Origin of the sequence: Chryseobacterium sp. JM1 (genome assembly GCF_000737715.1) — a bacterium.
GTDB lineage: Bacteria > Bacteroidota > Bacteroidia > Flavobacteriales > Weeksellaceae > Chryseobacterium.
Genome location: NZ_JPRN01000002.1, coordinates 519043 through 576305, shown reverse-complemented (window position 1 = coordinate 576305; position 57263 = coordinate 519043). Strand labels below are relative to the sequence as shown.

Genomic DNA, 57263 nt, shown 5'->3' with positions numbered 1-57263 from the left:
TTTGTTTATTTTAAAGAGCTTGCTTCGTTTTTGTGAGTGCAAATATAGGACATTTTCCTTTACCTCCAAACTTTTCAGAAAAAAAAATTAAAATTCTCACATTTTTTTTCTGCCTCACCTATTATTACATTTCATTTTCTTACTTTTACAACGTTAATAATTACAATATGGAATTACAAGGAACGGTAAAGAAACTTTTTGATGCTCAGACATTTGCAAGTGGTTTTCAAAAGAGAGAAATGGTTATTTTAACCCAGGAACAGTATCCACAGCCGATAAACATAGAATTTTTGTCTGATAAGATCAGTTTATTAGATAATCTGAAGGAAGGTGAAACTGTAAAGGTGGGAATCAACATCAGAGGAAGAGAATGGGTTTCTCCACAGGGTGAAACTAAATATTTCAATTCTATCACAGGATGGAAAATTGAAAAAGTGATGGACAACGGATCTGAGCCTACTCAGGCGTCCCCTTCTCAGTCTGCTTCTCCTGTTTCCAACGAAAACCCTTTCGCTGGCGACGATGATGACGATTTACCTTTTTAATTAAAAGAAAAAGATCAAATATAAATCCTGCTTACTCAAGTGGGATTTTTTTTCCAAAATATGGTCCGACTAGACGAAAATGAGATTTCATTCCCCGATCCTGAACTTTATGACGGGCACGAAGGGCTGATTGCTTTTGGTGGCGATCTGTCCATAGAACGTATTTGGTTTGCTTACCAGCTGGGAATCTTTCCGTGGTACAATCCGGGAGAGGAAATACTGTGGTGGAGTCCGGATCCCAGGTTTGTCCTGTATCCTGATGAGCTGAAAGTATCCAAATCGATGCAGAAAATCCTGAACAGGGATGTTTTTACCTTTTCTGAGAATAAAAATTTCAGGGAAGTGATCAGAAACTGCCAGCAAACCAGCAGAAAAGAACAGACGGGAACGTGGCTTTCCGATGAACTGATGGAGTCTTTCATCCAACTTCATGATTATGGTCTTGCCAAAAGTATTGAAGTATGGCAGGATGAAGAACTGGTGGGCGGATTTTACGGCCTTCAAATCGGAAGTGTCTTCTGTGGTGAAAGTATGTTTGCCAAGGTAAGCAACGCCTCTAAAGCCGGCTTTATCCATTTCGTAGAAAGCAACAAAGACAGCCTTGATCTTATTGACTGTCAATCCCATACCGATCACCTCGAGAGCTTAGGCGCAAAAATGATTCCTAAAAAAGAATTTTTAAAAACTTTACACAAAAACAATGAACGCAGATAAAGAAAAATGGATTCTCCTTATTGTATTAACGGTTATCTGGGGATCATCATTTATTTTGATCAAAAAATCTCTTGAGCATTTCAGTCCTTATCAGGTAGGTGCTTTGAGAGTACTGATCGCAGGAATTATTCTGATGCCTGTTGCTGTTTCAAAATATAAACTGTTTCCGAAAAAGCATTTAAAATGGCTTATTCTGGCTGCGTTTACGGGAAATTTTATTCCAATGTTCCTGTTTCCGATCGCAGAAACGGAAGTGAGCAGCAGTATTGCAGGAATCATCAATTCCATGATGCCCATCTTTGTGATCATTGTAGGCGCGCTGGTCTGGAAGTTTGAAACCACCAAAAGACAGATCGTAGGAACGATGATAAGTTTTGCAGGGGTCTGTTTACTGGCATTCGGTGGAGACGGTGAAGGCGGAAAGTTTAAACTGATCCCGATCTTACTGTTATTACTGGCAACATTATGCTACGCTTTAAGCACAACGACTGTAAAATCTAAGCTTATGGATGTATCTTCCACGATTTTATCCGCTTTTGTTTTTTCTTTTGTCTTATTTTTCCCTTCTCTTATTGCTTTAACATTCACGGGCTTCTTTTCGACATTCAGTTTTAGTGAAGATAATATGCTGGGACTGATGTTTGTAGGTCTTTTATCCGTCTTCGGAACAGGACTGGCCATGACACTGAATTACCGGTTACTGAAAGTCTCCACTCCCCTTTTTGCTTCAACAGTAACGCTGCTGATGCCGATCGTTGCTATTATCTGGGGCTTTTTGGATGGCGAAAAACTGAGTATCTTACAGTTTGTGGGAGCAGGAGTCATTATTGGCGGACTGATCTTTTTAAGGTCTAAATCCGGCGTTGTCAAAAAGTAGGTTCGTTTTCTATACCATGAGGAGATAGCAAAGGATTTTGATTTAATTTATTTTGACGCAAAGTTTAAGCTAAACTGCTTTAGTTTTCAGTGGAGCAAAGAGGAGTGGCTTCGCCACTGATTAAGCGAATGTTTTATCATGTGCTTCATCGAATCAATTTCATTGATTCCTTCTTTGCACTCCTTATACCGGATTGCTATAGTCAAACTTTCTCTTTCAGTTACTTTTAAAAATCTCTCGCAGATCATGCAGATGGCACAGATGTTTGAGTATACTTTTTAACGATTTTAAAATTGATCTCAATTAAAATATGATCTGCATAATTAACTAATCTGAGAGAAAAAATTCAAACCATTAAGGCTCTGTTAAGCTTTTAAGAATATTAAGTTTTAGCTTCGCTTTAACACTTACAACTTAAAAAATTATTTGATTTTTTCTTAACTCATCTTACCGCCTTCATTGATCTTAATGTTTCAAAAAAAAACATGCGTTATCATCTGTGAAAATCAGTGGTTAAACAAATATCAACCACAAAAGTTTTAAACACTTTAGTTATTTTAAGTAAAATGTATTGCGGATACAAAGAGCACATAAGTTGAGAAAAAATCAAAGATTTTTATAAAGAGCACGCATTAAAATCTGCCTCATCTGAGAAATCTGCGGGAGATAAAAAAAATATAAAGCTTTGAAACTAAGGTGCTCCAACGTGTTTAAAGAATTAAAAACAAAAATCCCGCATTGCTGCAGGATTTATTTATTTGGATTGTTTTAAAATCTTTAAGAATCTTCCGTATGGATGAGGCAGATCACTCCCCTCTTCCAATTTCCTAAGAATTCTTCTTTTTCACTTTTGCTTTGACTTTCTTCACCTCATCTTTAATGAAAGGATATTTTTTCTGCATATCCGTAGCAAGTGATGAATCTTTGCTTAATGCTTTCTGAAGGATTTCTGTTCCACTTTCAGGCCTTTTCAGGTTAAAATAGCAGTTGCTTAGCTGATAATACAGCTCTGCTCTGTCGTGTACCTTAATCGCCCTGTCCAGAATAGTCACCGCTTCTTCATATTCTCCTAGAAGCATTAAAACTTCTGAATACGCATACCAGTTATAAAATCTTGAAGGTTCAGCGTCTACGAGCTTTTTCAGGCAGGTAAGGCTTTCTTCAAATTTTCCGGAATCAATCAGCAGAAATGCCAGTCTTTTCTGATAGTCAAGATTGGTATCGTTCAAGTGAGTGGCTTCGAGTGCAAAATGAAGCGCTTCTTTCATACCGCCCATTTCTTCATATAAATAAGACTGCTCCATCATCGCAAGATAAAACTGCGGGTCTTCTCTCAGTGATTTCTGGAACGCATTAAGAGCCATGATCGACTGTTTTTGCGCTTTATAGCATAATCCTATCTTATAAAAAGTAAATGCTTTGGTATATTCAAGCTCAAGCATTTCCTCATATACTGCCACGGCTTTCTGATATTGTCCTAAAGCTTCATAACAGGCTGCTTTGTTCGCATATACTCCCACAGAACTTGAATTGATCGCCAACAGGTAGTCATACCCTTTAATAGCTTCTTCAAAATTCTTTCTGTTGAAATAAAACTGTCCGTATTCAAACCATGCGGTTTCGGAATAAGCAAATTCATCTAAGTATTCATTAAGAAAGGCAATAGCCTCCTCGCTCTTATTCAGGTCGCTGAAGCAGATCATACAGTTTTCAAGCGAATACTCGTCCGTAGGGTCTTCTTTCAGAGCTTTTCTGTAGTGTTTAAGAGCGTTAAAGGGATCTCCCAGATTTACATATTCGTCCGCAATAAAGTTGTGCAGAAAGTTCTCTTCTTCCTGCAGTTCTAAGGCTTTTTTGCAGATGTCAATGGCTTTTCTAGGGTTTCCCAGGTTCGAATAATACTTCGCATAGCAGACCATAAAGTCTGTATTTTCCATCGATGCCCCTTTCAGTTCGTCGATGAGTTCTTTTGCGGTATTATAATCTTCCCACTCCAAGAGAATTTCAAGTCTTTTGATCTTGATATCTAATGAATTCGGGTGAAGCTTAAGGCCATAATTAACAGCATTGTCTGCGTAGTTAAAATCTCCCAGCTCCAAATAATAAACAATGATATCTTCCAACTCTTCGGTATCGAAGTAGAATTCATCATTATTTTCCATCATTTCCTCGAACTTTTTTACAAGTTCATTTCCAAAATACTCTTCCAATAGTGTCGTCTTTGTCAGCCCGATGTCTGAATATGCTTACAAACCTCGGCAAACTTTATTAATTAATAATAACTTCTGAATCTGAAATTCAAATGTTTATGCAAAGTTGCAACTTTTTTTTGAATTAATTTTTCATAAATTTCTATTTTAAAGATAGTAAAAAAAGAAAACAGAGAAAAGGATTGTGGATAAAAAACGCAAATTGTGGTTAAATAGTCAGAACAAGTCTTTTTCCGGCCGGAATTTCGGCATTCCATACCGTTTCTACATCCCTGATGTCTGCTGTTTCTGTATCTATTTTAATATTACCCTCTACGGCTGCCTGAAACATTTCGGGAATAATTTCCGTAAACAGGAGATGAGTCTCTTCTTTTGTCCAGCTTCCTAATCCGGATCCGGAGATCTGAATATCTGTTCCCCTCAGAATCTGTGATGACAGCTGAATGGTATCTCCACTCATTCCTCCTACAGAAACCAATCGGGTCTTGTGAGAAAATGTTCCGTTTCCTTTAAGAGCGTACAGCATCATTTCTATAGAATAGCCCCAGAGATAATCTAAGATAATATCAATGGGTGTTTCATTGTGAATTTCTTTAATTTTTGTTTTAAAATCTTCATCCGGCTGTTTTAAAGAGACCACCTCATCTGCTCCCAGTGTAAGAAGCGACTGTAAAGACTCTTCATTTCTGCCTGTGGCTATGATCTTTTTGGCTCCGTACAATTTAGCCACCTGAACTGCAATTTTTCCTGTAACACCAGTTGCTCCATTGATCAGAACGGTGTCGCCAGGCTTCATCCCTGCTTTAAACTTCAGTCCCATTGCAGATCCCATTACGGCATTAGGCAGTGCAGCGGCGGTAACGAAATCCAGTTCTTCCGGTACGGGAATAATAAATCCTTTTTCAGCATTGACTTTCTCAGCTGTGGTTCCTTTTTTACTGAAAAAATATACTTTCTGACCATTGTCAAGGTATCCGGCACCATCTGTTCCGATGATTCTTGGCTGATGTGCTTCGCTGCTGACGGAATAATGACTTCCACCCGCGATAGCTCTGTCAAGATTTTTGATGGATGCTGCTTTGACTGATACCTGCGTTTCATTTTCTTTAGGGGTTTCCGGATCCGGAAAATCTGCATATTGAGGAATGCTTCCTTTTTCAAATACGACTGCTGCTTTCATTATTTAAATTTTATACAAAATTAGGAGGAGCGCAGTGTGCCGTGCAATAACATTTGTTATCAGTTGTCCTGTTGGTTATTTTTTTAAAGCATCTTCTTTCAAGATTGCGCTTTTGATCCTGCTCAAATGCACTGTAGTAATTCCCAAATAGGACGCAATATAATGCTGGGGAATCCTTCTGATGATTTCCGGGCGTTCCTTGGCAAGACTGAGATAGCGCTGTTTCGGGGTGTCTTTTATAAATGAGAAAAAATGTTTCATATAGTCGAAGATCCTTTCAAAAAGAGAATCCATGAATTGAGTTCTCAGCTCGGGATCTTCATATACCTCGGCTAAAACAGCATCGGCATCAGCTTTACGGATCTTCCATAGAGTGCAGGGCTCTATGGTTTCGAAGGAGACCATGCTTGGCAGGCCTTTTCTGAAACTTTCAAGGGACGAGAACATGGTGTTTTCCATAAAGAACTGGAAGGTCACGTCTTTCCCGTCATTGTTGTACCAGGCCCTTACAACTCCTTTTTCAATATAATAAGCATTGTCCGAAACCTCATTTTCCTTTAAAAGCAAAGTTTTAGCGGGAACTTCCATTCGCTCAAAGCAGCTTAGAAATTTCCGCCATTTTCCTTTCGGGAAGAGGAATCTGTTTTGGATATGCTCAAACATTTGGTAAGAAAAAAGAACGGAGCATTTCTGTTCCGTTCCTTATTTATTTTAGATTAAACTTTTAATTTTAGCGATGATATCATCTCCAAGTTTATCGGCTTCTTCCTGAGTATAAGCTTCAGTGTAGATCCTGATAATTGGTTCTGTATTGGATTTTCTAAGGTGAACCCAATTGTTTTCAAAATCAATTTTAACACCGTCTACCGTAGAAACTTCTTCGTTCTGATACTCTTTTTCCATTTTGTCCAAAATATCATCTACGTTGATCTCCGGAGTCAGCTCTATTTTCTTTTTTCCCATAAAGTAGCTTGGATATCCTGCTCTTAATTCGGAAACTGTTTTGCCTTCTTTAGCCAAATGAGTTAAAAACAATGCGGCTCCAACCAAAGAGTCTCTTCCGTAATGAAGATCAGGATAGATAATTCCACCGTTTCCTTCTCCTCCGATCACAGCATTTTTCTCTTTCATTAAGTTCACTACATTCACCTCTCCTACAGCACTGGCAAAATATTCTGAATCGTGGCTTCTGGCAACATCTCTCAAAGCACGGCTTGAAGACAGGTTTGAAATAGCAGCACCTTTTTTATGTTTCAATAAATAATCTGCTACGGCAACCAGAGTATATTCTTCTCCGAACATTTCTCCATTTTCATCAATTAAAGCTAATCTGTCTACATCCGGATCTACAACGATTCCCAGGTCTGCTTTTTCTTTCTTTACCAGCTCGCAGATGTCTCCCAAATGCTCTTTTAAAGGCTCAGGGTTGTGTGGAAACTGTCCGTTCGGTTCGCAGTATAGTTTTATCGTCTCGCAGCCTAATTTATCCAACAGCATTGGAATAGCAATTCCTCCCGTAGAGTTTACCGCATCAAGAACGATTTTGAATTTCTTCTCTTTAATAGCCTCAACATCTACCATCGGAAGATCTAAAATCTGCTGAATATGAATGTCAAAAGCATCTTCTCTCGTTTCATATTTTCCAAGATCATCTACTTCAGCATAGTTGAAATCTTCACTTTCAGCGAGTGCAAGTACTTTGGCGCCATCGTCTCCGCTGATGAATTCTCCTTTGCCATTTAAGAGCTTAAGAGCATTCCACTGTTTTGGGTTGTGAGAAGCAGTAAGAATGATTCCTCCGTCTGCATTCAGTTCAGGCACCATAATCTCCACGGTGGGTGTTGTGGAAAGGCCTAAATCTACTACATTGATGCCCAATCCCTGAAGAGTAGCCGTTACCAGTGAAGAAACCATTTCTCCTGAAATTCTGGCGTCTCTTCCTATCACAAGGGTCAAATTCTTTTTATTCTGCGTATTCTGAAGCCAGGTCCCGAATGCAGAGGCAAATTTCACCACGTCCAGAGGAGTCAGGTTATCATTTACTTTTCCTCCGATAGTGCCCCGGATCCCTGAAATAGATTTTATTAACGACATTCTGTTTTTATTTTTTAAGTTGTTTTTTATTCCGGACAAAGATACTTAAAAGACTCTTACGTTATAAAACAGGAATCTTTTTCTGAATCTTATCATAATTTCTTTCCACCACTTTCGGAGGAGGGAAACGGTAACCGATGTATAGCAATCCATACAGGTTGTTGTTCTGCACAGTCTGATCATTTTTTTCATTGTAGGCAGAGGCATTGACATTGAACTTTCCTCCGAACAGGATTCTGTCTGTATTGTACCCGATATGAAGCCCTGTAGCAAACCTAATGGTCAGGTATTGCGTATTTTCTTTATTGAATTTGGTTCCATCACCACGGATGTCCCAGCTGCTGGAAAACATTCCGCCAAGCCCCAGTGAGACATTGGGTGAGATATTGACTCTTTTCTTAGCGCCAAGCACCCAGTTATAAAAATAGCCCATATTAGCTCCGAAACTGTACTGAGTTTCCTTACTTTTCTGGCCGTTTAAAATATCTCTAAAAATGGAAAGGTCATAATCTACAAAAGGAACCCAGCTTCCGCGGCTCTCCTTCTGCCATTCACCCTGTGTATAAATACTTTTCAGGGAAAAATCATTCTTCATGACATAGGCTGTAGATCCTCCAAAACTTTGAATTCTCAGATCAGGAAACTGAAGATATGGATCTATTCCTTCTCTCCATTCCGGAAAGAAGTCTTTCATATTCTCCATATAAAACCCTTTTACATTCTTGTAGTAAACAGTCTGGATAAATTTTTTCGGAAAAAAGCGGAATCTGAAGTCCGCATAGGAACTGCTACCTTTAAGTTCGTCATCATTATTGCCCGGAAGAAAATTCGGGGTAAATGAAATGGTGGCACTTATAATCCTGTAATCAATGGAAAAAGAAGCTCTTGTTTTGTTATTGATCGTCAGGATGGTTTCCAGCGCTTTATCTTCAGGACCTTCCGTGTAAACATATTTTTCAATATTGGTATCAAGGTTGATCCGGACCATCACCTGATCTGCGTAAGATTTGATTTTGGCCGTATCGATCTGGGCTTTTGCCATAACCGTTACAAGGAAAAATAGAAGGACTGCTGCTGATTTCGGGCTCAAATCGAAAAGGTTTTAGTTTCAGCAAATGAAATTACTACAATTTTTTCAATTATAAGCTTAGAACAGGACTATGAGCATCCGCAGTCTTTATCGCATCCGGTTCTTTTGGAGCTGAATCTTTTCGGCGCAAAATTCTTTCTGAGCACTTTAAATAAAGAGTAGCAGGCAAATGCAACGATCAATACGATAATAACGTACTGGAATAGTAATGAAGTATCCATTATTTTAAAATCTGATATGCTATCAACGACACAAAATATGCCAAACCTGTCATCATCGCTACCTGAAAGCCGGTCCATTTCCAGCTTTTGGTTTCTCTGTAGACTACTGCAAGTGTAGAAACACACTGCATTGCAAATGCGTAGAATAAAAGTACGGAAATTCCGGTAGCAAAACTGAAGACTTTTGAGCCATCCGGATTTACATCTCTTCTCATTTTATCGATTACTTTTACTTCGGGAGCATCATCTTCCAGGCTGTATAAAGTAGACATCGTTCCCACGAAAACTTCTCTCGCTACAAAACTTGTCAGAATTCCCACGCCCATTTTCCAGTCGTAGCCAAGGGGCTCGATGAGGGGTTCAATTCCCTTCCCCATTTTAGCCAGATAAGAATGATCCAGCTCAACGTTTGTTGCTACAAACTGTTCAGGCTTCTGTTTGGGTCCGAAATAGCTCAGGAACCAGATGATGATACTTACAATAAATATGATTTTTCCTGCTCCTGTAATGAATTCCCAGACTTTTCCCAACACCATTTTAAAATCGTATCCGAAAAGTGGTTTTTTATAGGTTGGAAGATCCATGACAAGATAGGTTTTCCCTTCATTCTTGATAAATCCTTTAAGTATAGCTGCAGACAGCAAAGCAACTGCGAACCCTAAAAGGTACATGCCCATCAGCACGAGCGCTTTATATTTAATTCCAAGGAAAGATCCTTCTGAAATGATCAGCCCGATAATGATACTGTAGACCGGAAGTCTTGCGGAACAGGTCATGAAAGGGGTCACCAATATGGTCAACAGTCTTTCTCTCACATTCTCAATATTCCTTGTGGAAATCACGGCAGGAATAGCACAGGCTGTTCCCGATACCAATGGAACAATACTTTTTCCATTCAATCCGAACGGACGTAAAAGTCTGTCCATCAGGAATACCACTCTCGCCATATATCCTGAGTCTTCCAGCAAATAGAGGAAGTATAATAAAATCCCGATCTGAGGAGCAAAGACTACAATGCCTCCGATTCCGGGAACAATTCCGTTTGAAATCAATGAATTAATGGGTCCTTCCGGCAGATGTTCTCCTGTAAAAGCGGCCAGCCATGAGAAGAAACTTTCGATCCAGTTCATTGGATACTCGGCCAGGAAGAATACACTTTGGAAAATAATCAGGAGGATCATCAGGAACACGACATAGCCCCAGAATTTGTGAACCAGTACTTTGTCCAGTTTTTCCGTCAGAAGCTCTTTGAACTGCGCTTTTTTAGAGATCACATCTGACAAAATTTTGTCAACATTCTGATATCTTCTTACGGTTTCCTGTACCTGAAGCCTTTTAGGAACCAGACTTTTAGAATCAGGTTCGTTCATCTGGTCTTTGATGGATCCAATTCTTTCAAGGTCAGTGCCTAATGAAAGGCTCATCCATGCTTTATATTCGTTGTCGATGCCTTTGTGGGCCGCTAATTTCTGAATAAAGTCTTTATGTTCGTTTGGGGTTTCGAAAGAGTTTTTTTCTGCTTTTACAAAACCTTTGTTCAGGACAGCTTCTCTTATCTCATCTATTCCAAGTTGCTCTTTAGCATTGGTCTGGATGATTTTGATGCCCAAAGCATCAGAAAATTTCTTGATATCAATGCTGATTCCTCTTCTTTCCGCCTGGTCAATCTGATTCACTACCAGAATCATCGGAATTCCAAGGTCCTGTATCTGCTGAAACAGAAGCAGTCCTCTTTTCAGACTTAGTGCTTCAAGGATATAGATAACGCCTGCGTAATTTTTTTGCTCGTCAATAAGAAATTTGGAAAAAATAGCTTCATCTTCTGAGCTTGGATAGACACTGTACGAACCCGGCAGGTCGATCACCTCAACTTCCTCGTTTTTATAGGTGTATTTTCCTGAATGGCTCGCTACGGTAACTCCTGCGTAATTTCCGGTTTTCTGCTTTTTGTTGCACAGTGCATTGAAAACCGTAGACTTTCCTACATTGGGATTCCCGACTAAAAGGACCTGTTTTTTCTTATTTTCCTGCATTAATTCAATTCTTCAACAATGATATAATTTCCCTCTTCTTCACGTAGAGCGATTCTGCTTTTTTCCTCTCCAAATTCTACATACATAGGACCATTGAATGGTGCCTGGTACAATATTCTGAAAATTGTTTCCGGCAGCAATCCCATTTCTATAATCTTGTTAGGCATTTTCAGGTGATCGTTATCATAGCCCAAAATCTTCCCCATTTTGTTTTTAGGGAATGTGCTTAATTTATGTAAGTCCTTCTCTTTCAAAACCTGCTTTTTAGTAAGGGCAAATATACGCTATTTAAATTTAATCTAAATAACGATGGGTATGAAAGAAATCAACCCAAATACATGGCTGTATCTGGGTTGATTCAAAAATATAATTTAGTTGATATGAATGTTCTATTTTTTCTTTTTCTCGGGAGTTTGTGAGGAAGTTTCTATTGGGTTATCATTAGCACTAAAGAAATCTTTGTAGCCTTTTTCCTGCTTTTTCATCATGTCTCCGATGGTTCCGTCCATTCCCGGAATTGATTTGGACATCATTTCCTGTGTCATCATGGGTCTTACTGTTGCAAAAGGATCTTTTTTAAAATCATTAAATGTTTTCTCAAACTTATCTCTTGGCATTTCTGTTACTTTTAAACCAACATTTGAAATTTTTTCCATGTAAGTTACTTCATCCCAATTTGGAACTTTTTTGTTTCCTTTAAGAACCCAGGAATAGTTTTTGCCTTCATCCTCAATCTTTACGATCAAGCCTGGAAGTCCTGAAAATTTATAGGGTCCATCCTGAAAAGGAAGTTCAGAACTGAACCAAGCCGTCCACTTTTTTCCTCCAAATTCTGTTGTCGCTTTTTGGGCGTTGTAAGTTCCTATTTTTGCTTTTTCATCAGAAATTTTCCAATCGAATTTTGCCGTTTCATTATATCCGATGCTCATTGGAGAAAATCCGCTTGCAATTCTTTCAATATACTGAATTTCCATATTTGGATAAGTTTTCACAATTTTTTCTGAAAACTTTGGCATTTTGAAAGATTTGGACATGTCTTTGTAGACTCCTGCCTTCTGCATTGCTTCAATTTGAACTTTTAGAATTGAATCCTGACCAACAGCGGTAAAGTCTCTGTAAATAGATCTACCCTTAACAATATCAAGGGCCATCACTACATTGTCCATTTTTGCAGAGTCTTTCTTCGGCTTAAAAGTAAGCTCGTAAAAGAAACGGTTTGCTGTTTCTTTTGATTCTTTAGAATCCTGCGCCGATGCCAGAGCAAAAAGAGCGATAAAGAATACAGAAAATAAATTTTTCATTGTGATAATGTTTATATAATTAGTTACAGGTTATTGAAATATGTTACAGTTTTTTTTCAAAAAATTATTTACCTCTCTTTAAACAACTGATCATCAGTACACAATTACCCTTCCATATTCTTTCGTTTCTTTTTCAATATTCTCCGAATCATTTTCATCCTACGAACTGTTTTAGAATAAAATTATGATTCCGTTAAAACGTTTTCCTTCATAAAAGACTTACCTTTAAGTACTTAAAAACAAAATAGTATGGACACTTTATCACAATTCAGAGACGAGCTTGAAACTGAGTATCAGACGACCAGAAAGTTCTTCGAAGTTTATCCCGATGGAAAAAACGACTATGCTCCCCATGAGAAAAGCATGAAAATGATGCCCCTTGCCACTCATATTTCGGAAATTTTCGGATGGCCGGATACGATGCTTAAAACTTCAGATCTTGATTTTGCCAAAGGCGATTATCAGCCGAAGCATCTTTCGACAAAAGAAGATCTGTTGCAAACACTGGATGAGAACTTTAAATCTGCCAATGAATCCTTGAAAAACGCTAAAGAAGAAGACCTCAACGAATACTGGGCTTTAAAAAACAACGGTCACGAAGTCGCCAAATGGACGAAATACGGATCGATCCGTCATTCTTTGAACCAAATTACTCACCACCGTGCTCAGCTGGGAGTTTATTACCGGCTGAATGACATCACTCTTCCTGGAAGCTACGGACCGACAGCCGACCAGCAGAGCTTTTAGAAAAACAGAATATATCTCAAACAAAAAAACCAATCTCTGTGTGGGATTGGTTTTTTCATTTATTGTCTTGTATTGTTACTTAAAGTTGAATTTTACAGTAAACATCACCTGGCTTGGGCGAAGCTGATATCTTGTAAACGTAATATTTGTAGTATTGATATCATAGGTTTCGAATACTTTTTTGTTTGCAATATTCATCCATTTAAGCTCAAAATCAATTTTCTTTTTAGACCAGGTAAACTGATAGGAAACATCGTAGAATCCATTATGGTATTTTTGATCAGCAGCGTTGGTATTTACCTGATCCCAGTTAAATCCAACCGTATGATTTTCAACAGGGTAGAAAAACACGCCAAGATTGTGTGTAAATCCGGTTCTGATGGCGTTTGAGTTGATCCCTCCTGTACTGGTCTGTTTTGTTCTGGAAATACTTGCATTATAATCCACACTCATCCAGCTGAAATAAGTGTTGTTGAATTTAATACCATAAGACTGACCATTGTTGTTGTTGGTATAAGCATCATCATTTAAAAACGCGTCAGATTTCGTTGTATTGTTACTGTAGCTAAGGGAAGCATTGGTCTTAAATTTCGGGAAATATTTTCCTATTTCTGCAGTATATCCATTATTTAAAATATGGTTATCCTGCTCAATGTATTTCATGATGCTGTATCCCGGCCCATTGATCGTTGGGTTTGAGATCAGGTTTCTTTTGGCATCAGAAAATCTGTAACTCACATTAAAGAATAAATTATTCAATGGGTTTCTGTACTCTATTCTTGTTCCTGCAGATTTATTGTTATTCTGAGGGATTGGATTATTGATGTCCATTGCGTTAATCCCGCTTGGTGAAGTCATCAGGAATCCTGAATAGGCTGTGTTTATTTCTCCAAAATTATTATTGATGTTAGCACTCACTGAAGCTTTCCAGAAAGAAGCAAAAGAGTACTGTGCAAAGACATTAGGTTCAAAAGTAACTTTATTTACGGTTTTTGAAACATTTCTTAGCGGATCATCTGCTTTAATATTATTTGAATTTACAGGAAAGTTAGCATATAACATCCAGGATTCACTCTTATAGTTTAGCCCTAAGCTTCCATAAGGTGTTGCTGTTGTATATTTCAGATCATTACTATATTGTGATGGAAGTACTCCCGTGGTGGTAATATTTGACAAGTCTGAAACCAGATCTGTTGTTTTAAAATTAAATCCAACTTCCGGAGTAAATGTCCATCCTTTTGATGAAAAACTAATATTGGCAGAATGGTTGGCTTCAAAAGTTTTAAGTCTTAGATTCTGACGAACAAAATCACTACTTGCTGACGGCGTGAATCCCGGAATCCCTAAATATGACGACGGGGAAACTTCCAGGTTTTGTTTATCTGTCTGATAGCTTACAAAAGATAATACATTAACCATTTTTTCTTTCCATGGAATAATGGTACTCAAAGAGTTTTGAAATGATGTGGTAGGAGATTCTACCGCCTCATCTGCATGTCTGAATGAGCCATCTTTCGCATCTGTTCTGTCAACAATCCCCCGGTCCGCATTCCAGTATTGGGAGAAACTTGTTGTATTTTTAAAGAATCCTTTCTTAGCATTCTTTGTAAATATCAATTCTCCTTTTGCTTTATCTGTGTAAAAATTATTAAGAATATTGGTATAGTTAGAGCTTCCTCCGAAATAATCTGTCTGGCTGTAAGACTCTCTTTCCACCGCATTATTCGTATAGTTGGCATTAGCCTTCAACTCCCACTCTTTCTTTTTGTCGATATTGGTCAGGTAGTTGGCAGATAAATAATGTACGTTGTTCATTAAATATCTTTTTACCGGAAGGTTGGGTGTGCTTGCATTTTCTACATTCAGCCAGTCATTTTGAGAAGCATTAATTCTTCGTCCTTCGAATCTGTTTCCAAAAGCTAAAATATTCCCCTCATTTTCCACCTGCTCTCCCATATTATTGGTCTTGTAATTCACTACCCACTGGCTTTTCTGTCCGAAAAACATTGGGGTCAGCTTAACATTCCATAGCCACGGATCTCCAAAACCAGTTCCTACTTCTCCTCTTCCGGTCATGGTAACGGAGTTTTTCAGTTTGATATTGATGGCTGCCTGATCGGAAGGTACTTTATCCTGCAGAATTTTTACCGGCTGGTGGTTTTCAAGAACCTCCACTTTTTGTACGGCATCTTTTGGAAGCGAGTTGTTGATTGTTCCATATCCACCTTCCATAAGGTCTTTCCCATTCACATAGAATTTATTGATGGCATTTCCCTGGTAAAGAATGGTTCCGTCTTTATTGACTTCGATGCCCGGAATTTTTCGCATTACATCGGCAAGCGTTCTGTCACTTTTGCTGTCGAAGGCTTTCAGATCATAAGCAATAGTGTCACCTCTTGCAGTGATCATCTTTGTTTTCAGCTGTACTTCTTTTATTTCTGTAGCTTCAGACTGCATTTTGAAGGTAAGTGTCTGATCGCTGTTGCTGATCTGTTTTGTCAGGGGTTTTTGGTTGAAAGCTTTTACTTTCAGGTCTACATTAGCCTCCGGGGAAGTAAATGTAACTTTGTATTCTCCTTTAGAATTGGTGATCCCGTATGCTAAAATAGCATCTTTACCCGGTTCTTCTATGGTAACACTGGCGCTTGGGACAGGTGATCCGTCTTCATCGGTAATTTTTCCTGATACCGTTTTCTGTGCAAAGGTGAGCACCGTAAAAAAAAGCATCAGAAATAGAGATATCTTTCTTTTCATAATTTATTATTTGCCTAATTAGTTCGTAGCTTGTGTTTTTTGTTACACTTTTTATAAAGATGTATTTTATGGACAAAGGTTAAATGCTTTATCACTACAAACATAGTTATATTTTTGATATATCTAAACTTTTGATAAAAAGTTTTAAAAAAATATGTTTTAAGAGCAGCTTATCACCTTAAAAATCAAGATTATTAAGATTTGAATACCACTCTGTCAATTTTATTATTAAAATTCGTTTGGTATATCAATTCTTTAAAATCTTATCATTAAATTTATATCGAATCAATTCAGTCTATTTTACTCCGGTGTAATGATTTTCAGGAAAATATTGTCTTATCATAGGGAATAAGCAAAGAGTTTCAATAAAAGAATAATTTTTAATATTTTTATTTAGTCTAAATAGTTAAAAGTGATTTGAATCATAGATTAAAAAAAACTTAAACACTGATTCATATATATTTATTTAATAATTTTGTAACATAAAATTTATAGAATGGGAATTATTTTAAAGCCTATAGATGTTGTAGATGATATTACTCAGGAAGAGTTTATGGAAAAATATCTAAAGCCCAGAAGGCCCGTTGTCATTAAAAACATGGCAAGAAAATGGCCTGCTTACCAGAAGTGGACCATGGATTATGTAAAGGAAGTGGTAGGTGATGTAGAAGTTCCTCTTTACGATTCTAAAAAAGCCGATCCAGCTGCTCCCATTAACACGCCCACTACAAAAATGAAGTTCGGAGATTATATAGATCTTATCCAAAGAGAGCCTACTGATCTTAGAATTTTCTTTTTTGACCCGATAAAACACGCTAATAAACTGATGGACGATTTTATTGCTCCCAAAGAGCTTATGGGCGGTTTCCTTGATAAATATCCATCCATGTTTTTTGGTGGAAAAAGTTCTGTGACATTCCTTCATTTTGATATTGATATGGCACATATATTCCACACGCACTTCAACGGAAGAAAGCATGTGAAGCTGTTTGAATATAAATGGAAAGAAAGACTGTACAGACTTCCATACGCCACCTATGCGCTGGAAGATTATGATATCGACAATCCTGACTTTGAGAAATATCCGGCTTTAGATGGTGTAGAAGGAATTGAATGTTTCCTGGAGCACGGTGACACCCTTTTCATGCCTACCGGATGGTGGCACTGGATGAAGTATCTGGACGGAAGTTTCTCTATCTCTCTGAGGGCCTGGGACAAATCGTGGGCTGTGAAAGCGCACTCTCTATGGAATCTGACCGTACAGCGTAAGTTCGATGACATTATGAAGTCCAATTTTAAAACCACTTATATGGAATGGAAAGAAAAAGCAGCCGTTAAGACCGCAGAACTGGCCTTAAAAAGAGGCTTACCGAAATAAAACAAAAAGACGCTTCAAATTGAAACGTCTTTTTTATTGTTGAATAGTAAGAAGAAGTTCCTCCATATTTCTCGTTACTTCATTGCACGAAAAACAGGCTTCTTTTCCGTCCTGGGAAAACCATCTGCACTGAGAACGGATCGGGCAAAAGAACAGTTCTTTTTCCTTATGGATATCCAGATTCTGAACCTTTTGAGACAAAGAACATTTGGATTCTTCTGCATTCCATTGCGCACAGCCTTTTTCAACGCATTTTCCTGTAAACCGGAATCTCTGTTCAAGACTGGTTTTATCCTGATTCTGATCCAGAAAATCCTCTGTGACGGTGAGCGGTGTTATGAACTGTACCTTACCGTCTTTGTTGACCACTCCAAAAAGCTGTGCCCCAACTTTTCCTACATAACTGGGACACCTCTTTTTTGAAGTATTGGAATTAGCCTCCATAGCTTTTTATTTGACCCTGGATGTCTTTCAACTGGCTCTGAATATCAATTCCCGGTTTGAAAATAATGATTCCCCAAGGAAACCAGTCTTTAATTTTCAAGGGTCTTACCAGTCCTTTGAAGTCTCTGTGAGCTCCGAAAGCCTGGGTATTATCAATCTTTGAAAGTTCAGAAAGAACAACGCTCTGAATTCCTCTGTCGATGTTTTTCAACTGTTCATCGGTAAGGTCTACGCCTTCCAGTGAAACGAAAAATTGCTTTTTAGTGGCCATAACTATAGTTTTTATTGGTTTTATAAAGCAAATTTCGGCAGAGTATACATTAAAGTTATGAGGAAAAACACCTTTATTGCGTAGGTGAAAAACCCGGAAATTAACTACTGATTATCAATATTTTAAATCATATTTTTTTGTTGTAAAATCGCAAAGACGCTATTATTTTTCATGCAATATGTTGTTAAGGCGCGAGGATTTTATCTGCGATAAAATTTAAAGCTGCTGATATATTACAAAGTTTTGGGAGAATTGGTTTTACAACCGTTACAATCTGACATAGGAAAGTGGAGCGTTAAGAAAATAAATGCTGTGAACGTTAAGAAAATTCTACTGTCCGAAGCGCGGGACTGTCCCTGAAACGAAGCAGAAATAGTAATTCCGCGCAAGTTTTAGAATTTTTAGAGAACAGCATTTATTTTTAGTGGAAGTTTCCAAGTCCTGAATTTTTGATTCTTTTGTTTGACTACGTCGAATCTTCGATTTCAAGACAAAAGAATATGATATGACATTTGGAGTATGAAGCTGAATTAAACAAATTTCATCATAAAAATTTTACAATATTCTGTAAACCGGATACTGTCTGAATGTTTTTTCTTCGAAATAGGGAGAGTTTCTGTAGATCCAGTCCAGTTGGGCTGTTCCATCATCTGCAAATTTTTTATCTGAGGATTTTTTTGTGTCGAAATCGGCTTTTAATTTTTTATCGGTCTTCAATAATTCTGAAGCGGTATCTTCAAAAATATAGGCTGAATAATATTCTTTCTGAGCCAAAATTCCATCAAAGAAATTCCAGTTAAAAAATGAGTCTAATGCTTCAGGTTCAAGTGTTTCAATGAGATATTTTACACCAGGCTGATCCGTTGGAATTACATAATCTCCTGCCAGGAAAGTCTGGCTCTTTATGGTTGTTTCCACACTTGTATCGTAATGAAGATAATGTCCTTCGTAAGGGTTTTTAACGGTTTTAAAATCTTTGATCTTATAAGACTCAACCATTGCTGTGCTGTCTTTTTTTAGAGCAGTCATCCCGATTTTATTCCTTTTCAGTTCTTCAATAACACGATATTGAGACTGTGGAACCACATAGTATTTAGGGATCGTAATATATCCAATAGGAACGGCTGTCATGAAGAGTTTGATCTTCCTGGTAAAAGGTTTGTTTCTGTCGTAATACAACCTTGGCTTTCCGGAAATATCGCTTGGTTTATAACTTCCTTCATACCCTTTGAAATCCATGGTAGAAAACTTGGTAGAATCTATTTTCCAACGGATTCCGTACTGCAATCCGGCTTTGTACTGCTTTAAATTATCCAGACGAAGCTGTTTTACTTTTCTGTAATCTTTGTCTAAATTCTGAAGATTGACCAGCATGTATTTGTACGTAGCATCCACTCTTTTGTCATAAGGCTTCAGCATATGGGTTTCAGGAACCGTTCCTAAAGAATTAAACAGTGAGGTATACCCCGTAGAATATCTCGGAGAATCTTCAAAAGCAGCGAATCCTTCGTCAGGAATATCGCCGTGGATATTTACATAAGGCGTGCTTTCATAGCCCCGCTTCTTCATCTCTTCAAGGTTCTTCACCTGATAATCATTGTAAAAGTAGGCGCCTAATGTATTTCCCAGACGTTCTTTAAAGGTAGAAATATAGGTGAAAGTATATTGATAATCAGCTCCGTTGCTCACATGATTGTCTATAAAAACATCCGGCTGCAACCACTGATAAATGGATTGAAAACTTCTGGCATTCTTTGAATCTGCTTTAATGAAATCCCTGTTCAGGTCATAGTTTCTGGCATTTCCTCTGAAACCATACTGTTCCGGCCCGTTTTGATTGGCTCTGGAGAAAGAACCCCTGTTGAGCATTCCACTCACATTATAGGCAGAAATAGCGGCCACCATAAAGTTTTGCGGCGTTTTTACCTTTCCTGTAGCAAGATCCCTCATGAGCACCATCGTGGCATCTATTCCGTCCGGCTCACCCGGGTGAATTCCGTTATTTACGAATAAAACAGCTTTATCTTTTCTCAGTTTATCGAGATCTTTTTCAGGGAAAGGATTGTACATAACGACGTAAATGGGTTTTCCATTGTCATCTTCTCCTTTTTTAAGATATTGAATGGTATTAAAATGCTGAGCCAGATCCTGATAATAAGCATTCATTTCATCATAGGTCACCGTTTGGTTTCCGTTTCCTTTTTCAAAAGGAGTCTGAAATGAGTTTTGGGCTAAAAATAAGGATGTACTTAGGAATATTAAGAGGTATTTCAGTTTCATTGAAGCAGTTTTTGAACTTCAAAATTACTTAATCTGATTTGGGTGAGAAAGGGAAATTGCGGATTTGTTAGGCTCTGTCTCGTGAGGTTGAATTATCGCTAGGATGCAAGGTTTTTGATCCTGATTATGTTTTAAGGCTCAAGAAAACCGAAGATTTTCATTGGATCATATGCTGTTTGGGAATTGTGTTTATTCTGTGAGATACAGCTATTTATGTTGAGTTTTTTATGGATAAAAACCTTATAGGTTTTGGAAACCTATAAGGTTGGGGTATGTTGATAAGTTTTGATTTATTTTCATAAGGTTTTATTTCCTATGATGTCATTATTTCTGCCCTTTTCATCGGGATACAGGGACGGAAGCGGGTCGCTCTGCCAGAATTCTTTGGTGTTGACATCCATCATTGATAAAGCCCCTGTAAAAGCGGCTCCGGTATCCATATTCCAGATGTTGGCTTTATGGGCAGGATGTTTAATTCCGATGTCTATTGTGGGCGTATGCCCGATAAATATCTCATTGTATAAAAGCAGCCTTTTCGGATAGAGTTCAGAGTTTCTTTCCAACTTTGTATCCATCGCGACTGCGGTTTCCCAAAGAGTTCTGTCCCAACGGTAATTGCTGGAATATACTTCTTTTTCAGGCCCATGCATAGACGAATATCCGGCATGGATAAACAGACGGTTTTCATCATCTACATGATAGCTTTTCATCCGTTGGAAAAATTCAAGATGGAGATCCAGATCTTCCAGTGAATAGTCATTGTAACTGTCTACCGTGCTTTTTCCGCCATTGAACAGCCACACATCAGGACCTTCTCCCAGTGACAGCCAGTCTTCGCACCAGGTATCATGGTTTCCTTTGATGAAGATGCATTCATGCTTTTCGGAAAGTGCTATTAAAAACTGTATGACCTCTGAAGATTCGCTCCAGCCGTCTACATAATCTCCAAGAAAAATAAACTGATCTTCCGCTGTAACTTCTGCCCGTTCAAAAACCTGCTGTAAGCCCTTAAAACCTCCGTGAATATCACCGATTACTAATGTTCTCCGCATTTTACTTTGAAATGTATTTTGCATCCACAAAATCTGTCAGCCAGACTTTGTTGGCCGAAAGATAGAAAAGAATTCCGTCTTCGTGCATTTCTTTGGTTCTGATGGTCAGAATAACCGGTTTTCCGTGACGCATTCCTACTTTGGTTGCTGTTTCTTTGTCTGCACTCAGATGAACATGCTGTCTGGCTCTTTTTTCAATTCCGTTGTCCAGAATGGAAGAAATATTCGATTCTGCGGTTCCGTGATACAGGAAATCAGGTGGCTGTGCAGCCTTCAAAGCCAGATCTATATCAATGGAATGTCCCTGACTGGCTCTGATCCTGGTTTTGTCTTCATTAAAAGCGAAGCGTTTTTTATTATTGGTTTCCACTACTTCTTCCAGCTCTTCGAAGCTGAAATGCATTCTGCCTTTTGCAGATTTTGTAATGAGTTCATTCACTTCTGCCCATCCGTTTTCATCCAGTGTCAGCTGAATGGTCTCGGGCTGATGTCTCAGAATAAGGCTTAGAAATTTGCTTATTCTTTTGTTTTCTATTTCGTTCATGGTTTTTTGTCTTTAATTCATTAATTTTTTCTGAAGCTTATCACACAAAACTTCAATATCTTCTTTTCTTACCAATTCGGAAACCCATTCTTCCGGAATGTTTTCAAATCCGTAATAGATCCCTGCAAGTCCTCCGGTGATGGCTCCGGTGGTATCTGTATCTTCTCCTAAATTCACTGCTTTTAAAACGGCTTCTGCATAGGTTTCAGAGTTGAGAAAACACCAAAGGGAGGCTTCTAAACTGTGGAGGACGTAGCCGCCACTTTTAATCTCTTCTTCCGGATAGGTTGAAATATCATTCTTTAAAACGCGATGAAAAAGTTCAATCTCTTTAGGGTTAAATTCTTTAATATCAGCGTATTCCAAAGCTTCTTTCTGCATATGCGTGTAAGATTCTTTTTTACTTTTCCCTTTAATAAGTTCTATGGCGAAAACCACATACATGAAGCATGCAAAAACAGAACGGAAATGTCCGTGGGTAATGGCAGAAACTTCTTTTACCGTTTGATACAGTTTCTCAATATCCTCTTCATCTTTAAGATAAAAAGCTAAGGGAAGAGTTCTCATCAAAGAGCCATTCCCATTATCTTCTTCAAAAATATTTCCTGAAAACCTTGCACTTTCTCCTTTGATCAATCGCGCAATGGAATGTCTTGTTGTTCCTCCGATGTCAAAAAGTTTTCCGTGAGCCGTCCAGTGTCCATATTTATTCCATTTTACAAAGCTCTGCCCGATCTTCTCCAGATCATAGCCTTTTGCAAGTACATCAGCAATACAAAGCGTTAATGAACTGTCATCACTCCATGTTCCTTTCGGCTGGTTCCAGGACATATATGCCAGATAACCGGTAACGGGAAACCTATTTAAATCTTCTCTTCTCTTAAATTCTACAGGAACCCCGAGCGCATCACCGATGCACACGCCAAAAATTCCGGCTTTGACTGCGGTTTCCATTATGCTAAATTGACAAGTTTATCAAACAGCAATTTCATTCCTTTGGTTGCGGATTCTTTCATCACTACGGCTCTTTGTCCGTATCCGAATCCGGTTTCGTTGGGATTGATGACTACCAACAGACAGTCGTCTTTGATCTCATGGATCAGTCCTGCCGCAGGATATACCTGCAGGGAAGTTCCGATTACCACAAGAATATCCGCTTCTTTCACCTTTTCCTGCGCCGTTTTGTACAAAGGAACATCTTCTCCAAACCACACGATAAATGGTCTTAACTGAGCGCCATCTTCCGCTTTGTCACCGCTCTTGATGTCTCCTTTTTCCTCATAAATCAGGTTTTTATTGTTGCACGAGCAAGACTTGAACAGTTCTCCGTGAATATGAAGGATATTGGTAGATCCCGCTCTTTCATGCAGGTCATCTATATTTTGGGTAATGATCTGAACATCAAAATATTTTTCCAGTTCTGCGACCAATCGATGAGCTTCATTAGGTTCAACTTCATGAAGCTGTCTTCTTCTCTGGTTGTAAAATTCCAGTACAAGCTCCCTGTCTTTTCTCCATCCTTCCGGACTTGCTACGTCTGTGATATTATGATTTTCCCAGAGACCATCTCCGTCTCTGAATGTTTTTATTCCACTTTCGGCGCTGATTCCTGCACCGCTTAATATGGTTAGTTTTTTCATTGTTTGTTAATTTTTACTCTAAATTTTTCTATTACTATCACTGTCCCGGTTATCGCTAGAAAGATAATAGATATTGGTATTGCCATAATGTATAATGGAATATTTTTAAGATATTGTTTTATCGTGATTCCATATATACTTTCCGCTCGTCTATTAATAAAGGTTATAAAATTTTCCCCTTCCGCTTTTATTATTGTTTTTTGAAAGGTGCCCCAATACACCTCTACGCCAACTTCATCAAAAAGGTATAGTGTAGGATTCCTGTTGTTTTCGGAAAGATTAAAAAAATAATACATTCCAAGTTCTTTCCTTATGCATAAGATTTCTTCATTTTGTAATAGATGAAGAGCATCCAATTCTGCCCTTAATTCTTTTTGAAATCTCTGAAATTCAATGCTATTTGTTTCAACATTGAACACATTTGAATTTTTCCCGGCTTTCAGAAGATAATCAATGTAAGCTTGTGGAAATCTAACCCCCACCTTACATTTGAGCATATCAATTTCTTCCATAGTTAATCCTACATTTTGATTTTTAGGATCATTTACCAATCTGAAATTAAATTTCTCCATTATTTTAAAATCTTTTTATACACTTCCTCATTATCATCATCAAAACAGACAAAAATAACTTTCTCAATGCAATCTGACTGAAAATTCTGTACTGTTTCTACGGCAATTTTACCGGCCAGTTCTTTTGGAAATTGATAAATTCCCGTACTGATATTCGGGAACGCAATGGTTTTAATCCCTAAATTTTCTGCCAGTTGCAAGGAATTTCTATAACAGTTCTCCAGAAGTTTTGAGCTTTTATCTTCTTCTCCGTTCCAAACAGGTCCTACGGTATGAATCACATATTTTGCCGGAAGATTTCCCGCTGATGTAACCACAGCTTCTCCGGTCTTACATTTTCCTTGTCTGTTTCTGATCTGGATACATTCTTCAAGGATCTCCTTTCCACCAGCACGATGAATAGCTCCATCTACTCCACCGCCGCCTAGCAGTGATGAATTGGCAGCGTTGACAATAGCGTCTGCGGGAATTTTTGTGATGTCTCCTTTTATTAATTCAATTTTCATGGCAATTAGTTGTCATCTAATCTTAGCTTTTTATTTAAACTTTCCTGATCAAATAACAGCGGTTTTTCCTCAGGAATAATCAGATTGTCCAAATCATCCTTTAAAACAAACTGATACTGCTCTTTTACAAAATCTGAGATATTTTCAATTAACAAAATATCTTCCTGTGCAAAAGAACGGGTAAATTCATTTCTTAAACCTATTTGTATCGCTCTTCTCTCCAGTTTGTTTCCAAAAGGATCATGATCCGGGTCCCATTGTAATCGCACAGAAGATTCTTTCACCTGATTCTGCCATTCTTCGCGGGAAATTCCTAATTTGTCATTATAAGTAGAATAGACTGCATTCTCCAGATACCTTTTGAAAGCAGACATTTTTAGGTGAATCGCCAAAACATGTTCCTGACCCTCTTTATTTCCCCAGCCGTTTCGATACATCATCCAAAGGAAATTAGGTTTTATCCAAGTCATTCTTTCCAGACTAAATCCTCCTCCAAAATATTGATTTTCTACCGCAAAAGCTCCAATTTCCTTTCGGTAAGACTGATAGACAATGATTTTATCTTCATCATATTGAGCCATGATGTGATAGCCTTTTTGAGGCCAATCCTGTAGTTGTTCTTTATATTTTTTTAATTTAAGTTTCATGATATGGTTTCGAATAGCTTCAGCATCTCTTCATTTTTAGTCAAGACTGCAAAAACCACTCTTTTAAATTGATTCTTATATTTTCCATGCAGATGCTTTTTAAATAAATCCACAATTTCTTTTGGATCATTCCTGAAAACGCCACATCCCCACGCACCTAAAATTAAGGTTTCATTTCCCTTATTCAGAGCCAAAGCGAGCATTTTATCCATTCTAACGTCCATTGCATTATAAATTTCATCTGCTCTTTCCGGTTCCTGTCGTTTTACAACTCCTGCATTGACCGCCGGAGAAGTAATGAAATTACACAATACAGGCTTCAGTAGCAATTCTCCTTTATCTTTTCTGAAAACCGGAACTTTAGGACTATAAATCATCATGTCGGTGTAGAAACAGGATTTCATATCTCTATGAATTTCGTAATAATACCATGCCTGAAGCTGAGTTTCATAGAGTGCCGAAGTCCTTGCAAGGCTTTCTTCCTGCGCTTCTGCCCCATTGATAAATCCTCCTCCCGGATTTTTGGCTGATGCGAAATTCAGACACATGATTTTCTCCTGACTTTCTTCTTCAGCGAGTTTTAAAATTGCTTTTAATGAACTGAAATTCCATACTTCGAACTGGGTTTCAAAATTGGCTTCCGGAAGTTCATTTTCTGATATTTCAGTCAAGTCTTCGGATGAAAACAAAACGGTTTCCCTTGTACAGGTTTCCAGTTCTTTTTCTATTGTTATTTTTTCGTTGTCTTCGTTTATATAATATTTTTTGGCCAAGATCTCTAAGGTATCTTTCGCCATTCCTTTATTTGTCATGGTCGTTTTTAATTTTTATATTATTCAAAGTCATAAACATATACCGGGATACTATTTCTGACTAATGTTTTTTCAATAATGAGCTCCATCACATCCCATTTTCCTCCTGCTAAGCCACAGCCAATTCTCGGCATATGTACTTCTGCATTAAGTTTTAAAGCTTCAAGAGATAGTTTTTCCAAACATTTTTCTACAGCTTCGTATCTGATTGGTGGGATTCCGTTGGAGTTCGTTATAATTTTATGCTGACCAATCATATTGCAAACCCAAATATTCTTTTCAACCTGTACCATCTGTATTTCTCCAAGATTAAATCTTTCCCCGCTTTTAAACCATTCCCGATACTCTTTCTCTGGCTGTTTCCACCTTTTAGAAATCGCCATTACAAAACCTTTTCCCCAGCCTCCAATATCGTTACAGATATGAATGATAATCTTATTTCCTTCGGATTGAGGATTGGTTGCGTCTCCTTTTAAATACTGTATCTCTTTCATTCGTTCTTCAGCTTTGAAACAAGATTATTAATTTCAGTATTTTTAGATTCTTTAAATTCATTTCCCACAAAAACTCTAATCACCTCAATATCTCCAACAATCGCATCATTAAAACCTTCCAACTCTCCGGACGGAACCCACAATTCATTATGATTTTTGGCTCCTACATTCTGAGCCGGATATTGGTTCATGATTTCTTCCGGGACCTCAAATTTGGTGACAAAACCAAGATAATTTCCGGCTTCGTCTCTTGTGTTCCATTTTTCTGCAATTTCTGAGGCATAGCTTTCATTCAACACCGGATAGAAAATGGGCTGCCACTCCAATCTTGGGGGGGATTTTTTGTACCCGCTCTCTAAAATCAGAATCATTTCTTTTTCTCCCACCGGTCTGTAAAGAGGGATTGTTTTCATAGTTTTTGTTTTTTTAAATAATCGCTCCTATTTTGTGAGCCAGTTCAGCCTGCAATGGATACAATTTTTCAATGGGTAACAGTTTTTTTGCTTTATCATATGCTCCTGATTTGGTAAAATTTAAGATCTTTTTGACCAAAGGTGTATAATCTTCAATTTTAACGATCCATTCATTATTAAATTCTTCAATCAGATACCGGCTGATGCCTACCTGAATGGAACGGTATTCCAGTTTATTCCCTTTAATATTCCTTTCCGGATCCCACTGTACATACACCTCAGCCTTTTCAAAGTCTTTTTCCCAGGTTCCGGGATCGGGATATACCCTTTTTTCAGGAGAAGTTAAAATGGCTTTGTTGAGTGCTTTTTCCCATGCTTCTCGTTTGATATGGATGGCCAATATACATTCCTGCCCGGATTTTTGTCCGTAATTACTCCTTTCCATCATCCAGAGAAAAGAAGGCTTGATCCACGTCATCCTGTTGAATGAAAAAGGAGCAGAAAACTTCTGATTCATCACGGCAGATTTTGCAATCTGCTCACTGTATGACTGGTACATCACAATTGTATCTCTGCTGTAATCTGCTCTTATTTCAAATTCTTTCATCATCATATTGGTATCCGGCTCCGTTCTGCCATTAAATATAAACCCATTATTTGGTTAAAAAAATTGGTTTAAAGTCTTTTGAAAACGGAGAATAGGATCCGTAGACTGTATCAAATTTTGTTTTTAATTTATCTATTTTAAATTGTTCTTCGCTCTGATCAAGACACGTAACAACCAGGTTCTGTTGAGTGGCTGAACCGTAAGCACCATCCAGAAGAAGGGCATAATTCAGCAAATCATAATCCAGTTCTCCAAAACGAAGTTCCTTCTGATAATCATTAAAGACACAGGTTTCCTCTTCATTGTTTTTCAGGAGTAATTCCTTTTCACTGCTCATCCAGCCACTTCCATGACGGGTTGAATAATTTCTGGTCACATAATACATCTCAATATCCTCTATTTTCAAAAGCCTGCAGATCTCAAAAGCATTTTTTGAAGTGGTATTCGCGTAGGTCACATTCGGAAAAACACCGTGATCCATATCCAGGAGAATTCCCTGGCTGCCTTCAAAAATGAGGTTTTCAAATGAATTCAGAAAGGTATAATCATCTATTTTCCAATCGATCTGATCTACCGCATTCAAAAAATCATGCATGGCTTCTTCCAGTTGATCTCCATCTATAAAGCCGTAGTAATAGGCTATTCCTTTCAACTTTTCGATCAACATTGATCTTGGAGCTATTAAATCAGCAGCAAATAGTTTGTACGGGCTTTCGTGTCTTTTCATCGTCGCTCCTATTCCTTTTCCACAGGTTCCGTGCTCCAGATTTTTCGCATTGGTTCTGTTTTGCCAGACATCAAACGGAGTGGTGACTTTTGCTAACGGATGAATATGCAGTTCTGTATTTCCGTTCTTCTCCATTAATTCCTTTCTTTCATTGAATAAAAATACAGGATGAATGGTACAGTGTTCCGTAAAATAAGACGGCAATCCACGCAGGGCTCCACTCGCAAAACTGGAATGAATGTGCTTTTTACCATCAATCATTACCGTATGCGCTGCCTGCTGCCCTCCTGAAAACCTGATGACAACAGACTCTGGGTTTTGTTGCGCGAGAAAATCTGTAGTGATTCCCTTTCCTTCATCACCAAAACCCAAGCCTATTACTATTTGTGCCTTTTTCATGACTTAAAACATTTGAATATGATCCAACCCTTCTCCTTCTGTTGGTCTGAACGTTTCATTTTTAAATCTGTCGCAGATGACTCCTTTTATAACATTCGGAATGTCTCTGTGATCAGCTATTGATAAACAGTTTTGTCCTAATAATTCCTTCCAGCCACTATCTGCTCTCATCGCCTGATCAGAATGCAGAACATTGATGTGAAATACTTCATATCGTTTTTTCGCTTCTTCCAGTAACTCAAAATGGGTGTAAGTATGCTGTCCCGATCCCATAATTTCTCTGATCGCCGATGCCGGAAGTGTTTTTAAGCAAGGCTCATCACCTACCGTAAACAAAATCCCTTTCTGGTTTCTCTTTTCAAACGCATCGGTTCTCGTATGGAAAGCGGCAAAATACCACGCCAACAGATAACTTTCTCCTGCATTTCCACCACCACCGGATTCAATATAAGTACGGGTCAGCCACATATCCAGCTCCTCATCTCCTGATTCAAACTGCCCTACCTGCAAAGGAAAAGCGTCACATTCATGGTCTCCGATTCCTAAAAATAAAAGCGCCGGATCCGGAACCCCTCCCTGGATAATTCCTCCCATTAATTTAGGAAGTCCTTCTTTAATAAGTTCGTGCGGAATATGTCCCATACTTCCCGTCACATCCAATCCTAAAATGATAGGAACAGAATATGGGTGTACGGAAGAATCTCTCGCCTCTCTGAAAGAAATTCCGTTAGGGTTCATAGATTCATGAGCTCTTCTTTCTGCGTTCTGAGTGAAAATTTCACCTGCGGATTTAGATCCGTAACCTGCTTTTCTTGCTCTGTCAAAACGAGCATCCATATCGTATCTTGTACTTCCCATACCTAAAATGTTTTACCAAATAAATATTCAAATCTCTTTACGGCGACCTCCAGCTGAATATTTAAATTTCTGATTGTTAATGAATATTCTAAATCTTTCTGAACAAATGCTTCCGGCTGAAAATCAGCAAATGTCAAGCTGTTCCTGTCTAAAGGGCTTATATCGATGAGCCCTTCCTGCTCGCGCTCCAGCCTTTTTATTTTCAGTTCAATGTCTTCCACCCTGCGCCTGTAAATCAATTCGGAATCTGCTCCGATGGTGCGTGCACGGTCTTCTCTGATCTGGTCATTGTTTCTCTGTAATGACCCGATGAATCTCGGTTTTAGTTCGTCTTCCATCTTTTTATTATTTTGTGTTATTTTTACGCTAATTAAAAAAGGCATAGTAATGCTTATCCTTTTACAGATCACTACTTACTGGAATACATCACATCCGTTCTCAAAACGTATTTATTTCCGCTGATCAGGGTTTTCCCTTCATGTCTTACCGGATGATAAAAAACCAATGCTGATCCTTTTTTAGGAGCCACGGTGAAAAGGTTTTCAAATTCAGTTTCTCCACCTTCAAAATCGTCATTCAGATAGATCATGAACGTATAGAAACTTTTTTCATGTTCATTCCGGATATAGCTTCCGTCCCTGTGCATTTTGAACCGCTGTCCGGGAGAATATTTATAAACCCTCAACATTTCATTAAAATTCTGAAGTTTATAGTTCTCATGTTCCTGAGGAAGAAATTTTGCTGCTTTTCTGAAAAGATCTTCTGCCAAATTATTATCAAAAACCATCAGCCGATCGTTATTTCGAATCCCTTTGCTCATCATCTGGCGGCCATTCATATTGATCTTTGCTTCTTCAAATACCTTTTCCTGTGCCATTGCGATATATTCATCACAGGCATTGGAAGTCAGGAAATCTTCGATCAGAAAAATCTGTGGGTGTAGTTCTATCTTTTCCATAGTCGTATTTTGTGTTTAGTGACTGTGTTTTTACCTTCTTAATTCGTCTCTTACTTCCATCAAAGCAAATCCCAGCAGATTTTCACCATCCCAAAGTTTTGGATCAAGAGCTCTGGCATCTGTTTCCAACATTCCGATTCCCCAGATTTTGTCATAAGGACTGGCTTCTACTAAAATTTTATCATCAGTTGCCAACAGAAAATTCTGAAACTTTAGATTTTGTGAGAATTTCAAAAGATTGGCTTTCTTTACGATTTCATATTTATGTTCGTCCCACAGTTTCGGTTCAAAATTCTTCACTTTCCTTCCTAAGCTTTTAGCTTCATTTGGTATTTCGGATTTTAAAACTTTCTGTAAGATTTCCTGATCATTAAACAGTTTTGCTTTTCCGGCCATCATATAATGTTCAGCTGTTTTATAAACAGTTCCGTTTTCTTCAAACTGAATGGGAAACCATTGACTGAAGCATGATTTGGTGATCTCATGTTTTACAGCGTGTCCCCAGAAGAATAGAAATTCAAGTTTCTCTTTTCTCTGAAATTTTTCAATAATATGTGGTAAGGTGTATTTCATGATTGTGTTATTCTTACGCAAATGTAGGACAATATCATATTACAGCCAAAATATATTTGCGTTATTTTAACACTAAATATTTAAAATACTGATTATCAATATTAAAATTTAATTTTTTTGATTGTTTTCTTAAACACAAATGGCACTAATGTTTTCACAAATAACACGAATACGCAATAAACTAAAGTTTTAGTTTATTTGTTTTAAATGATAAAATGAGAGATTTTTAACGTCAATCTAAACTTGATTCAGCTGGAGTAAAGATTATTTGATTTCGAAATAGAAGCCTTCTTTTTCCAGTTCTTCATATTTCTCCTGATTGAATGTGAACAGTTTTCCGGGTCTCCCGCTGCCTTCTTTTTTAACGTTGTTGGTTTCATTAAGCAAGCCGTAGCTCATGATTTTTTTACGGAAATTTCTGCGGTCAATTTCACGTCCGACAATGGTTCTGTACAAATTTTCAAGGTCTGAAAAAGGAAATTCTTCATTGAGAAGATTAAAGCCGATTGGCTGGTACTGTATCTTGGTACGGAGTCTTTTTAACGCAATATCAATAATGCTTTGATGGTCAAAAGCCAGTTTGGGAAGTTTATTTACACTGAACCACTGTGCATCTTCGGCATCAGAATCAGCAAAGAGTTCATGATAAGAAGGGTTCACAAGACCCAAATAAGCCACGGAAACCACTCTATTTCTCGGATCGCGGCCTACGTTGCCAAAAGTATAGAGTTGCTCCAGAAAATCGGGCTTTATGCCTGCCTCTTCGTGTAATTCTCTTTTAACCGCATCATCCAGGTTTTCATCATCAAGAACGAGGCCTCCGGGAAGCGCCCAGCCTCCTTTGAATGGTTCTATCTTTCTTTTGATTAATAGGAGCTGAAGATCCTGCTTATCAAAGTACCCGAAAATGACGGCGTCTACCGCAACTTTTATTGCCTGCATAGTTAATTTGCGTTATGAATACACAAAGGTACAATTTATAAATGACATCAAAAAAACAATTGACTGCATAATAAAATTAACTAACTTTATTTGACATTAACCCATTTAAAATTAACTCATTATGAAAAATCTATTGTTATTATTTTCAATCGTCTTTCTTCTGACCGCCTGTGAGAAAGGAAAACCCGTGGCAGATAAAAATTCGTCTAAAACAGATTCTACCGAATGGAAACCTGTAGATTCTGTAACGGCTATGAAAGCATGGATGGACTACGCTACACCCGGAGAGCTTCACAAAATGCTGGCCAAATATGACGGAAACTGGACAGGAGCATCAACCATGTGGATGGAAGCCGGTGGAAAACCAATTACCAGCCAGGCTGAATGTACCAACAAAATGATTTTTGGAGGACGTTATCAGCAAAGCAATTACAAAGGAAGCTTTATGGGAATGCCATTTGAAGGAATGAGCCTGATGGGCTATGACAATGCAAAGAAAAAGTTTGTAAGCACCTGGATAGATAATATGGGAACGGGAATTATGCATGCAGAGGGTGAATGGGATGCTGCTAAAAAATCCCTTGAATTCAAAGGAAAAATGGCTGATCCCGCGAGACCTGGAAAAGAATGTGACTTCAGAGAAGTATATATATTTACTGACGATAATAACCATATCATGGAAATGTATGGTCCTGACTCTAAAACAGGAAAAGAACACAAAAGCATGGAAATAAAATTCACCAGAAAGAAATAAAAAAGGGAGAAACCTCTTCTATGAAACAGTGATTTTCCTTGTAAATTTTAAGGCAGATATGCTCAACTTTGGTATAGAAAATAAAAATTTATACCATCATGAAAACATTATTAAGAGCCTTTATCGTGGTCATTATTATCATAGGAGGAGTTTTGATCATCGTTGTGGGGAAAAAGCCTTTCCCGGAACCTGAATGTCTCGTATGCGGGATCAATCTTATCAGAACATTAGGCATTGCCGAAGTGATTCTTGGCCTCGGTGCATTGGTGATACAAGCCAATCTCACGGAGAAACAGCGAACTTTCTAAAAAATAAAAGACCGGTAAAAATTACCGGTCTTTTTTATATTAATCGTTTAGTTTTAATACGGCCATGAATGCTGATTGCGGTACTTCTACTCTACCGATCTGCTTCATTTTCTTCTTACCTTCTTTCTGCTTTTCAAGAAGTTTACGTTTTCTGGAGATATCTCCACCATAACATTTTGCGGTAACGTCTTTTCTTAAGGCTTTGATGGTTTCTCTGGCGATCACTTTCGCTCCTAATGCTGCCTGAACCGCAATATCAAACTGCTGTCTCGGGATCAGTTCACGAAGTTTCTCACACATTTTTTTACCTATATAGTAAGCATTACTGTCGTGAATCAGTGAAGAAAGGGCATCTACCATATCTCCGTTGATCAGGATATCCATTTTAACCAATTTAGAAGAACGCATTCCTATCGGAGAATAATCGAATGACGCATATCCTTTAGAAATAGACTTCAGACGGTCATAAAAGTCGAAAACAACTTCTGCCAAAGGCATATTGAATGTCAATTCTACTCTGTCTGCCGTTAAATAGCTTTGGTTAACGATCTCCCCTCTTTTTTCAATACAAAGGGTCATTACCGCACCTACGAAGTCGGATTTAGTAATGATGGACGCTTTTATATAAGGTTCTTCAACTCTATCCAAAAGATTGGGATCAATCATTTCCGATGGGTTGTTGATCAAAATTGCAACATCAGGTTCTTTTTTAGAATATCCGTGGTATGAAACGTTGGGAACCGTAGTAATCACGTTCATATCAAATTCTCTTTCAAGACGTTCCTGTACGATTTCCATGTGAAGCATTCCCAAGAATCCGCAACGGAAACCAAAACCAAGTGCTGCAGAACTTTCCGGTTCGAAAACCAGAGAGGCATCATTCAGTCTTAATTTTTCCAGTGAGAATCTCAGCTCTTCAAAATCTTCGGATTCAATAGGGTAAATTCCGGCAAAAACCATCGGTTTTACTTCTTCAAACCCATCGATGGCAGCATCGGCAGGATTCACAAAAGAGGTAATGGTATCTCCTACTTTTACTTCTCTTGCATCTTTAATCCCTGAAATAATATAGCCTACATCACCACATTCAATAGTTTTCTTCGGTACCTGCTTCAGTTTCAATGTTCCTACTTCATCAGCACCATATTCTTTTCCTGTAGCGAAAAATTTAATTTTCTCGTTTTTGGAAATACTTCCGTTTACGACTTTGAAATATGCTTCAATTCCTCTGAACGGGTTGTAAACAGAGTCAAAGATCAATGCCTGTAGCGGAGCTTTCGGGTCTCCAACCGGCGCAGGAATTCTGTTGACAATCTGCTCAAGCAAATCGTGAACTCCCTCACCTGTTTTTCCTGAAACTCTAAGAACATCTTCGTATTTACATCCTAAAAGTCCCATAATTTCGTCGGTAACTTCTTCTGGGTTTGCAGATGGAAGATCTATTTTATTCAGAATCGGAATAATTTCCAAATCGTTTTCTAATGCCAGATAAAGATTACTGATGGTCTGCGCCTGGATACTCTGTGCCGCATCTACAATAAGAAGTGCTCCTTCACAGGCAGCGATAGAACGGGAAACTTCGTAAGAAAAGTCTACGTGTCCCGGGGTATCAATAAGGTTTAAGATATATTTTTCTCCTTTATACTCATAATCCATCTGGATCGCGTGAGACTTGATGGTGATCCCACGTTCTTTCTCCAAATCCATATCATCCAGGGTCTGAGACTGCAGTTCTCTCTGAGTAACTGTATTGGTATACTCCAAAAGACGGTCTGCCAAAGTACTTTTACCGTGGTCAATATGAGCGATTATGCAAAAATTTCGTATGTTTTTCATTTAAGAACGTTGTAATTTGCAAAGATAAAAAAAAGCGAGACAATTCCTCTCTTTAATTTTCGGTGTGAAATTTATTTTTCAAAGACGTAAGCACCTGTTAAAGAGTCTATATAAACATGGGATAAAGTAGTGTTCGCATTTCTTCCCGTTTTCGATCCTGAATCAATTGCTGCTCCAATAAGGGCACCTACGATTCCTCCTGCCATAGCGCCAACCATAGCTCCTGTATTATTGTTTTTCGGAAACAGTTCCTGTCTGGAAGAAACTATATAATATCCTTTATCATCTTTCTGTACTTCTAAATAGCCTACGGGTGTAAGGAGATAAATTTTTCCATTTTCAATATATCCATACACTTCCTCATTTAAAACCACCAGATTATTTTTATCTTTTATCCCAATTACCTTTCCTTTTTTGTTCTTGTCCGCATAATATCCTTTTGTTGGTTTCTGATCAGCCAAAGACCTGAAATCTTTATACACTCCGTTTGTAAGTTCGGAAGAAGTCAGCCATTTTATGTTTTTTTCCAGTATGGCTTCATAATTATTAAGTTCAGCCTCCGGAATGGGTGTACTTAAAACAGTATGGGAATAGGATTCGTTAATAAAAGAAGAAAGCACATCGGAAACAGACGAAGAAACTTCTCTGGGAATATTAGGTGTAAGTTTCGAATTAAAACTTAAGGTATTGTAATATCTGTTGATAAAGAAATATTTACCCCCTCTGTTGATGAAACTGCTAACTTTAATTTTTACTTTTGCCAGCCCTGTATTTTGAAAACCACTGATTTTCACTTCTTCCAAAAGTATGGTGATATCAGTATTTCCTCTTGCTTTATTATCATCAGCAAACCATGTTTCGATATGATTTTTTAAATCTTCATTACCGAATTTCATCTGAACCGGCTCCCCTTTATACACTAAGGTTCCCAGATCTTTATCTGTTCTGGTATCAATTAGACTAAGAGATTTTGTGCGTGAATTTTTGTCTTTGATATTTTTATCAAGTTTAATAATTTCTGTTTTCTGGGCAGACAAAGCTCCTGCAAGCAACAGGAAGAATACTGTTTTTTTCATTTTGTGTTTTGTGTTTTTTATACTTTGTAAAGATAAAAAAGAGAGACCTTCCATCTCTTTTTAGATCACCATTGCGTTCAATATTTTTTATTCATCAGAAAAATCATATTCTCCGGTCAACGGATCGATGTAGACTTTCCCGGCATCTCCACTTTTCATTTTCTTCTGTCTTGCTCCCTGCTCAATAGCTCCGGCAATGCCTCCGATAAGCCCGAACATTCCGTAAGTACTGTTGGACTGTACAGGAAAAAGATGGCCACGGTTGGCTAAAAGATAAAACCCGTTTTCATCTTTATCAAGATCCATAAATCCGGAGAATGTTGATTTACGGGCCTTCCCTTTCTCTACGTAGGCAAACATTTTATAAGCGGAAATCTTAGTCTTTTTTCCATTTTCTTCTTTCACTGCTTTTGTAACGTCTCCTTTATTATTAATTTCAAGCGTGTAATCTCCCTTTTCAGGAGTCTGGTTGAAGAAAGAAATGTAGTCCAGATAGATTCCGTCTTTTAACGGAGCATCTTTTAAAGCAGGATAATTGGTTTTTACAAGACTGCTGTAATCTGCCAAATCATTTAATGAAACTGAATTCCCCGTAGGATTCAATGAATAAGATTTCTTTATGAATACAGAAAAAATGGTCGGAATATTTTTCACCATCAGTTCGGAAACCTCTTTATCATAGAAGGTAAAAACGGTGTCTTTTTTATACAGGAATTGGTATTTATCCCCGGTTTTAGCGAAAGTCTGGGCAGAAAAATCCATCTTCCCTTCAGTTTTTTTACCATCGGACTCTCCTGTTGAAAGTTTCAACTTCTTTAAGACCAAAACAAAATCGGTTAATTTGCCCGGTTGGTTACTTTTTAAATACCAGGCACTAAAATCAGTATCCGGTGTGGAAGGAAAAACAACTTCCTTCATTTCTTTCTGTTCTCCGAAAGGCAGTGTACCGATCTGCTTATCCTCTCTTTGGTCGATTACCTTGAAAAATGCATAGGGATTTTCACTATAATTCAAAATGTTCCCTCTGAATTTTACCACTTCTTTGGTCTGTGCAAAAGCGACAATGGTCACAAAAATAAATGCCAGCTGCATCAGTTTTCTCATGAGATATATTTTTTTGCGCAAAAATAGTAATTCGTAAACACTAAACGGCTCCCACAAAAAAATTTTGTGAGAGCCGTCCAACATTAAAAAAATAAACTATTATGGGTTTTGTTTGGGCCTTGCCGTATTATCGTGCCCGCTGTGAGGTTTTCTCTCATTCATTTTATCTCTCATCATCCCTTCAGTCTGGAATAGTTTCAATACTTTTTGGCAAGGAATCACCTGCTGCATTTTATCAGCATATCTTTTTCTGTTATCCAGTAACTTCTGCCCCACTTCAAAACTCTGCTGAAGTTTTGCTTTGGCTTCATCATCCGATAAAGTTTCGGGATTGAAATTAGGATTAAACTGTCCTTTTATCTGTTTCTGATTCTCAAGATACTCATTATACAGCTGAGTAAATTCTGTTTTATCGCTGGCATCAATCTCCAGATTTTCCAGCACCATATTATTTCTGAACCTCTTGAGCAGCTCTTTTCTTTCTTCCGGAGAAAGATTGTTTATTACCTCCTTTCTTTGCTTAGGATCCATCTTTTTCCAGTCATAATCTGTAGTCTGTGCATTTTGTGCATTCAGACCAAAACCATACATAATAAAAAGTGTAAATAATATCTTTTTCATCTTTCTTAATTATATAGATCTAAATAAACGTCCTGGGTAGAATTGCTTGCCAGTTCTGAAATTTCAGAATTGGAAAACGAATCCAGGTATTCATTCATTTTAGTTTCTTCTTTTTTAGCGGTAGCTTTTACAGGCTGAGCCGTCCTTACGTTGTCAGCTCCTTCTTTTGCTGTATAAGACACCGTTTGAGTTCCCTGATTGCTAACTGTTTGATTATTATTTTCAACAGAAGTTAAATCTGCCTCCAGCGTTTCATAAGCACGCTCGCCTTCTGTTTTAGGCGCCTGTTTGTTTACGGCATATGCATTTGAATTCAACACATTTTTCGCCGGATCGTTGTCAGAATTAAAAACATACGTTGCCCCGAATATCAAAGCCACTGATGCCGCTGCGGCATACATCCAGTTTAGTTTAAAAACCGGTGCTTTTTTATTCGCTTTCACTTCGTTCATTACACTGTTCTGGATATTTTGAAACAAATCATCCGGAACTTTGTAAATATTCTTGCGTTCTAGTTTTTCTATGTCGAACTCTTTCATCTTGGTTTGGGTCAAAAAATTATCTCTCGTAATTTTCTTTAATAAATTCTTCTATTTTCTGTTTGGCATAATGATAATTCGTTTTTAACGTTCCTACAGACATATCTACAATTTTAGATATTTCTTCATAGGGCAAATCATCATAATACCGCATCATAAATACCAGCTTCTGCTTTTCGGGCAGGCTTTGTATAGCGTTCTGGAGGAGCAGCTGTATTTCTTCGGCATCTCCTTCCGTATTGTCGGCCACCAGGTTCTGCATATAGTACTCCGGATCTTCATCCGTTTTCTGCATCTTCTTCATTTTATTGACCTGCTGTAGTGCCTCGTTGGTGGCAATCCTGTACAACCAGGTATACAACTGGCTGTCATTTTTGAACTGGTGAAAATTCTGATAGGCTTTAATAAAAGTCTCCTGCAGCGTATCCTGAGCCAGGTCACCATCCACAATAATCCTTCTTATATGCCAGTACAATCTGCTTTGATAAGCATCCATCAAGGCACGGACACCTTTTTCCTGGGTCCGTGGATTCTGCATCAACGAAATAATTTCCGCGTCCTTAATCTTCATAAGATGCTTTCACTGTTTTGGATTACAAAAATAGCCGAAAGTTAAATTACTTATTCAATTTTCAGTCCAAATATTTAAAATAATCTGAGTTTGGGTTTGAGCGAGTTAGGAGTTATAAGTTTTGAATTATAAGTTTCAAGGGTAAGACGTACGGAATTTGGGATCCCCTCCAAAACTTGAGTAAAAGATAAAGTTTTTTAACGCAAAGATTTAATTAGGAAGCGTTGAGTTTTGAGAAAGGCAAAGGTATCGACTGCGTCGCTGATTAAGCGTATGATTAAGAACGTCCGCTTCATCGAATCAATTTCATTGATTCCTCCTTTGCTCACCTTATACTATACCGCTTTAAAATCGAACTTTGCGTCAAAAAAAACGTATCTGCTTCCTCAGTTTTAAAATAGATCCAGAAGTATATACATGTAAAGGTAGTTCCTGATTCAACCACAAAACCCGCATCCCGAAACGTTCTGAGCATTAGGCAACGGGGAATAAGGAGATTGATGATAAACTTACCATGCCCTGCATTCATCTTCCTTTAAAATCTTATCTTTGTTAGATGCAAATTGTAATCATAGGTTCTGGAAATGTGGCCTACCACATGGCAAAAGCTTTCAGTCTGAAAAAAATTCCATTACTGCAGATTTTTGGCAGAAATGGGGAAGTACTGAAGAAAATCTCTGAAGAACTGGATGTCCCATATTCTACAGAACATCTGGAGGATGCAGATCTGTACATTATCTGCGTGAGCGATAACTCTGTGGAAAATGTTTCTAAAATCATCACCAAAAAGGACGCTTTGGTCGCCCATACTTCAGGATCTCTTCCCAAAGAAATTCTGGCAGGGGAGTACAGAAAATCAAGCTTTTATCCTTTGCAGACTTTTTCAAAATCAAAAGAACTGGAGTATGAAAAGATCCCGTTTTTCATTGAAACAGAAAATGAAGAGGATAAGCAGATTCTTTTTGACCTTGCTTCGCAGATTTCAGAAAATGTGATGGAAAGCAGTCATGAAAAGAGGAAATACATTCATCTTACCGCTGTTTTAGCCTGTAATTTTGTGAATCATCTTTTCGCAAGAGCAAAAGAGGTTTCGGATTCGCAGGATATTCCGTTTGACTATTTTCTTCCGCTTATCGATGAGACGGTTAAAAAGATCCATGAAATTGATCCTAAAGCAGCACAAACCGGACCTGCTGTACGAAACGATGTAAGAGTACTGGAATTACATGAGCAGTTATTAAAAGGCGAAAGTCTTGCAATTTATAAGACAATGAATCATTCTATTCAGAAAATGTATGAGTTATAAAGAGAAATTAAAAGATATTAAGGCGTTTGTATTTGATGTAGACGGAGTTTTTACCGACGGAAGCGTCTATCTGATGCCAGGTGGAAATATGTGCAGGGTAATGAATGTCCTGGACGGATATGCAGTCGTTAAGGCATTAAAAAATAATTATTTAATAGGTGTAATTACCGGAGGAAATGATGATATGGTGAAACACAGAATCAATTATCTCGGAATAAACGACTATTATCCAAAATCACACAACAAGATGGCTGATTTTGAAGATTTTAAAAAGAAATACAATCTTAAAAACGAAGAGATCCTCACGATGGGAGACGATCTTCCGGATATCCACATCATGGAAAATTCTGCGATTGCTGCATGTCCTGAAAATGCGGTTCCCGAAGTGAAAGGAATATCTGACTATATTTCCACGAAAAAGGGTGGGAGTGGCGCTGTACGAGACGTGATAGAGCAGGTAATGAAGGTTCAGGGAAACTGGCATGATGATAATACCCAATCTGTTTAAAATCGCTCTATGAAATTACTTTTAGCATCCCAGTCACCGAGAAGAAAAGAACTGCTTTCAAGCCTTGGGTTTGATTTCGAAGTGGTGAAAATAGACTGTGAAGAAATTCTTCCTGACTCTATTGAAATAGGAGAGGCAGCAGCCTATCTGTCTGAATTAAAAGCAAAAGCGTTCCGGAATTTAACCGGTGATGAAGTTTTACTGACCGCTGACACCGTAGTGGCGGCAGAAGGACAGATTCTCGGAAAACCGAAAGATGAAGATGATGCCAGACAAATGCTTCGCATGCTTTCAGGAAAAACACACCAGGTTTATACGGGAATTACTATCAAATCTGCGGACAAAACATTTACGGAAACCGATGTGGCCGATGTAGAACTTGATGAAATGACAGATGAGGAGATTAATTATTACATTCAGAATTATAAACCTTACGATAAAGCAGGAAGTTATGGCATCCAGGAATGGCTGGGAATGGCAAAAATAACGAGGCTGAACGGAAGTTTTTATACCATTATGGGCCTTCCTACCCATTTGGTTTACAAAATTTTGAATGAAATATAAATATTATTCATTATAAAATTTTATTATTTTTACAAAATCACCAGCTGCTTATAATAAAAAGCAGATAAGAGAGTTATATTGAATAATGAAAAAGAATATTTTATTCCTTTTGATCATGTGTATCGTTGCTTCCTGTGCTACCAAGACCAAAAAGCCGGAGCAGCGTTCAAAATTCATGAAAGGATTTAACACATATTATAATACCCTTTTTAATGCTAAAGACGCATTGAACAGCGAATTTACGAGCAGAGACAAGGGGCACAAGGACAATTTCTATGCGCCTTATATTCCCATCCTTACCTTTGAAGACCAGCCTTTGGGAAGTGATTTGGGGCAGTCTGCCGCATTCGCTGAAAACTCCATGAAAATGGCAGAAGTGAACAGACCTTCTTCTGACAGAGGACTTCCGGGAATGCCACCAGGAATGCCGGGAGCACAGGGAAATACACCCGGCCAGCCCGATGACCTTCAAAATAAGGGTGCTACCACCTTAGAAATTGCTGAAGCAAAGGCCCAAAAAGCCATCACCAAATATTCCGTGATCAGAAGCGGGGAAGAAAAGAATAAAAAGATCTTTGACGCCTATATGATCCTTGTACAGTCAAGAATTTATCAGAATAAGTCTGTACAGGCTCTGGATGCCTTAAACTACGTATTCACGCATATGAAGGATGATAAAAGGCTTCCTTTAGCGAGAATTTACCAGGGTGTAGCGTATGCAAAAATCAAAGATTATCACAGAGCGAACGAGACTTTTGCCAAACTGAAAGGGGAGGATATCAATAAAAGCTATGCCAAACTGATGAGCATCTATTATTCTGAAGCTCTTCTGGATGCAGGAAAGACAGAGGAAGCTGCTGTTGAATTAGACAGGGCTTTTGAACTGAACTCAAACAGAAAATTAAAAAGCAGAATAGCCTATCTGAGAGGACAGGTTTCTGAAAATCTGGGACAGAATGATAAAGCACGTGAAAGTTTCACACAAGCTTATAAATATGCCAACGACTTTGAATTTGAAGTGAAATCCCAGATTGCTATTGCCAAGACTTTCAATGGAAAAGGGGATTATAACGGGGCAAAAAACTACCTTGAAAGTATCAGTAAAAAAGGAACTTACGTTTCCAGAAAGAACGAATTTTATTATGCTTTAGGTTTAATGGCCAATAAGGCAGGTAAGAAAGAAGAAGCGCAGGAGTTCTTCAAAAAATCTTTATTTGAAAAGGTTTCCGATCCGCAGGTAAGAGGGCTTACGTACTACGAAATAGGGAAGAGCTACCTTGAAAAGAATGACTATATCGGTGCCGGCACCTACTATGATTCAGCGCTTACGGTGATGACTTATGAGCCTTCAAAGATCCTTTTAAAAGATCAGTCTGAATACATCAAGAAGATCTCTAAAAATTATTATCTGATCAAGAAGAATGACAGTATTCTTTCTTTAGCCAAGATGAGCGATGTCCAAAAAACGGATTTTTTCACTAAGTATATTGCTAAACTTAAAGCTAAAGAAGAAAAAGAAGAGCGGGAGAGGATTCGTGCCGAAAGAAGCAAAGGCTTTGATGGAGGAGACTACAGCGCCACCTCGATATTTGCCAACAATACCAATTCTTTTGCTGATTTCGGAGTAACCACCAAAGGTTTTTATTTCAGCAATACCGGGACCATAAGCAAAGGAACATCTTCATTTAAGCAGGTCTGGGGAGAAAGAGCATTGGCTGATAACTGGCGTTATTCCAAGAAAATGGCTTCTATTGAAGACTTGAAAAATGATGCTCTCGGCGTAACTTCGGCTCCCAATCCGAGACGTTATGAAACCACTTACTATATTGAGCAAATCCCTACAGATCAGGAAAGATTAGGGCAATTAAAAAAGGACAGAGATACGGCTTCTTTAGGCTTGGGTGTTATGTACCAGAATTATTTCACCAATACGCCTTTAGCCACAAAGACCCTGTATGATCTGGTAGACGTAAAACCGGAAGAAAAAGTAATGCTTCAGGCCCTTTACGAGATTTTTGCCATGAATTATCTGAAGAATCCTCAGGCCTCTGAAAGAGCAAAACAGATCCTTCTGAATGATTATCCGTATACTTCTTACGCAGAATTTGCCAGAAACCCTAAAAATGTTTCCTTCGTAAAATCTTCGGAAGAGGTTCAAAATGAATACAAAAAGGCATATGCACTTTACGAGTCCGAAAAATTTGGAGAAAGTAAAGATGTCATAGAACAGACGATACAGAAATTTCCAAAAGATGCCCTTATTCCGAAGTTTCATCTTCTGAATGCTTTCAATTCAGGGAAAACAAGCGGAAAAGAGGTCATGATCCTACAATTGGAACAGATCGCACTCAATTATGCTAAAACTCCGGAAGGGATAAAAGCCAAGGAAATGCTGAACTACCTGAAAAGCGAACTGTCATTCCAGGCCACCGATAATAAAGGCAATGCACTTCCTCAGCAGCCGGGTACCTCACAACAGCCTGTTCAGAATCAAAACAATACTATCCCTCAGAATCCTAATAACGGAATGGGTCTGCAGCCCATACAAAGTCTTGAACCTGAAAAACCTGAAAACAGTCAGAAACAGAAGCTGAAGAAACAAAAAGAACAGAAAGAAAAGATAGAAAAAGCCCCGAATGACATTCCTACGATGCCTAAATAGGGTGGAACGTTTGAGTTTCGGAGAGTTTTCTGGAGTGATGACTTATAAGTTATGAGTTATGTAGTGCGGGTATCTGAGTGGAAAGCTTTTCACTATTAACTTGCGAAGCAAAATTGACCATTGACCATTCTCAATCTTAGCCTTAGCCTTAGCCTTAGCCTAAAAATCTGATATCAAACTGCAAATACAATAAAAAAGCGAAGAGTTAATCTTCGCTTTTCTTTTTCTTTACCCCGTGGAAATCTTTGAGATAGAAAGGTTCAAAGTAGGCTATATCTTCAAATTCCTTAGTCTCTATTTTCTCCAGGGTCTTTTTTATCAGGTATTGTGCAGAAGGGTAGATATCGCCTCTGAATTCCGCATCGGGAAGATTCAGAATATCTCTGGCTTTCGCCGCTCCGTCTCCTACAAAAATGACTTTTTTATCTTTAAATTCTTCAAAAGAAGTTTCATCTAAAATCTTGGCTTCGGTTGCAGACAGTTCTTTTCCCATTTCACCATCATAAACAGCTGTATACACCTCCATTCTCCTTGCATCGATCAATGGCACTATATAATCATAGTTTTTGCCTAAAAAAGGCTCTATCATGCTTTCCAAAGAATTCACAGCAGTAAGCGGTATTTTCAGTCCATAGCAGAATCCTTTTGCAGACGATGCTCCGATCCTTAAACCGGTATAGGAGCCCGGTCCTTTACCCAATGATACCGCCTCAATATCTTTTATGGTGAGGCCTGCACCTTCCAGTGCCCATTCTACATACGTGTGAAGGCTTTCAGACTGTTTATAGTTGTCAGAAACTTCTTCGCACAGACATAAAAGCTTTTCATCATCAGAAATAGCTACAGAACAGTTTTTGGAAGAGGTTTCCAGATATAGAATTTTCATCTCTTTAATTTTAAGCTAGGTGGCAAAATCACAAAAAAAGCGAAATTGCTTCAAATTCGTGCAAATTTATGGCTTTATTTCGACACTCTGCCGACTCCATAGTTTCCATGCAGCATTCTTTTTTATCCAGATCTCCAGCAGAGCCAGTTTCATTTCAAAATTCTGGTTCTTATAGGTTCCTGAAACTCTAATTTTTCTTCTGATGCTTGCTGTATTTTTATACTTTTTGATCTCGGAAAGTTCTGTCTGCTGAATCTCTTTGTACATCACTTTTTTTGATGAAAAATCTTTTTTGAAATCTTCAAAGTTCTGTACCCAACTGTTGGAATGACCAAAAGATACATCCGGCCTCAAAACATCAATGATCTTCTCATCATTATTCTGTAGATAGCTATCCAGAAGTCTAATACTTTCAAATAGCTTTTCATCTTTTTGAGAAGTGTTCACATTCTGACAGTTCCAGAAAGCAAATGAAAAGACTAGGATAAAAAAGGATATTCTTTTCACCTTATTTTCTGTAAATCGTTCTCGGCTCACTCTGCGCACTTGGATAAATAGTCATATCTGAAACCGTCACATGTTTGGGAGCATTAACACAATAAGCAATAGCATCAGCAATATCTTCCGCTTTCAAGGCCTCGTAACCGGCATATACCGTGGCCGCCTTTTCACTGTCTCCTTTAAATCTTACCAGAGAAAAATCCGTTTCCACGGCACCCGGCTGAATATTGGTCACCTTGATTCCAAATTCGGTCAGCTCCAGACGCATTCCTTCAGAAATTATATCAACTGCTTTTTTAGTTGCACAGTACACGGTTCCATTAGCATAAGTTTGTCTTGCGGCCACTGAACTAATATTTACAATATGCCCTGAATTATGGTCTTTCATAGAAGGGATGATGGTTTTGGAAACGTACAAAAGCCCTTTTACATTCCCATCGATCATAGAATCCCAATCATCTGTCTTTCCGGCAGAAAGAGGATCCAAACCGTGAGCATTCCCTGCATTATTGATTAAAACGTCAATATGTTTCCATTCTTCAGGAAGTGAACTGATTGCTTTATCAACTTCTTCCAGATTTCTTACATCAAATATTAAACTAAATATTTCGGTATATTGTGAAAGTTCAGCTTTTAAAGATTCCAGAACCTCCTGTCTTCTTCCACAGATAATGATTCTGTTTCCCTGTTTCGCAAGAAGCTCCGCAGTAGATTTTCCTATTCCCGAAGTAGCTCCGGTGATGAGTATTGTTTTCATTTTGTTGTAAAATGTATAATTGTACATTGTACAAAGTACCTTCATACTTTATACTTTTTAGTTGGCATCAAATGCTTCAAAAGCATCGGTTATATGTTCAATTGTGAGTTTCTTTTTTTCGTCAGGAAGGACAGAAATAATATCAAACCTCACTTCATTATTCCTGTTAAATTCTTCAAGATAATGATTGGCTGCAGTAACAATAGATTTAATTTTTGTTTTGGTAACGGCTTCCTGAGGCAACATAAAAGCATCTGTAGACCGTGCTTTTACTTCTATGACAATAATGAGATCTTCTTTCTCAGCAATGATATCGATCTCAGCTTTCTGAAACCTGAAATTCCTCGTAAGAACTTTATAGCCGTTTTTCTGCAGATATTCAGATGCAAGATCTTCTGCTATTTTACCGAAATCATTATGAGTTGCCATCTTTCAAGTTTGAGGGTTTGAGAGTTAAAGCGTTTATTGAGAATTGTATTTCTTAAAAATCAATCTTAACCTTATCTCCAATCTTCATCGTAACCTTTCCACCAATAATCAAGGGCCTGTTGTCCTTAATATGTCCATTCGGGAATCCGAAAGCCGTAGGAAATTTATACTTTGAAATCCTGTCTGAAATCAGTTGATAGGCAAATTCATCGAAGCTTTCTTCATAGCTTTTATTCTCTTTTTCATCGCCCATATTGGTCATTCCGCCAATAATCAGTCCTTTTATTTTTTTGAAAACACCAGCTAATTCCAGGCTCATGATCATTCGGTCAAGAGCATAAAAGTTTTCGCCAATATCTTCAATGAATAGAATTTTATCTTTGAAATCAAAAGAATAAGGGGTTCCCAGAAGGGCATAAATCAGGGCTAAATTGCCTCCAATCAATTCACCTTCAATATTCCCGGGTTTATTAAGTTGATGAGCTTTTAAAGCATATTTAGGGGTTTTTCCTTTTAAAATATCAAAGATCAGATCATAGCCTTCATCTGTCACTCCAAAACTGGATGTTTTGATGGTTTGTCCGTGAATGGAAGCAAAACCTTTCTTTAATAAATAGCTTTGAATAACGGTAATATCAGAGTAACCGATATACCATTTAGGATTTTCCGTGAAGTTTTTAAGCTTTAAGTTTTGAACCAGATGCTGGCATCCGTAACCGCCTCTTGAAGCCCAGACTGCTGAAATTTCTTTATCGTTTAATGCCCAGTTGATATCTGTTAACCTTTCCTTTTCCGTTCCTGCGTAATTATATCCGTTTGAAAATTTAGTGTAGAGATGTTCACCCAATACAGGTTCAAAACCTCTGCTTTTTATCATTTCTATTCCCTTTTCAAGTTGGGAAACATCTACAGCTCCGGCAGGGGAGATAACGGCTATTTTATCACCTTTTTTAAGGGCTTTTGGAAAGATTATTTTTTTCATTCTGTCTTTTGTCCTGTTTTTTGGTATTTGATTTCTTTTTTCTCAGCTTCTTCTAAACGTCTGTCGAACTGATTGAATTTCTTAAAGCTCTGCAGAAAGATAAAGAAACTGAAAACAATAAGAATCCCGCCCACGATCCTTCTGATCTGATTGGCGAGTTTCTGGGTAAGTTTATCGTGAAACTGTTTTGCTAAGAATATTTTGGCCAGATCAATGCACAGATAAGTGGCAATGACGATACCAACGTAGAGAATAAAGCTGCTGGTATCAGGGTACTGATTTCTTACGGAAATGACCGTAACCAGCCAGAAGAGAATCACTCCTACATTTAAAAGATTAAAGAAAAAACCATTGAAAAACGTTTTAAAATAGTTTTGGCCAATGATTTTTTCTTCACCTGGCATGTGCATTTTGGTCTTGGTGACCATCATCACGATGCCGTATACAAAAATAAGTATAGAAGTAATCCTGTAAAAACCGGGATGTTTATCTATTAAAGTGACGATATCCGCACTTGCATAATAAGCAGCAACGATGCATAATATATCTGCCGTAATAACTCCGAGATCGAGTGCCAGAGCGTGTCTCGGTCCTCTGGAGAAGCTGGTTTCAATTAAAAGGAAAAAAATAGGTCCTATAAAAACCAGGCTCAGCATAAATCCTAAGACAACGGCAGAAAGTACGAGTTCAAACATTCAATAGTATTTTAAATGAAAAAAAAATTTCATCCCATTAAATACAAAGTTATACTTTATGATTTAATTAATCAACAATCTTAAAGTCTAACTGCTTTTGAATAAGGTTGGCTTTTACTACTTTGATCTGAACCTGGTCTCCCAACTGATGCTTTTTACCGGTTCTGTTCCCGTAAACAGCATGCGTTTTCGCATCGTAAGAGTATGAATCATCTACAAGGTCTCTCAATTTGATTAAACCTTCAGCACCGTTTTCAGGGATTTCTACCCAGAAACCGAATTCCGCAACACCTGAAATAACGCCTGTAAATGTTTCTCCAAGGTGTTTCTCCATAAATTTCACCTGCATGAATTTGATAGAATCTCTTTCTGCATCGGCAGCCAGTCTTTCCATAGAGCTGCAGTGTTTCGCTTTGTCTTCCAGTTCCTGCTTGCTTGGCGATTTACCACCATCAAGATAATGCTGTAAAAGACGGTGGGCCAAAAGGTCAGGATAACGACGGATAGGAGAGGTAAAGTGGCTGTAATACTCGAAACCTAAACCGTAATGTCCGATAGGCTCTGTAGAATAAACCGCTTTGCTCATACTTCTCATGGCCAGCGTTTCGATCATATTTTCTTCTCCTTTTCCTTTGACATCGAAAAGAAGTTTATTCAGTGATTCTGCTACCTTTTTGGTATTGTCCAGATTCATTTTATACCCGAAAGTAGAGACAAAATCTCTCAATGCTTCCAGTTTTGCCGGATTCGGATCATCATGGACTCTGTAGATAAAGGTATTATTAGTTACCCCTCCTTTAGTGTTCAGTGATACAAATTCGGACACTTTTTTATTGGCTAAAAGCATGAATTCTTCGATCAGGTGATTGGAATCCTTGCTTATTTTAAAGTACACTCCGATCGGCGAGTTATTTTCATCCAGATTGAATCTTACTTCGCTTCTGTCAAATGTAATTGCTCCGTTTCTTACACGTTCATCACGCATGATTTTCGCAAGTCTGTCCAGTGTATTGATTTCCTCTGAAAGATCGCCCTGGCCCGTTTCTATACGTTCCTGAGCTTCTTCATAGGTAAACCTTCTGTCTGAATGAATCACCGTTCTTCCGAACCACTGTTTCTGTATTTCTGCCTTATCATTCAGCTGGAAAACTGCTGAGAATGTATATTTATCTTCATTCGGACGAAGCGAGCACACATCGTTACTCAAAACTTCCGGAAGCATCGGAACCACACGGTCTACAAGGTATACCGACGTCGCTCTTTTGTAAGCTTCATCATCCAGCATGGTTCCCGGCACTACATAATGGGAAACGTCTGCAATGTGCACCCCGATCTCCCAGTTTCCGTTTTCTAATTTTCTTATGGAAAGGGCATCATCAAAATCTTTTGCATCTTTCGGGTCAATGGTGAAGGTACAGATATCACGCATATCCCAACGTTTTGCAGCCTCTTCATCGGTGATTCTTCTGTCTATTTTATCAGCATCCAGCTCAACTTCCTGCGGGAATTCATACGGAAGACCGTATTCTGCAAGGATAGAGTGGATCTCGGTTTCATGCTCACCCGGAGCACCCAATACCTGAGTGATTTCTCCCTGAGGATTTTTGTCGCCCGGTCTCCATTCCGTCATTTTTACGACCACTTTATCACCGTTTTCAGCGCCTCCGAATTTTGCTCTTGGAATAAAAATATCTGTATTGATCGTTTTTTTATCACACACTACAAAACCGAAGTCTTTGTGAGCAACCACCTGGAATGTTCCTACAAACTCAGTTCTTGTTCTTTCCAGAACTTCCAGTACGGAGCCTTCCAGTTTTTTACCTTTAAAATGATACGTTACGATCAGAACTTTATCGCCCTGCAATGCATCTTTTACGTTTTTAGAATGGATAAAGACGTCATCTTCCATTCCTTCTACGCTTACATAGGCGTTTCCAGACTGGTTGAAATCAATCGTTCCACTCAAAGTTCCCGCAATCTTAAGATTAACGATATACTTTCCTTTTTCCACTTCTTTCACCTTCTCAGAACCCTGAAGTTTGTGAAGGGCCTGGATTACCAGCTCTCTCTGACGTGGATTTTTATAATCTATTCCTTCTGCGATCTGCTTATAATTGTAGATCTTCGTGGAATTAGTATTCATGAAACGCAGGATCAGTCTTCCGATCTCTATGAGTTTCTGTTCGTTTTTATGGCTTATATATTTACCTTTTCTTGGCATTTTTAATGTTATTTAATTGTTGTTAATTATAATAATCCAGAAGTGATCCTTTCAAGATCTATGGTCTGGATTATCTGTTTTTTTCATCATTTGTTAAAGGCATCTTTATTCATTTATTTTATGAGTAAGGGAAAAACTCTCTAATAATCCGAATGCCTTAATCTTCATATATTTTTATTTTTTGTTCTTCTTCTTTTGTTTCCATCACCTTCCATTCGTTACCAACATACTTATAGGTGGTATAAACTTCTTTTTTACGGAAGGGTTTGGCTTTATTTATAAGGGTATAAGTATAGTGAACTTTTACAATATTCCCCAATTCATTGGTAAATGTTATCATCAACATTCCATAATGATCTGTAAAACTCTCAGTAGGGCTTCCTTTCTTTAAAGTCTCAAGATGCTTCATCTTCTTTTTGTAAGCAAATTTTGAGATATTTTTTAAACCGAACTCAGCATTATATTCAATATCTATATCCGGCGAAGAAAAACTCTGGTAAGCTGAACCCAATGAGATGTTCTTTTTTAAGAGATCTGAAATTTGGTTAATCGAACCCATTGTCCAAAAGTTTTTACCTTGATAAACCTGTGCCGGGTTTTCACGTCTGCAGTCTCCAGCTCTTGCTTCAACTGCGAGAATATGACTGGTAAGAACAATAAGATCTTTATCCGGGTAGAAGTTTTTATCAATCCCCAAGATAATCTTATGGGTAAGCTTTTCAAAATTGACATCCTTAGATTCATTTTTAAAACGCTCAAGTCTCTGCTCTTCTTTTCTATCAGCTTCCGAACAATTACTATCATAACAGCCATTGGTATTTCCCGTAGGACATGGATCATCTTTATCAGGAATACCATCACCATCCGTATCTGGCCATGGGCAGCCATTATTTTCTACGGGTCCGTTTACTGTGGGGCAGACATCATCCTTATCTATAGTACCGTCACCATCCGCATCCGGCCATGGACAACCTTTATTTTCCAAAGGTCCCGCTACTTCAAAACAATGATCATCTGTATCAGGAATACCATCACCGTCTGAATCCGGACATCCTTTAAATTCTGATAATCCCTGCACGTTGGGACATTGATCAAGATAAAAAAGAATACCATCGTTATCTTGATCAGACAGGCAGGTTCTCCGGCTGTTTTCCTTTGTGCATTTTTCAAAGGCATTTTTATCCGTTATTTCCTGGGCATGGAAACAACTCATAACAAAAAATAGTACAGCAGATGCTTTGATCTTCATTCAGTTTTAAATTTTCTCTATATATGCCAAAAGCATCAATTTTCCTTCCAATTTTTTATAATGGAAACTTTAGTTTGTATAAAATTACTACAAATATGGAGAAGAGGGGAGAAAAACCTTTGATTAATATCTTTTAAATATATAAGGTTCGGTATGGAAATAATAGAGGGGTAATTTCTATCAGCTGGTGCAAATGTACAAAATAAAAAATAAATAAGGCCTGTAATTTGATTTACAGGCCTTTATATTTTTAGCAAACAGCAATTTTGTCAACTCTGTTTTGGTGTCTTCCACCTTCAAAGTCTGTGGATAGAAACTTCTCTGCAATTTCTATGGCCACTTCCTTAGAGATAAATCTCGCAGGCATTGAGATCATATTCGCATCATTATGCTGTCTGGCAAGCACTGCGATCTCCGGCATCCAGCAAAGCGCACATCTTATCTTCTGATGTTTGTTGGCCGTGATCTGTACTCCGTTTCCGCTTCCGCAGATCAAAATTCCCAGTTCATTCTCTCCGTTTTCCACAGAGGTTGCAGCAGGGTGTACGAAGTCCGGATAATCCACACTGTCTGTGGAGAACGTTCCAAAATCCTGTACTTCAAATCGTTCTGAAAGAAAGTTCTTAACAATCTCCTTGTATTCATAGCCTGCATGGTCTGCAGCAATAGCTATTTTTCTTTTCATAATACCTGTATTAAGTCTTTTTAGATTTTATTTCAAGACAAAGGTAAGAATAATAACAAAGTCTGTTAGTTAATCGGGGGTAATTTGTGAAAAGGTCTGTGAATAACTGTGGAAAACTTTTCTCAACTTTCTATTTTTAAAGATGAATTTATTTCGTAATGGGAAATCTATTTCAAAATTTTAACCACAACTTTCAAATTCTTTTCTTCAGTTACTCCCGAGTTTTTCCATAATTAAATAACTAATAATGGATTTGTGGGAAAGTTATTCACATCTGTTAATAAGTATGTGAAAAAGCAGATTTACAAGATATTACAATGTGAATTAAATATGAATTGAATAAAAATTAATTGTTACCAATTATTTTGATAAAACTTATCCCCGAAACTAACAATACTCAACAACAACTACATTATTCTTTTCTTTAAAGAGAAAAAAATTGTTGATTAGTGGGTGATTGGGTTGGGGGAAAGTTTTCCAAAAGTTTTGTTTTTGAGGATCTGTTGAAAAAGTTTAAAAGCTTACATTTGTGAAACGAAAATTCAACGATACTTATGAAAACAATCAATGATTTCAATTTTAAAGACAAGAAGGCTCTGGTAAGAGTGGACTTTAATGTTCCGCAGGATGATCAGCTGAAAGTGACAGACAATACAAGAATCACGGCTGTAAAACCGACGGTTGAAAAAATTCTTAATGACGGAGGTTCTGTGATCCTGATGACCCACCTGGGAAGACCAAAAGGTGAAGTGAAGGATGAGTTTTCTCTTAAGCATATCGTAGATGAAGTTTCCAGCGTTCTTGGAAAGGAAGTGAAGTTTGTGGATGAATGTATCGGAGAAAGGGCTGAAAAGGCTGCTTCTGAGCTTCAGCCGGGAGAGATCCTGCTGTTGGAGAACCTGCGTTTCCACAATGAGGAAGAGAAAGGGGATGAAGGATTTGCTGAAAAGCTTTCTAAGTTGGGTGATGCTTTTGTAAACGATGCTTTCGGTACTGCACACAGAGCACATGCTTCCACAGCTGTGATTGCACAATATTTCGAATCAACTAAATTTTTCGGTTTACTGATGGCTAAAGAGCTTCAGGCGATTGATAAAGTTCTGAGAAAAGGAGAAAGACCTGTAACTGCGATACTTGGAGGTTCTAAAGTTTCAACTAAAATTACCATTATAGAAAATATCCTTCCTGCTATAGATAATCTGATCATTGGAGGAGGTATGGCATTTACTTTTATTAAAGCTTTAGGCGGAAAAATTGGAAACTCATTGGTAGAAGAGGATAAACTTCCTTTGGCTCTTGAGATCTTAGGAAAAGCGAAAGAGCACCAGGTAAAAGTATATCTTCCTTCCGATGCTATCATTGCTGAAGGTTTCAATAATGATGCGGAAAGAAAAGAAGCAGATATCTATGCAATTCCAGAAGGATGGATGGGACTTGATGCCGGTCACAAATCAAGAGATCAGTTCAATGATGTTCTTCTAAATTCCAGAACCATTCTTTGGAACGGTCCAATCGGAGTTTTCGAAATGTCCAACTTTGCAGGAGGAACTATTGCCCTTGGAGACAGTATTGCTGAAGCTACAAAATTTGGTGCGTTCTCTCTAGTGGGAGGAGGTGACAGTGTTGCTTTTGTGAAGCAGTTCGGTTACGGAGAAAAAGTGAGTTATGTTTCTACCGGTGGAGGAGCGATGTTGGAAAGTCTGGAAGGTTTGGAACTTCCCGGAGTTGCTGCCATCAACAAATAGATTTTAATTTTTATTATATAGGAGACCGTCAGCAATGGCGGTCTTTTTATTTTATCTGTGACAAATTTTTTGAAATGATCTTTTTTTCTGGAATTTTAGATTTTATGATTAAAATACTGGATTTCGGAAAATCACTACCTGATTTCAAAATTTGTTAGGAAGATGTGGATATCGGCTGTTTTTTGTAAATCTTTAAAATTCGTTCAAAAAAAAGAAAATCTTAATTTTTTTTGTGTCTCCATTTTTTCACGTGACTGTTTTTTTTGAATGTATCCTTAATTTTAAAAAGTAAGGTGAGTAGCCCGACTTTTGTAAATTTCTATAATTTTTGTGAATTAACATTTTTTCCAATTTATTTTAAAAAATGAAAATTTCAGAAAATATTTAAAGGACTCTAAATTAGAGAGGTCTAATTTTAATTTTATAATTTTTATAGAGAATAGAGTAGGGGAGTTTTATTTTTTCTTGCTTCAATTTTTTAATCAAAGCTTAATGTCAAAAATAAAACCCGGAAAAATCTCCGGGTTTTTGTTTTTTATATCGAAATAGGTGAAATTTGGCCTTCAGAAATGGCTCAAAAATCGATTTTCTATCTTTTTTCGATAATGTATATCAAACTTGAAAATTCGTTCGAAAAAAGTGCCTTTACGTTAGAAATCGTTCCGTAGATGACCGCTTTTAGCCAAAAAAGAGGGGATTTCTTGTATTTTTCGCTCAACATAGAGATGTAAAAGGAGTCCAACACCAAAGGTTTGATTTTTCTCATTTTCCAATCCGGTTTCTTCGAAATTAAATTTTCCATACCATTTTTGGAGAAATGATAAATATGTCGCGGTACATCGTACGCTGCCCAATATTCTTTGTAATGTTTGGCATCATAAGAAGTAGGGTTGGGAACAGCAATTATTAAAAGTCCTTTGTCTTTTAATTTCCCGTGAAATATTTTTAACATTTCATCCTGGTTCTCTACATGTTCAAAAACATGCCATAAAGTGATGGCATCTAAGCTATGATCAGGAATGTTTTGAATATTATCAATAACCTTTGCTTTAGCTATTTTGTTGAGAGCAGCTTTTCTTGCATCAGCGTCAGGTTCGAAACCAAAAGTTTCAAAATCTTTTTCTATATACTTTACAAATTCTCCAGCTCCGCAACCATAATCCAAAACTTTTGCTCCTTTTTTTATTCTGTCGGCAAGAATATTTTTCTTGTATTGCAGATTAAAGGACTGCAGAAATTTGTATAGTTTTTCTTTAAAACTTCCTGAATCCTGGTGGTGGGAAATATAATCTTCGCTTTCATAATATTTAGAAATATTGGATGGAATAGGAGTGGTCTTGAAAACTCCTTTTGTTTCTGTTTCTTTTATTTCAAATATTTCTTGTGAAAGAAAATGATCCTTTATTCTCATTGAATTGATATCTTGATATTTTAAAATTAAGGTATTTAGAGATTCGATTTAACGCATATAAATACCTTAATTTTTGCTTTTAATTTACAAATGTTTCACGTGAAACATTTTTGATTTAACGTCCTAAATAGACCAGTAAAACGTTTATATCGGCCGGAGAAACACCACTGATTCTTCCTGCCTGTGCAATGGTCTTAGGTCTTACATTAGACATTTTCTGTTTTGCTTCTGAAGAAAGGCTTGAAAGGCTTTTATAATCAAAATCTTCCGGAATTTTTATATTTTCCAGACGGTTAAGCTTAGCTACATTCTCCTTTTCTTTTTCAATATATCCTTTGTATTTGATATTGATCTCTGCCTGCTCTCTGATTTCCTCGTCATATTGAGAAGAAAATTCCTTAATAGTATCAATGGCATCAAGCTTATCCAATGTAATATTAGGTCTGGTAAGGAATTGTGCTGCTCTGTAAGCCTGATCTACAGGGTTACTGTCGATAGTTTCCAGAATAGGATTGATAACACCTGGCTTTAAAGAAGTTTCTCTTAAAAACGACTCAAGTTCCTGACTCTTAGTTACTTTCGTTTCGACTTTTCTTAATCTGTCTTCTTTTGCAAGACCTAGATGATATGCTTTTTCAGTTAATCTGATATCAGCGTTATCCTGTCTTAGTAAAAGCCTGTATTCTGCACGGGAAGTGAACATTCTATATGGCTCTTCAGTTCCTTTTGTAATCAAATCATCGATCAATACGCCGATATACGCTTCATCTCTGTTCAGTATGAAATCTTCTTTATCGTGTACTTTATTATGGGCATTGATTCCGGCAATTAATCCCTGGCCTGCAGCTTCTTCATATCCAGTAGTTCCATTGATCTGTCCGGCAAAATATAAATTGTCGATCAGTTTGGTTTCTAAAGTATGTTTTAGCTGGGTAGGAGGGAAGTAGTCATACTCAATAGCATAACCCGGACGGAACACTTTTACATTTTCAAAACCTGGAATATGTTTCATGGCTTTGATCTGTACATCCTCAGGAAGAGAAGAGCTAAATCCGTTTACATAGATCTCTACAGTTCTCCATCCTTCCGGTTCTACGAAAAGCTGATGTCTTGTTCTTTCTGCAAAACGGTTGATTTTATCTTCGATACTTGGACAGTATCTCGGACCTAAACTTTGAATCGTACCATTAAACATTGGGCTTCTGTCGAAACCTTCACGAAGAATATCGTGTACGGTTTCATTGGTATAAACGATATGACAGCTTAACTGTTTTGTTAATTTCGGAGTATCCGTATAGCTGAACTTCTGAGGTTTTTCATCTCCTTTCTGTTCTTCCATTTTAGAATAATCAAGACTTCTTCCGTCTACGCGGGGAGGAGTTCCTGTTTTCATTCTTCCGGCTTCAAAACCTAAACTTACCAATTGTTCGGTAATTCCGAATGCTCTTGGTTCGCCCATTCTTCCTCCGCCTAATTGTTTATCTCCAACGTGAATCAATCCGTTTAGAAATGTTCCGTTGGTAAGAACAACGGATTTACTTTTTATCTCAATTCCTAAAGAAGTAACAACTCCGGTCACCTTATTATTTTCTACAATAAGCTGTTTCACCATGTCCTGAAAAAAATCAAGATTGGGTGTATTTTCTAATGCCAATCTCCACTCTTCTGCAAAAAGCATTCTGTCATTTTGAGTTCTTGGAGACCACATCGCAGGGCCCTTGGAAAGGTTCAGCATTTTGAACTGAATCGCGGATTTATCTGCTATAATTCCGGAGTATCCTCCCATAGCATCAATCTCTCTTACGATCTGTCCTTTTGCGATTCCTCCCATTGCCGGGTTGCAGCTCATCTGTCCGATGGTCTGCATATTCATGGTAACAAGTAGGGTCTTTGAACCCAGGTTCGCGGCAGCTGCTGCAGCTTCACAACCTGCGTGTCCGGCACCTACTACGATTACGTCATATGTATCT

At 37.8% G+C, this 57263-nt stretch carries 58 protein-coding genes and 1 pseudogene (1 of these 59 running past the window's edge); 12 read left to right on the top strand and 47 right to left on the bottom strand.

The features are described 5' to 3' along the window. The first annotated feature begins 167 nt into the window (after positions 1-167). Genes IW22_RS04865 through IW22_RS04855 form a run of 3 tightly spaced genes read left to right on the top strand, consistent with a single transcriptional unit; the run spans position 168 to position 2136 of the window. Complete coding sequence (locus IW22_RS04865) at positions 168-545, top strand: DUF3127 domain-containing protein (RefSeq protein ID WP_034724756.1); 378 nt, start codon at positions 168-170, stop codon at positions 543-545. Positions 546-605: 60 nt separating this feature from the next. After that, positions 606-1259, top strand: coding sequence for a leucyl/phenylalanyl-tRNA--protein transferase (aat, locus tag IW22_RS04860; protein ID WP_034724548.1), 654 nt, complete (start codon positions 606-608; stop codon positions 1257-1259). Then, positions 1246-2136 carry a DMT family transporter gene (locus tag IW22_RS04855; RefSeq protein WP_034724547.1) on the top strand — a complete coding sequence of 297 codons (891 nt, stop codon included), beginning with the start codon at positions 1246-1248 and terminating at the stop codon, positions 2134-2136. Before aat ends, IW22_RS04855 begins: the two co-directional genes overlap by 14 nt. Before the next feature lie 827 nt (positions 2137-2963). Here the strand turns inward: IW22_RS04855 and IW22_RS04850 are convergent. From IW22_RS04850 to IW22_RS04815, 9 genes are all read right to left on the bottom strand, one after another. Next, entirely contained in the window at positions 2964-4346 is a 1383-nt protein-coding gene (locus IW22_RS04850) for a tetratricopeptide repeat protein (RefSeq protein WP_034724546.1), read from the bottom strand. 208 nt (positions 4347-4554) lie between these two features. Further along, entirely contained in the window at positions 4555-5526 is a 972-nt protein-coding gene (locus tag IW22_RS04845) for a zinc-binding alcohol dehydrogenase family protein (protein WP_034724545.1), read from the bottom strand. A 75-nt stretch (positions 5527-5601) separates the two neighbouring features. After that, entirely contained in the window at positions 5602-6189 is a 588-nt protein-coding gene (locus tag IW22_RS04840) for a Crp/Fnr family transcriptional regulator (RefSeq protein ID WP_034724544.1), read from the bottom strand. A 48-nt stretch (positions 6190-6237) separates the two neighbouring features. Next, positions 6238-7620 (bottom strand): phosphoglucosamine mutase, encoded by a 1383-nt coding sequence (glmM, locus tag IW22_RS04835; protein WP_034724755.1) that lies wholly within the window; start codon positions 7618-7620, stop codon positions 6238-6240. Between the two features lie 61 nt (positions 7621-7681). Further along, on the bottom strand, positions 7682-8710 hold the full coding sequence (locus IW22_RS04830; RefSeq protein WP_034724543.1) for a DUF4421 family protein: 1029 nt from the start codon (positions 8708-8710) through the stop codon (positions 7682-7684). 68 nt (positions 8711-8778) lie between these two features. Next, a complete protein-coding gene (locus IW22_RS24320; protein ID WP_165571864.1) occupies positions 8779-8931 on the bottom strand; it encodes a hypothetical protein in 153 nt (50 codons plus the stop codon). Beyond that, positions 8931-10964, bottom strand: a complete 2034-nt coding sequence (gene feoB / locus IW22_RS04825; protein WP_034724540.1) for a ferrous iron transport protein B — start codon at positions 10962-10964, stop codon at positions 8931-8933. The genes IW22_RS24320 and feoB overlap by 1 nt, the downstream gene beginning before the upstream one ends. Next, positions 10964-11218 carry a ferrous iron transport protein A gene (locus IW22_RS04820; RefSeq protein WP_034724538.1) on the bottom strand — a complete coding sequence of 85 codons (255 nt, stop codon included), beginning with the start codon at positions 11216-11218 and terminating at the stop codon, positions 10964-10966. The genes feoB and IW22_RS04820 overlap by 1 nt, the downstream gene beginning before the upstream one ends. A gap of 135 nt (positions 11219-11353) precedes the next feature. Then, on the bottom strand, positions 11354-12265 hold the full coding sequence (locus IW22_RS04815) for a GLPGLI family protein (RefSeq protein ID WP_034724535.1): 912 nt from the start codon (positions 12263-12265) through the stop codon (positions 11354-11356). 249 nt (positions 12266-12514) lie between these two features. On the opposite strand from IW22_RS04815, the gene IW22_RS04810 reads away from it, so the two are divergent. Continuing rightward, positions 12515-13012, top strand: coding sequence for a DinB family protein (locus IW22_RS04810; RefSeq protein WP_034724532.1), 498 nt, complete (start codon positions 12515-12517; stop codon positions 13010-13012). Positions 13013-13087: 75 nt separating this feature from the next. Here the strand turns inward: IW22_RS04810 and IW22_RS04805 are convergent, their stop codons facing one another. Further along, positions 13088-15766, bottom strand: coding sequence for a carboxypeptidase-like regulatory domain-containing protein (locus tag IW22_RS04805; RefSeq protein WP_034724529.1), 2679 nt, complete (start codon positions 15764-15766; stop codon positions 13088-13090). A 496-nt stretch (positions 15767-16262) separates the two neighbouring features. Between IW22_RS04805 and IW22_RS04800 the strand changes: the two genes are divergently transcribed. Continuing rightward, positions 16263-17144, top strand: coding sequence for a cupin-like domain-containing protein (locus IW22_RS04800; protein WP_034724527.1), 882 nt, complete (start codon positions 16263-16265; stop codon positions 17142-17144). A gap of 33 nt (positions 17145-17177) precedes the next feature. Here IW22_RS04800 and IW22_RS23520 read toward each other — a convergent pair whose 3' ends face one another. The 20 genes from IW22_RS23520 to IW22_RS04700 all read right to left on the bottom strand — a co-directional run bounded on the left by IW22_RS23520 (position 17178) and on the right by IW22_RS04700 (position 31883). Further along, a complete protein-coding gene (locus tag IW22_RS23520) occupies positions 17178-17588 on the bottom strand; it encodes a hypothetical protein (RefSeq protein WP_051891051.1) in 411 nt (136 codons plus the stop codon). Further along, positions 17578-17859 (bottom strand): hypothetical protein, encoded by a 282-nt coding sequence (locus tag IW22_RS04790; protein WP_034724524.1) that lies wholly within the window; start codon positions 17857-17859, stop codon positions 17578-17580. Before IW22_RS04790 ends, IW22_RS23520 begins: the two co-directional genes overlap by 11 nt. Positions 17860-18414: 555 nt before the next feature. Next, positions 18415-20139: a hypothetical protein gene (locus tag IW22_RS04785; RefSeq protein WP_034724522.1), complete on the bottom strand. Its 1725-nt coding sequence runs from the start codon at positions 20137-20139 to the stop codon at positions 18415-18417. Positions 20140-20435: 296 nt separating this feature from the next. Further along, positions 20436-21191: a metallophosphoesterase family protein gene (locus IW22_RS04780; RefSeq protein WP_034724518.1), complete on the bottom strand. Its 756-nt coding sequence runs from the start codon at positions 21189-21191 to the stop codon at positions 20436-20438. 1 nt (position 21192) lies between these two features. Then, a complete protein-coding gene (locus tag IW22_RS04775; protein ID WP_034724516.1) occupies positions 21193-21735 on the bottom strand; it encodes an RNA 2'-phosphotransferase in 543 nt (180 codons plus the stop codon). 12 nt (positions 21736-21747) lie between these two features. After that, entirely contained in the window at positions 21748-22689 is a 942-nt protein-coding gene (locus IW22_RS04770) for an ADP-ribosylglycohydrolase family protein (RefSeq protein ID WP_034724513.1), read from the bottom strand. Continuing rightward, positions 22689-23375: an SIR2 family NAD-dependent protein deacylase gene (locus IW22_RS04765; protein WP_034724510.1), complete on the bottom strand. Its 687-nt coding sequence runs from the start codon at positions 23373-23375 to the stop codon at positions 22689-22691. The genes IW22_RS04770 and IW22_RS04765 overlap by 1 nt, the downstream gene beginning before the upstream one ends. Beyond that, positions 23372-23947 carry an SMI1/KNR4 family protein gene (locus tag IW22_RS04760; RefSeq protein ID WP_034724508.1) on the bottom strand — a complete coding sequence of 192 codons (576 nt, stop codon included), beginning with the start codon at positions 23945-23947 and terminating at the stop codon, positions 23372-23374. Before IW22_RS04760 ends, IW22_RS04765 begins: the two co-directional genes overlap by 4 nt. Then, on the bottom strand, positions 23947-24453 hold the full coding sequence (locus IW22_RS04755) for an O-acetyl-ADP-ribose deacetylase (RefSeq protein ID WP_034724505.1): 507 nt from the start codon (positions 24451-24453) through the stop codon (positions 23947-23949). Before IW22_RS04755 ends, IW22_RS04760 begins: the two co-directional genes overlap by 1 nt. A gap of 5 nt (positions 24454-24458) precedes the next feature. Continuing rightward, the gene (locus IW22_RS04750; protein WP_034724503.1) at positions 24459-25100 is read right to left on the bottom strand and encodes a DUF4291 domain-containing protein; all 642 of its coding nucleotides are present in this window, start codon (positions 25098-25100) and stop codon (positions 24459-24461) included. Next, positions 25097-25912, bottom strand: a complete 816-nt coding sequence (locus tag IW22_RS04745) for a TIGR02452 family protein (protein WP_034724501.1) — start codon at positions 25910-25912, stop codon at positions 25097-25099. Before IW22_RS04745 ends, IW22_RS04750 begins: the two co-directional genes overlap by 4 nt. A 20-nt stretch (positions 25913-25932) precedes the next feature. Beyond that, the gene (locus IW22_RS04740) at positions 25933-26406 is read right to left on the bottom strand and encodes a macro domain-containing protein (protein ID WP_034724500.1); all 474 of its coding nucleotides are present in this window, start codon (positions 26404-26406) and stop codon (positions 25933-25935) included. After that, complete coding sequence (locus tag IW22_RS04735; protein WP_034724499.1) at positions 26403-26819, bottom strand: hypothetical protein; 417 nt, start codon at positions 26817-26819, stop codon at positions 26403-26405. The genes IW22_RS04740 and IW22_RS04735 overlap by 4 nt, the downstream gene beginning before the upstream one ends. Positions 26820-26832: 13 nt before the next feature. Then, positions 26833-27432: a DUF4291 domain-containing protein gene (locus IW22_RS04730; RefSeq protein ID WP_228383995.1), complete on the bottom strand. Its 600-nt coding sequence runs from the start codon at positions 27430-27432 to the stop codon at positions 26833-26835. 40 nt (positions 27433-27472) lie between these two features. Beyond that, positions 27473-28552 carry an adenylosuccinate synthetase gene (locus tag IW22_RS04725; RefSeq protein ID WP_034724497.1) on the bottom strand — a complete coding sequence of 360 codons (1080 nt, stop codon included), beginning with the start codon at positions 28550-28552 and terminating at the stop codon, positions 27473-27475. A gap of 3 nt (positions 28553-28555) precedes the next feature. Next, positions 28556-29410, bottom strand: coding sequence for a hypothetical protein (locus IW22_RS04720; protein ID WP_051891048.1), 855 nt, complete (start codon positions 29408-29410; stop codon positions 28556-28558). A 2-nt stretch (positions 29411-29412) separates the two neighbouring features. Then, positions 29413-29748, bottom strand: coding sequence for a hypothetical protein (locus IW22_RS04715; protein WP_034724495.1), 336 nt, complete (start codon positions 29746-29748; stop codon positions 29413-29415). 71 nt (positions 29749-29819) lie between these two features. Continuing rightward, positions 29820-30368: a prolyl hydroxylase family protein gene (locus IW22_RS04710; protein ID WP_034724491.1), complete on the bottom strand. Its 549-nt coding sequence runs from the start codon at positions 30366-30368 to the stop codon at positions 29820-29822. Between the two features lie 30 nt (positions 30369-30398). Beyond that, the gene (locus IW22_RS04705) at positions 30399-30941 is read right to left on the bottom strand and encodes an NADAR family protein (protein WP_034724490.1); all 543 of its coding nucleotides are present in this window, start codon (positions 30939-30941) and stop codon (positions 30399-30401) included. Between the two features lie 264 nt (positions 30942-31205). Continuing rightward, positions 31206-31883, bottom strand: a complete 678-nt coding sequence (locus IW22_RS04700; protein WP_034724489.1) for an NUDIX hydrolase — start codon at positions 31881-31883, stop codon at positions 31206-31208. A gap of 121 nt (positions 31884-32004) precedes the next feature. On the opposite strand from IW22_RS04700, the gene IW22_RS04695 reads away from it, so the two are divergent. After that, positions 32005-32637 carry a DUF1579 domain-containing protein gene (locus IW22_RS04695; protein ID WP_034724487.1) on the top strand — a complete coding sequence of 211 codons (633 nt, stop codon included), beginning with the start codon at positions 32005-32007 and terminating at the stop codon, positions 32635-32637. A gap of 98 nt (positions 32638-32735) precedes the next feature. Further along, a complete protein-coding gene (locus IW22_RS04690; protein ID WP_034724485.1) occupies positions 32736-32945 on the top strand; it encodes a hypothetical protein in 210 nt (69 codons plus the stop codon). Between the two features lie 39 nt (positions 32946-32984). Here IW22_RS04690 and lepA read toward each other — a convergent pair whose 3' ends face one another. The 6 genes from lepA to IW22_RS04660 form a co-directional block, all read right to left on the bottom strand. Further along, complete coding sequence (gene lepA, locus IW22_RS04685) at positions 32985-34781, bottom strand: translation elongation factor 4 (RefSeq protein WP_034724483.1); 1797 nt, start codon at positions 34779-34781, stop codon at positions 32985-32987. Positions 34782-34852: 71 nt separating this feature from the next. After that, positions 34853-35857: a hypothetical protein gene (locus IW22_RS04680; protein WP_034724481.1), complete on the bottom strand. Its 1005-nt coding sequence runs from the start codon at positions 35855-35857 to the stop codon at positions 34853-34855. Positions 35858-35944: 87 nt separating this feature from the next. Next, complete coding sequence (locus IW22_RS04675; protein ID WP_034724479.1) at positions 35945-36961, bottom strand: hypothetical protein; 1017 nt, start codon at positions 36959-36961, stop codon at positions 35945-35947. 99 nt (positions 36962-37060) lie between these two features. Further along, positions 37061-37582 carry a hypothetical protein gene (locus tag IW22_RS04670; RefSeq protein WP_034724478.1) on the bottom strand — a complete coding sequence of 174 codons (522 nt, stop codon included), beginning with the start codon at positions 37580-37582 and terminating at the stop codon, positions 37061-37063. Between the two features lie 5 nt (positions 37583-37587). Beyond that, complete coding sequence (locus IW22_RS04665) at positions 37588-38121, bottom strand: hypothetical protein (protein ID WP_034724477.1); 534 nt, start codon at positions 38119-38121, stop codon at positions 37588-37590. Between the two features lie 19 nt (positions 38122-38140). After that, positions 38141-38692, bottom strand: a complete 552-nt coding sequence (locus IW22_RS04660; protein WP_034724476.1) for an RNA polymerase sigma factor — start codon at positions 38690-38692, stop codon at positions 38141-38143. 556 nt (positions 38693-39248) lie between these two features. Here IW22_RS04660 and IW22_RS04650 point away from each other — a divergent pair. The 4 genes from IW22_RS04650 (at position 39249) to IW22_RS04635 (ending at position 43732) form a co-directional block, all read left to right on the top strand. Next, positions 39249-39998, top strand: coding sequence for a Rossmann-like and DUF2520 domain-containing protein (locus tag IW22_RS04650; protein ID WP_034724473.1), 750 nt, complete (start codon positions 39249-39251; stop codon positions 39996-39998). Beyond that, a complete protein-coding gene (locus tag IW22_RS04645) occupies positions 39988-40506 on the top strand; it encodes a KdsC family phosphatase (protein WP_034724471.1) in 519 nt (172 codons plus the stop codon). Before IW22_RS04650 ends, IW22_RS04645 begins: the two co-directional genes overlap by 11 nt. Before the next feature lie 9 nt (positions 40507-40515). Next, positions 40516-41070, top strand: a complete 555-nt coding sequence (locus IW22_RS04640) for a Maf family protein (protein WP_034724470.1) — start codon at positions 40516-40518, stop codon at positions 41068-41070. A gap of 85 nt (positions 41071-41155) precedes the next feature. Next, positions 41156-43732, top strand: coding sequence for a tetratricopeptide repeat protein (locus IW22_RS04635; RefSeq protein WP_034724469.1), 2577 nt, complete (start codon positions 41156-41158; stop codon positions 43730-43732). Positions 43733-43937: 205 nt separating this feature from the next. Here the strand turns inward: IW22_RS04635 and tsaB are convergent, their stop codons facing one another. From tsaB to rpiB, 9 genes and pseudogenes are all read right to left on the bottom strand, one after another. Further along, entirely contained in the window at positions 43938-44618 is a 681-nt protein-coding gene (gene tsaB / locus IW22_RS04630) for a tRNA (adenosine(37)-N6)-threonylcarbamoyltransferase complex dimerization subunit type 1 TsaB (protein WP_034724468.1), read from the bottom strand. A 66-nt stretch (positions 44619-44684) separates the two neighbouring features. Beyond that, on the bottom strand, positions 44685-45125 hold the full coding sequence (locus IW22_RS04625; RefSeq protein ID WP_034724466.1) for a nuclear transport factor 2 family protein: 441 nt from the start codon (positions 45123-45125) through the stop codon (positions 44685-44687). A gap of 1 nt (position 45126) precedes the next feature. Further along, the gene (locus IW22_RS04620; protein ID WP_034724744.1) at positions 45127-45876 is read right to left on the bottom strand and encodes an SDR family NAD(P)-dependent oxidoreductase; all 750 of its coding nucleotides are present in this window, start codon (positions 45874-45876) and stop codon (positions 45127-45129) included. Between the two features lie 57 nt (positions 45877-45933). Further along, a complete protein-coding gene (locus tag IW22_RS04615; RefSeq protein ID WP_034724464.1) occupies positions 45934-46305 on the bottom strand; it encodes a YraN family protein in 372 nt (123 codons plus the stop codon). A gap of 52 nt (positions 46306-46357) precedes the next feature. Continuing rightward, on the bottom strand, positions 46358-47287 hold the full coding sequence (locus tag IW22_RS04610) for an LD-carboxypeptidase (RefSeq protein WP_034724463.1): 930 nt from the start codon (positions 47285-47287) through the stop codon (positions 46358-46360). Then, a complete protein-coding gene (locus tag IW22_RS04605) occupies positions 47284-47982 on the bottom strand; it encodes a LysE family translocator (RefSeq protein ID WP_034724462.1) in 699 nt (232 codons plus the stop codon). The genes IW22_RS04610 and IW22_RS04605 overlap by 4 nt, the downstream gene beginning before the upstream one ends. A gap of 67 nt (positions 47983-48049) precedes the next feature. Next, on the bottom strand, positions 48050-50203 hold the full coding sequence (gene rnr / locus IW22_RS04600) for a ribonuclease R (protein ID WP_034724461.1): 2154 nt from the start codon (positions 50201-50203) through the stop codon (positions 48050-48052). Between the two features lie 826 nt (positions 50204-51029). After that, positions 51030-51329: pseudogene (locus IW22_RS24315) on the bottom strand (thrombospondin type 3 repeat-containing protein); the annotation flags it as partial. A gap of 373 nt (positions 51330-51702) precedes the next feature. After that, entirely contained in the window at positions 51703-52137 is a 435-nt protein-coding gene (gene rpiB / locus IW22_RS04590) for a ribose 5-phosphate isomerase B (protein WP_034724458.1), read from the bottom strand. Positions 52138-52691: 554 nt separating this feature from the next. Here rpiB and IW22_RS04585 point away from each other — a divergent pair. After that, positions 52692-53882: a phosphoglycerate kinase gene (locus IW22_RS04585; protein ID WP_034724457.1), complete on the top strand. Its 1191-nt coding sequence runs from the start codon at positions 52692-52694 to the stop codon at positions 53880-53882. 589 nt (positions 53883-54471) lie between these two features. Here IW22_RS04585 and IW22_RS04580 read toward each other — a convergent pair. Then, on the bottom strand, positions 54472-55293 hold the full coding sequence (locus tag IW22_RS04580) for a class I SAM-dependent methyltransferase (protein WP_034724455.1): 822 nt from the start codon (positions 55291-55293) through the stop codon (positions 54472-54474). Between the two features lie 115 nt (positions 55294-55408). After that, positions 55409-57263, bottom strand: the 3' portion of a protein-coding gene (gene mnmG / locus IW22_RS04575) for a tRNA uridine-5-carboxymethylaminomethyl(34) synthesis enzyme MnmG (RefSeq protein WP_034724454.1). The gene runs 8 nt beyond the window's last position; only the last 1855 of its 1863 coding nucleotides appear in the window; its start codon lies beyond the right edge, outside the window — the gene reads right to left on this strand; it ends in the stop codon at positions 55409-55411.

What these genes read in the sequence shown, in the direction of transcription:
- IW22_RS04800 (WP_034724527.1), top strand. Translation starts at nt 16,263, where the DNA reads ATGGGAATTATTTTAAAGCCTATAGATGTTGTAGATGATATTACTCAG.
- IW22_RS04705 (WP_034724490.1), bottom strand. Translation starts at nt 30,941, where the DNA reads ATGAAATACACCTTACCACATATTATTGAAAAATTTCAGAGAAAAGAG.
- IW22_RS04810 (WP_034724532.1), top strand. Translation starts at nt 12,515, where the DNA reads ATGGACACTTTATCACAATTCAGAGACGAGCTTGAAACTGAGTATCAG.
- IW22_RS04660 (WP_034724476.1), bottom strand. Translation starts at nt 38,692, where the DNA reads ATGAAGATTAAGGACGCGGAAATTATTTCGTTGATGCAGAATCCACGG.
- rpiB (WP_034724458.1), bottom strand. Translation starts at nt 52,137, where the DNA reads ATGAAAAGAAAAATAGCTATTGCTGCAGACCATGCAGGCTATGAATAC.
- IW22_RS04695 (WP_034724487.1), top strand. Translation starts at nt 32,005, where the DNA reads ATGAAAAATCTATTGTTATTATTTTCAATCGTCTTTCTTCTGACCGCC.
- IW22_RS04665 (WP_034724477.1), bottom strand. Translation starts at nt 38,121, where the DNA reads ATGAAAGAGTTCGACATAGAAAAACTAGAACGCAAGAATATTTACAAA.
- IW22_RS23520 (WP_051891051.1), bottom strand. Translation starts at nt 17,588, where the DNA reads ATGGAGGCTAATTCCAATACTTCAAAAAAGAGGTGTCCCAGTTATGTA.
- lepA (WP_034724483.1), bottom strand. Translation starts at nt 34,781, where the DNA reads ATGAAAAACATACGAAATTTTTGCATAATCGCTCATATTGACCACGGT.
- IW22_RS04780 (WP_034724518.1), bottom strand. Translation starts at nt 21,191, where the DNA reads ATGCGGAGAACATTAGTAATCGGTGATATTCACGGAGGTTTTAAGGGC.
- aat (WP_034724548.1), top strand. Translation starts at nt 606, where the DNA reads ATGGTCCGACTAGACGAAAATGAGATTTCATTCCCCGATCCTGAACTT.
- IW22_RS04725 (WP_034724497.1), bottom strand. Translation starts at nt 28,552, where the DNA reads ATGAAAAAGGCACAAATAGTAATAGGCTTGGGTTTTGGTGATGAAGGA.
- IW22_RS04680 (WP_034724481.1), bottom strand. Translation starts at nt 35,857, where the DNA reads ATGAAAAAAACAGTATTCTTCCTGTTGCTTGCAGGAGCTTTGTCTGCC.
- IW22_RS04675 (WP_034724479.1), bottom strand. Translation starts at nt 36,961, where the DNA reads ATGAGAAAACTGATGCAGCTGGCATTTATTTTTGTGACCATTGTCGCT.
- IW22_RS04815 (WP_034724535.1), bottom strand. Translation starts at nt 12,265, where the DNA reads ATGAAAAATTTATTTTCTGTATTCTTTATCGCTCTTTTTGCTCTGGCA.
- IW22_RS04605 (WP_034724462.1), bottom strand. Translation starts at nt 47,982, where the DNA reads ATGTTTGAACTCGTACTTTCTGCCGTTGTCTTAGGATTTATGCTGAGC.
- IW22_RS04615 (WP_034724464.1), bottom strand. Translation starts at nt 46,305, where the DNA reads ATGGCAACTCATAATGATTTCGGTAAAATAGCAGAAGATCTTGCATCT.
- glmM (WP_034724755.1), bottom strand. Translation starts at nt 7,620, where the DNA reads ATGTCGTTAATAAAATCTATTTCAGGGATCCGGGGCACTATCGGAGGA.
- IW22_RS04620 (WP_034724744.1), bottom strand. Translation starts at nt 45,876, where the DNA reads ATGAAAACAATACTCATCACCGGAGCTACTTCGGGAATAGGAAAATCT.
- IW22_RS04740 (WP_034724500.1), bottom strand. Translation starts at nt 26,406, where the DNA reads ATGAAAGAGATACAGTATTTAAAAGGAGACGCAACCAATCCTCAATCC.
- IW22_RS04735 (WP_034724499.1), bottom strand. Translation starts at nt 26,819, where the DNA reads ATGAAAACAATCCCTCTTTACAGACCGGTGGGAGAAAAAGAAATGATT.
- IW22_RS04845 (WP_034724545.1), bottom strand. Translation starts at nt 5,526, where the DNA reads ATGAAAGCAGCAGTCGTATTTGAAAAAGGAAGCATTCCTCAATATGCA.
- IW22_RS04755 (WP_034724505.1), bottom strand. Translation starts at nt 24,453, where the DNA reads ATGAAAATTGAATTAATAAAAGGAGACATCACAAAAATTCCCGCAGAC.
- IW22_RS04610 (WP_034724463.1), bottom strand. Translation starts at nt 47,287, where the DNA reads ATGAAAAAAATAATCTTTCCAAAAGCCCTTAAAAAAGGTGATAAAATA.
- IW22_RS04650 (WP_034724473.1), top strand. Translation starts at nt 39,249, where the DNA reads ATGCAAATTGTAATCATAGGTTCTGGAAATGTGGCCTACCACATGGCA.
- IW22_RS04745 (WP_034724501.1), bottom strand. Translation starts at nt 25,912, where the DNA reads ATGACAAATAAAGGAATGGCGAAAGATACCTTAGAGATCTTGGCCAAA.
- IW22_RS04585 (WP_034724457.1), top strand. Translation starts at nt 52,692, where the DNA reads ATGAAAACAATCAATGATTTCAATTTTAAAGACAAGAAGGCTCTGGTA.
- IW22_RS04770 (WP_034724513.1), bottom strand. Translation starts at nt 22,689, where the DNA reads ATGGAAACCGCAGTCAAAGCCGGAATTTTTGGCGTGTGCATCGGTGAT.
- IW22_RS04750 (WP_034724503.1), bottom strand. Translation starts at nt 25,100, where the DNA reads ATGAAACTTAAATTAAAAAAATATAAAGAACAACTACAGGATTGGCCT.
- IW22_RS04805 (WP_034724529.1), bottom strand. Translation starts at nt 15,766, where the DNA reads ATGAAAAGAAAGATATCTCTATTTCTGATGCTTTTTTTTACGGTGCTC.
- IW22_RS04760 (WP_034724508.1), bottom strand. Translation starts at nt 23,947, where the DNA reads ATGGAGAAATTTAATTTCAGATTGGTAAATGATCCTAAAAATCAAAAT.
- IW22_RS04645 (WP_034724471.1), top strand. Translation starts at nt 39,988, where the DNA reads ATGAGTTATAAAGAGAAATTAAAAGATATTAAGGCGTTTGTATTTGAT.
- IW22_RS04855 (WP_034724547.1), top strand. Translation starts at nt 1,246, where the DNA reads ATGAACGCAGATAAAGAAAAATGGATTCTCCTTATTGTATTAACGGTT.
- IW22_RS04670 (WP_034724478.1), bottom strand. Translation starts at nt 37,582, where the DNA reads ATGAAAAAGATATTATTTACACTTTTTATTATGTATGGTTTTGGTCTG.
- IW22_RS04865 (WP_034724756.1), top strand. Translation starts at nt 168, where the DNA reads ATGGAATTACAAGGAACGGTAAAGAAACTTTTTGATGCTCAGACATTT.
- IW22_RS04640 (WP_034724470.1), top strand. Translation starts at nt 40,516, where the DNA reads ATGAAATTACTTTTAGCATCCCAGTCACCGAGAAGAAAAGAACTGCTT.
- IW22_RS04710 (WP_034724491.1), bottom strand. Translation starts at nt 30,368, where the DNA reads ATGGAAAAGATAGAACTACACCCACAGATTTTTCTGATCGAAGATTTC.
- tsaB (WP_034724468.1), bottom strand. Translation starts at nt 44,618, where the DNA reads ATGAAAATTCTATATCTGGAAACCTCTTCCAAAAACTGTTCTGTAGCT.
- IW22_RS04720 (WP_051891048.1), bottom strand. Translation starts at nt 29,410, where the DNA reads ATGGGAAGTACAAGATACGATATGGATGCTCGTTTTGACAGAGCAAGA.
- IW22_RS04775 (WP_034724516.1), bottom strand. Translation starts at nt 21,735, where the DNA reads ATGAACGAAATAGAAAACAAAAGAATAAGCAAATTTCTAAGCCTTATT.
- rnr (WP_034724461.1), bottom strand. Translation starts at nt 50,203, where the DNA reads ATGCCAAGAAAAGGTAAATATATAAGCCATAAAAACGAACAGAAACTC.
- IW22_RS24320 (WP_165571864.1), bottom strand. Translation starts at nt 8,931, where the DNA reads ATGGATACTTCATTACTATTCCAGTACGTTATTATCGTATTGATCGTT.
- IW22_RS04700 (WP_034724489.1), bottom strand. Translation starts at nt 31,883, where the DNA reads ATGCAGGCAATAAAAGTTGCGGTAGACGCCGTCATTTTCGGGTACTTT.
- IW22_RS04840 (WP_034724544.1), bottom strand. Translation starts at nt 6,189, where the DNA reads ATGTTTGAGCATATCCAAAACAGATTCCTCTTCCCGAAAGGAAAATGG.
- IW22_RS04765 (WP_034724510.1), bottom strand. Translation starts at nt 23,375, where the DNA reads ATGAAAAAACTAACCATATTAAGCGGTGCAGGAATCAGCGCCGAAAGT.
- IW22_RS04715 (WP_034724495.1), bottom strand. Translation starts at nt 29,748, where the DNA reads ATGGAAGACGAACTAAAACCGAGATTCATCGGGTCATTACAGAGAAAC.
- IW22_RS04785 (WP_034724522.1), bottom strand. Translation starts at nt 20,139, where the DNA reads ATGAAACTGAAATACCTCTTAATATTCCTAAGTACATCCTTATTTTTA.
- IW22_RS04690 (WP_034724485.1), top strand. Translation starts at nt 32,736, where the DNA reads ATGAAAACATTATTAAGAGCCTTTATCGTGGTCATTATTATCATAGGA.
- IW22_RS04730 (WP_228383995.1), bottom strand. Translation starts at nt 27,432, where the DNA reads ATGATGATGAAAGAATTTGAAATAAGAGCAGATTACAGCAGAGATACA.
- IW22_RS04790 (WP_034724524.1), bottom strand. Translation starts at nt 17,859, where the DNA reads ATGGCCACTAAAAAGCAATTTTTCGTTTCACTGGAAGGCGTAGACCTT.
- feoB (WP_034724540.1), bottom strand. Translation starts at nt 10,964, where the DNA reads ATGCAGGAAAATAAGAAAAAACAGGTCCTTTTAGTCGGGAATCCCAAT.
- IW22_RS04635 (WP_034724469.1), top strand. Translation starts at nt 41,156, where the DNA reads ATGAAAAAGAATATTTTATTCCTTTTGATCATGTGTATCGTTGCTTCC.
- IW22_RS04580 (WP_034724455.1), bottom strand. Translation starts at nt 55,293, where the DNA reads ATGAGAATAAAGGATCATTTTCTTTCACAAGAAATATTTGAAATAAAA.